Raw genomic sequence first — 56,296 nt, forward strand, 5'->3', positions numbered from 1 at the left:
CGGCCAGCCGGGCGATCTGGGTCTCCTGCGGGGTGAGGGCGGTGACACCTTCCTCGTCGCGGCTGGTCCGGCGCAGCGACTCGCCGGTGGCGCGCAGTTCGTTACGGGAGCGCTCGGCCCAGGCCAGGGCGCCCAGAGAGTCGAAGGTGGCGGCGGCCGCGCGCAGCAGGGGACGGGATTCGGCGGGTCGGCGGTGGCGGCGCAGCCAGACTCCGTAGGCGTGCTGGCGGCGGGCCTGCTCGAACGGCCAGCCGGTCAGGTCTTCGCCGACTGCCTGGTCGTAGGCCTCGGCGGTGTCGGCCAGCACAGCCTCGGCGTAGCCCAGCCCGACCATCAGGGCCGGCGAACGCCCGAGCTCGGCGACCGGGGCGAGCCCGGCGACCAGCCGACGCAGCTGAGTGGTGGCGCCGCAACCGGCCGCTGCCTCCACGACGAAGCCCAGCAGATGGTGACCGGTGTAGGGGTGGAAGCCGTCGTCCGCCTCGTCGAAGATGCGGCACAGCTCGGAGAACGCCTCCTCGAAACGCCCGTCGGCCAGGGCCGCCAGCCCGCGCACCTGACGCACTCCGGCCAGCAGCGGGTTGCGGCCGTAGGCCAGCAGCATCGATTCGGCTGCTGCGGCCTGTTCGTGAGCCTCACTGACCTCTCCACGTAACGCGTGGGCGGCCCCCGCTGCCGTGCAGGTGGTCGGGATCCAGTTCGGCGCCCTGACGTCCCGGGCCAGCTCCTGAACCTCGGGCATCAACATCATGGCGGTGCGGGCGTCTCCCAGGTAGGTGGCCCCCACTGCCTGACTGATCCGGGCCCGGTAGAGGACACCCAGGCGTCCCTGTTCCCGCAGCCCGACCTGGGCCATCGCCTGCAGGGTGAACCCGGTGGGGGTGTCGCCGAGAACTGCGGCGGCCAGTCCCAGCTGGTGGGTGGCGTACGGATCAGTCCCGCCGCGGGCCAGCAGCTCCCGGATCAGCGGACGACAGTAGGGCCCCCGGGCCAGGGGCGCGATCAGTGCCAGGGCGCCGATGAGCAGCGGGTCGCCCGAGACCGACATGGCCCGGTCGATCGCCGCGACCAGACGCTTCACGGCGACCGGGTCAGGTTCGGAGTAGTGCGCGCGTAGCGAGATCCGGTCCACCAGTACTACCGCTCTGACCACATCACCGTTCTCGACCAACGTCTCGACCGCGTCCGCCGCCCTGATCAGCCGCTGCCCGCCGGACCAGTGGGTGGCGTACAGGGCTTCGACGTCGAGTTCGTAGACAGCCCGCTCACCTACCGACAGATCTTGCGGCCGGATCTCGGCCAGGAGCCGAGCGGTTGCGGCGAAATCGCCCTGTTCCAAGGCCATGTCGGAGGCAGCCATCAGGCGCTGGGCGCGCGCGGCGGGATGCTGACTGAGCCGGGCCGCCCGTTCGAACGCGGTCTGCGCGATCCCCGGAGCCTGTCGGTGCCGGGCCCGGGCCGCAGCGTCCTCGAGGGCGACGGCCAGCAACTCGTCGGGGCGGTCCGCAGCAGCCGCCCGGTGCCACAATGCCCGTTCTGGTTCAGCGGTGAGCACGTGAGCCAGAGCTGCGTGCACCTGCCGGAGCTGAGCGGTAGCCGCGGTGTGCTGTAACGCCGAGCGCAGCAACGGATGCCGAAACCTCAGGCGCAGCTGCTGATCGACCTGGACCAGGCGGGTCTGCTCAGCAGGCTCCAGATCCGCGTGATCGGCGGGACCGTTGATGACGACGCCGGTAGCCCGGACGATTTCGTCCACGTCGTCACCGTCGTCCAGGGCAGCGACCACCAACATGGCCCTGGTGGTCGCGGGTAGCTCGCCCACCAGCCCGGAGAAGGTTCTTTCCAGCCGCTCGCTCAGCGGAACGGAGCCGGACAGCGCGGCCGGGCCTACTGACCTCAGGGCAGCGCTCCCCAGCTCGACCAGGCCCAACGGGTTGCCGGCGGCGGTGTCGAGCACCTGGGCGCGCAGGACACCGGACAGCTGCGGCGCCACGTGCGTCAGAACTGTCTGCGCATCGGTCTCCGACAGTGGCTCGAGCCGTCGCTCCGGCAGAGCCACCGCATTCAGGCGCCGCTCGACCTCACCGCCGTCACGCGCGGTCAGCACCATCGCCGTCGGCACACCGTTCAGCCGACGGGCCACAAAAGCCAGTGCCACCCAGCTGCTCTCGTCAACCCATTGCAGGTCGTCGACGGTCATCAGAACCGGAACGCCAGCTTCGGCAATTGCGGCGAGCATCAGGGTCGCGACGCGGAACGGGACCGTGTCCGGCGCCTCCAGAATGACCTGAGCAGCATCCAGCAGATCGGGCGCCGCGTACAGCAGGCGATGCACCGCCGCGTACGGAATGTGCACTTCGGCCTGAACTCCAGCAGTGTTCAGGACGCGCAGCCCCGCCCGGCCGGCTTCCTCACCAGCCTCCTCCAGCAAAGTGGACTTGCCCACTCCGGCCTCGCCCCGCAAGATCAGCGCGCCACCGCGGCCCGCCGCAGCACCGTTCACTAGAGCTGACAGTGCCGCCAGCTCTGCGCCTCGCCCCACAATCACCGGCCGATTCTATTCAGTCATGAACTCAGCGACCCAAGACGGACGAAATGCCCGAAAAGGTTTGGGCGGTGGTGCCACAAGTGCGGCGGCACCGACAAAGAATCCGGATGCACTGTGGTGACGCAGTATGAGCACTTGCCACTGCCTGTTGTTCAGGACCGCAGTACCCCACTCAGTCATCCGGAACACGCGCTACTGCTGCTGGCGGCTGGGTCTCGCTGCATGCAACCGCTTCGACTCCTCGACCTGGGCCAACTGCTCAGGGGTCAGCTTCCGGGAGTCGTCGAGGTCCTCCGGTGGATAGATTCCCCAGCCGTCCTCGTTGCCCAGATCGTTGACGTAGACGCCCCCCTGGACGAATCCGCCGATCCAGCCGAACGACTCGTCCCCGGCCTCCGACGTCGTCTCGCCGATCCCCGTCGCTACTTGTCCCCGGATGATGACGGGTTGTCCGTGCGACAGCCACGGCGGGCGCTGGCTGCTGATGCAGGGCACCGCGGGGGCGTCACCGTAGGCCGCCGCAACCATGCGTGCGGCGGTCGGGCCCGACTCCCTCGTGCGGGCCAGCGGTTCGCTCGTCACCGGGCCGTCGGGGGTGTCCAGGCTGAGGCGGTAGCGGCGATCGGCGTCAAAGGTGTGTCGGACTTCGACGGTGAAGGTGTCTTGGGCTCGCTGAACGGCAGCGTTGATCTGGGCCCGCTGCCCGGAGGTCAGCTCGGCCTCGTCGCCCAGTTCGTCCGCTCCGAACAAGGCGTCCTCGCGACCTCCGACACCCATCACCCAGACACCGCCCTCCAGGAAGGCCCCGATCCAGCCCGGCGCGGCCTCACGACCGGGTTGCGTGCTGTCGGCGCGGACCAGGACCGGCTGACCGACCGACAGCCACGAGGGCTCCGGGGCGGTGATGTCGACCTGAACTCGGATCTCGGGCCCGACCTCGGGGAAGGGCCTGACGATCTCCTCCACCACATGCTGCGTCTGGGCGTAGCGGGTGTAGACCCTGCTGGTCACCGGGCCCTGCGGGGTACCGACAACCACCTGATACCGACGGTGCTCGTCATAGGACATCACGGCGTTGACGGCCACGAGTCCGTCGATGGGCGACAGGCCCGGAATCACCTCGAAGGGCTCGGGAAGGTTGATCCTGGATTCCTCGTGTCCCTGCATCTGGGCATTCTCCCGCAGAGCCCCACCTTCGTCCCGGTCCGGGTGGACCGGGACCTCTTCGCCTACGACGTCGACACCGGTCAACCGGCCTCCATATTCGTCCTGAGATCCACGACCCGCCGGGCCTTGCCGGTCGAGCGCTCCAGCCCACCCGGCGGCAGCAGGTCCACCTTCACCGACACCCCGATGCTTTCCTTCACCACCGAACTGAGAGTGGTTGCCCGCTGGGAACTCTGGGTCTCGTTCAGGGCGGTGCGGGCCTCGACGCGCACGGTGAGCTCGTCCAGGCGGCCCGGGCGCTGGAGCACGCACTCGTAGTGCGGGGCGAGGCCGGGCACGCGCAGGATGATTTCCTCGATCTGGCTGGGGAAGACATTGACGCCGTGCACGATCATCATGTCGTCGCTGCGGCCGGTGACCTTGGCCATGCGCCGCATGGTGCGGGCGGTGCCGGGCAGCAGTTGGCTCAGGTCGCGGGTGCGGTAGCGGATGATCGGGAGGGCCTCCTTGGTCAGGGAGGTGAACACCAGTTCCCCGGCCTCGCCGTCTCCCAGCACCGAATCCGATGCCGGGTCGACGATTTCGGGGTAGAAGTGGTCTTCCCAGATGTGCGGGCCGTCCTTGGTCTCCACGCATTCCTGGGCCACGCCCGGGCCCATGACTTCGGACAGGCCGTAGATGTCGACGGCATGCATGTCGAAGCGTTCTTCCACCTCCCGCCGCATGCTCTCGGTCCACGGTTCGGCTCCGAGCACTCCTACCCGCAACGACGCTTTCCGGGGATCGAAACCCTGGCGGTCACACTCGTCCAAAATTGTGAGCAGGTAGGAGGGGGTGGCCATGATGACCTCGGGGCGTAGGTCGGCGATCAGCCGTACCTGGCGTTCGGTCATGCCGCCGGACACCGGAACTACGGTGCAGCCGAGGCGCTCGGCGCCGTAGTGGGCACCGAGGCCGCCGGTGAAAAGCCCGTAACCGTAAGCAATGTGCACCAGGTCGCCGGGGTGGGCGCCGGCTGCCCGCAGTGAGCGGGCCATCAGGTCGGACCAGGTGTCGATGTCGCGGCGGGTGTAACCCACCACGGTCGGCCGGCCGGTAGTACCTGAGGACGCGTGTACGCGGCTCAGTTGCTCACGGGGCACCGCCAGCATGCCGAAGGGGTAGGCTTGGCGCAGGTCTTCCTTGGTGGTGAAGGGGAAGCGGGCCAGGTCTTCCAGGGTGCGGCAGTCGTCGGGGTGCACTCCGGCGGCCTCGAACGAGCGGCGGTAGAAGGGCACGTTGTCGTAGGCGTGCCGCAGTGACCACTGGAGCCGGCGCAGTTGCAGGTCGCGCAGTTCGTCGCGGGAGGCGGTCTCGATCGGGTCCAGCTCCAGCGGATGAATCACGTGCGCCTCCCTTGGGCCAGCGGGGTGCTGAGGACGTGGCCGGGTTTCACCACCTTCCCGACGTTAGGCGAATCCGGCGGGCCCGCCGGGCGTTGTGCGGTGAATGGCGGGTGAAGGTCCCCGCAATGCCGAGGCTGTCAACGGCCGGGCGGCGCACTCGCAGCGGCCCGGACGCCGAACCACTGCTCAGAGCCGAATTTCTGATACCTCTGCACCTCGACGAAGCCGAGCCGGGTGGCCAGACTCAGCGAACGCTGGTTGGCGGTCTGAGTGCACAGCACCACCGGCTCACCCGGGAACACCTCGTCGAACCAGGTCAGGGCCGCGGTGCATGCCTCGGCGGCGAAGCCCATCCCCCAGAACTCGGGCAGGAAGAGGTAGCCCAGATCCACCTCGCCGTTCTCGGGCCGGACGCGGTCGGCCGGGCCCAGGTTGCGGCGTTCCAGCATCACCAGGCCGATCATGACTCCGTCGAGATCGACCACGAAGACGCCGGGACGCTGTCCGGGCACCTCGGGCAGTCGTTCCAGTTCGTCCGCCGGCTGAGGGCCGCCGACGTAGGCGCCCACCTCCGCCGAGCCGAACAGTTTCTGGAACCGCTCCCGGTCGGAGGGGCGGGACGCTCTTAGGAGCAGCCGTTCGGTGCTGATCGGGGCTGGCGGCCAAGGGTCGTAGGAGACGTTCACCACTGGCCCAGTGTGCCCGATTTGTCGATGTCGGGCCCCTCGCAGTCAGGTCCCGTTCAGGGTGTGCGGTGCAGGCTGGGGGTCATGCTGTCTTTTCTCGCCCCGGAGCACCTGATCTCCACCTTCGGGCTCCTGGGCATCCTGGCCGTCGTGTTCGCCGAGTCCGGCCTGCTGATCGGTTTCTTCCTGCCGGGCGACTCGCTGCTGTTCACCACCGGCCTGCTGGTGGCCGAGGGCACCTACCTGCACCAGCCGCTCTGGCTGGTCTGCCTGCTGGTGGCGGTCGCGGCCGTGGCCGGTGACCAGTTCGGCTACCTCTTCGGCCGCAAGTTCGGCCCGGCCCTCTTCCGCCGGCCCGACTCGCGCCTGTTCAAGCAGGAGAACCTGACCCGGGCCCACGAGTTCCTGGCCACCTACGGCGCCCGCTCGATCATTCTGGCCCGGTTCGTGCCGGTCGTGCGCACCTTCACCCCGATCGTGGCCGGAGCCGGCCGGATGGACTACCGCACCTTCCTGGTCTGCAACGTGATCGGCGGCGTGCTCTGGGGTGGCGGCGTCACCCTGCTGGGGCACCAGCTGGGACAGATCGCCGTGGTGAAGGACCACATCGAGCTGATGCTGATCGCCGTGGTCGCCGTCTCGGTGATCCCGGTCGCGATCGAGGTGCTGCGGGCGCGTCAGCGCAACCGCCCGCGTCACGTGGCATAGCAGGCGCACAGGAAACGTTCAGAACGCGTGGATCGGTGACTGCGACTGTCTTTCCATGACAACGACCCGGACCACTCGTCAGCGCAAGTCCCTGTCCTTCGCCTCGATGATCCTGGCCGGCGCGCTCGCCCTGGGCGGCTGCGCCTCCGCGGCCGACGCCACCACCACCTCGGCGGTCAGTTCCAGCTCGGGCGCTTCGATCTCGACGATCTCGGCGGCCGATGAGAGCACCGACTCCAGCACCACCGCGGAGACCATCGCCGAAACCACGGCCGCGGTGGAGGCCTTCCTGGAGACGCTCTCGGACGAGCAGCGCGAGACGGTGCTGTACGACTACGACGACGAGACGAAAACCACGTCCTGGTCGAACTTCCCGGTGACCTTCGTGCAGCGGGCCGGCCTGAACCTGAACGACCTCACCGAGGAGCAGCAGGCCGCCGCGATGAAGGTGCTCGAGGCCCTGCTGAGCGACGAGGGCTACGCAACCGTCACCGGCATCATCGGCGGCGACGAGTTCCTGGCCGAGAACAGCAGTTCCACCGAGGATTCGCTGGGCCAGTACTACATCGCCTTCTTCGGCGAGGCCTCCACCGACTCCGCCTACGAGATCCAGTTCGGCGGGCACCACCTGGGCATCAACGCCACCCTGGACGGCTCGGCCGACTCGGCCGGCGAGATCACCTTCGCCCCCACCCACCTCGGCTCCCAGCCCGCCGTGTACACCAACGAGGACGGCGAAGAGGTTCAGCCCCTGGCCGGGATGTACGAGGACGCCTTCGCCTTCTACGACAGCCTGACCGAGGAGCAGCAGGCCACCCTCTACCAGAGCGAGGACGTCTCCGACCTGGTCTGCGCGGCCGGCAGCACCTGTGACTACCCCACCGGCACCGGGATCTCCGGCGCCGACCTCACCGACGAGCAGCGGGAACTGCTGCTGCAGGTGATCGCCAACTGGGTCGGCCTGTCCGACGAGGAGACCACCGACGCGACGCTGGCCGAGATCGAGGCCACCCTGGACGAGACCTACGTGAGCTGGTCGGGCGCGACCACCTACGACATGACGTCGGGCGGGGGGATCTACTACCAGATCTCCGGCCCGGACGTGTACATCGAGCTGGCCAGCCAGCAGGGCTCGGCCGGCGCCGACGTCGACGGGGTCACCACCGCCGGCTGGGGGCACATCCACACGATCTACCGCGATCCGAGCAACGACTACGCGGGCAGCGCCTCCCAGCAGGCGTCCACCGGAATGAGCGGGGGTGGCGCAACACCGCCGAACGGGGCGGGCACGCCGGCCACGGAGAGCTGACGTTCGTGGTTGCTAGGCTCGGGCGTCACTGTCGGGAACAGACGTACCGCGAAAGAAGTCATGGCCAGCACCGAGGAACCCGCTCCCTACGGCTCCGGAACACCGGCAACCGCCAGCACGTCCGGAACCCGGCCGGTGAAGCGGGTCCGCACCCACCACCTGCTCGAGATGAAGCAGCGTGGCGAGAAGTTCACCATGCTCACCGCCTACGACATGTACACCGCGCAGGTCTTCGACGAGGCGGGCATCGATCTGCTGCTGGTCGGGGACTCGGCGGCGAACAACGTCTACGGCCACCGCACCTCACTGCCGGTCACCGTGGACGAGCTGATCCCGCTGGCCCGCGCCGTCGCCCAGGCGGCCGGGCGGGCCCTGGTGATGGGTGACCTGCCCTTCGGCTCCTACCAGGGTTCACCGGAGCAGGCCTGGGACACCGCCGCCCGGTTCATGAAGGAGGCGGGGGTGGCCGCGGTCAAGCTCGAGGGCGGCGCCGCCATGGCCCCGCAGATCGAGCGGCTCACTCAGGGCGGCATCCCGGTCTGCGCCCACATCGGTTTCACCCCGCAGTACGAGCACGCCCTGGGCGGTTACCGCGTACAGGGACGGGCCGACGCGGCCGAACGGGTGCGACAGGACGCGCTGGCCGCCCAGGAGGCGGGAGCGTTCGCGGTGCTGATGGAGATGGTCCCGGCCGAACTGGCCGCGAAGATCACCCAGGAGCTGAGCATCCCGACGATCGGGATCGGCGCCGGCAACGGCACCGACGGCCAGGTGCTGGTCTGGCAGGACGCCTTCGGCCTGAACACCGGCAAGCTGCCCCGGTTCGTCAAGCAGTACGCCGACCTGCGCAGCGTCCTCTTGCAGGGGGCTGCCGCCTACCGGGACGACGTCAAGTCCGGTTCGTTCCCCGGCCCCGAGAACAGCTTCTGACGCACCAGCAGAGCCGCCACCCCGGCCAGCGCCACCAGGCCCACCGCACAGGCCAGCAAAGTGCCCTGTGCTCCCCCGTACTCGACGGCCAGCCCACCCAGAGCCGTTCCGGCCGGCACGGCCAGTAGCGCTACCGCGCTGTCGACGGCCAGCACCTGGGCCAGCCGTTCGGCCGGGGCCAGGCGCTGGTACAGCGCGATCGAGGTGGCCTGGTAGGGCGCCCAGCTCAGACCGACCAGTGCGAAACCGACAATGGACGCTGGTGTCGCAGCTCCCAGCCCCAACGGCAGCAGGCCCAGCCCGGCCGTCAGCACACCGGCCACGGTGATCAGCCACGGCGAGAACCCGCTCAGGTAGGGGGTGATCAGGCCACCGAGCACCGCGCCGATCCCGAAGGCGCTGTAGAAGGTGGCCAGGGCGAGGGCCGTGCCGTCGGGCTGCTGCACGAGGGTGGGCAGGGCCACGTAGACCGGGCCGAACAGGAAGAAGAACACTGCGCTGAGAGCGATCAGGCCGAGCAGCGCCGGGGTCTGCCGGACCACGGCCAGACCGCTCAGACGGGAGGCGCTGGGCGGGGGCGCAATCCGGGCCGGGATCCGGACGAGGTAGTAGGACAGGGCCAGGACGCCGAAGGTCAGGGCGTCGAGCGCGATGGCCCCGGCCGGGCTCCAGAACACGAGCAGGAGCGCGGCCACCGGCGGGCCGGCGATCGTGCCGGCTTCGGAAAGGATGGCCAGCAGGGAGTTGCCGGCCAGGTGCTGGCGTTGCGGCAGGATCTCGGCGATCAGGGTGAAGCGGCCGGCCGAGCCCCACGAGTGCAACACCGACGAGGCCGCCAGCAGCCCGATGCACAGGCCGATGTCCAGCACCCCGGCCACGTGGGCCAGTGGGATCGAGCCCAGGGTGAGGAACCGCCAGGCTGCGTCCCCGAACGCCAGCTCCGCGCCGCTGCGCCCCTGCAGGAACCGCCCCAGCACCAGCGCCCCGACCGCGCCCGGCAACGACGACGCGGTGACCGCCAGCCCCACCAGTGTGGCGTTGGCGGTGAGTTCCTGCGCCAGAAGCACCACCGCCACCACCGCGATGCCGTCTCCCAGGTAGGACAGGGCCATTCCCGGCGCCAGACGCCGGAACGTGGGGTTGGACAGCACCAGCCAATGAGACAAGACTCCACCTTCCGCGAACCGGATGCCGACCATCCTGGTGCGCGAAATCGTCCTCTGGCCAATGGTTCTGCTCGTAGGCAACCGGGTTCTGCCGGTTGCAGAACCTCACGCGTCGGGAGTGAGCACGACCTTGCCCATCACCGTGCGCGACTCGGCCAGCAGCATGGCGTCGGTGGCCGCCGAGAGCGGGAACCGCGCGGCGATCTGCGGCTTTACCTCCTGGTCGGCCAGCAACTGCAGTAGCTGGGCCAGGTCTTCACGACGGCGGGCCCGGAAGGCCTTGGGGGTGATCGTCTTACCCGCCCAGATGCTGAAGAAGCTGGCCCCACGGCGGTTGGGCAGGTAGTTCCACAGCATGAGCCTGCTGACCAGCGCCATGGTGGGCCAGAAGTTGCCGCCCTCGTCGTTCACCGTGGCGGCGTTGCCGTACACGCACAGGTAGCCGCCCTTGCGCAGCAGCTTCCACGACTTGACCAGGTTCTCGCCGGCGATGTGGTCGAACACCGCATCCACCCCTTCGGGGGCCAGGGCCCGGATCTGCTCGTAGGCGTCCGCGTCCCGGTAGTCGACCGGGGTGGCCCCCAGGGCCCGCACCGCGTCGTGGTGGCGGGCCGCGGCGGTACCGATCACCGTCATGTTCGCCGCGCGGGCGATCTGCACCAGCACCGACCCGACACCTCCGTTGGCGCCGAGCACCACGATCGTGCCGCCGGGGCGGACCTTGGCGGTGCGGTGCAGCATCTGCCAGGCGGTGATGCCGTTGATGATCAGCGTCTCCACCTCGGCCGGGTCGAGGCCCTCGGGCACCGGCATCAGGTCGGCCGCCTCGATCAGCAGGTGACTGGCCCAGCCTCCGATCTTGGTGATGGCGGCGAAGCGCCGGCCGACCGTCTCGGCCGCAACCCTCGGGCCGACCGCCACCGCGGTGCCGACCACGTCGTAGCCCGGCACGAACGGGAAGGTGGGCTGGTCGTAGTAGCGGCCGCGGCGCATCTGCTGCTCGGCGAAGGAGACCCCGGTGGCCTCCATCCGCAGCAGCACCTGCCCGGCGGCGGGTGCGGGCAGGTCACGAGCCTGCACCTGCAGACCCGCGGGCTCGATCGGGCCGGGCATCACGACCTCGGTGGTGACGGTGCTCGTCCCGCTCACGCCGCTCATGACTGACTCCTTGACTGCGCTGATCTCCATGGCCATGACATTACGCGCGTTAGTTAACACATGCAAGCTTACGGCCCTAAGTTTGTGGCTGTAAGCTTCCGTCATGGACACCGCGAAACCCGCCCGGGCCCGTAACCGCCGAGGTGAGGGCCGCAAACTGCGCGAGGAGATCGTGGCCGCGGCGATCGCCCTGCTCGACGAGTCGGAGGACGAACGCGCGGTCACCCTCAGGTCGGTGGCCCGCAAGGCCGGGATCTCCGCCCCCTCGATCTACGCGCACTTCGCCGACCAGCCGGCGATCATGCTGGCCGTCGTGCAGCACGGCCTGGCCGAACTGGAGCAGGCCCTGCGCGAGGCCGCGCAGCAGGCGAGCGACCCGGAGCAGAAGGTGTGGGCGATCAGCCGGGCCTACCTGGCCTTCGCCGCCCAGCACCCGACCCGCTACCGCACCCTGTTCGGTGGGCTGTGGATGCCCGCGATCGACGGCCAGAGCTCGGTCACCGCACAGGACATGGAAGACCTGGGGGTGGGCAGTCTCGGCCTGCTGGCCGAGGTTCTGGCCGAGGCGGGGCAGGCCGGCGTCTCGGACTCCGACGACCCGGCCAAGGACGCGGTGGCCCTCTGGCTGGGACTGCACGGCCTGGCCCACCAGCGCGCCGCCACCCGGGTCTTCCCCGGGCCCGACGACATCGAGGAACGGATGATCCCGCGCCTGGCCCGGCTCACCAGGGCAGAGCACCCTCCTCGTTGAAGAAACCGCCCCGCGGCCCGTCGTCGGCCACCGTGGCCAGCCGAACCGCGATGGCCGCACCCTCGGCGGTGCTGCGGTAGCCCTGGTAGGCGGTGAAGTCGCTGGCCACGTAGCCCGGGCAGACCGCGTTGACCAGGATGTTCGTGTCGGCGAACTCCCGGGCGTACTGCAGCGTGACGGCGTTCAGCAGAGTCTTGGACGGGCCGTAGGCGCCGTCGATCGCCCCGGCGTACATCGAGGCCTCCTGCTGGTGCGCCAGCGAGGCCATCGACGTGGACAGGTTGACGATGCGGGGCGCGGCAGATCGACGCAGCAGGGGCAGGAAGGCGTTGGTCACCCGCATCACGCCGAACACGTTGGTGTCGATCACCCGGCGGAACCGTTCCAGATCGGTCCCGGACGGCAGCTGGAACGCCCCACCATTGATCCCCGCGTTGTTCACCAGCACGTCGAGCTCGGTGAAGGCGCCCACGGCCGCCTGAACGCTCTCGTCGCTGGTGACGTCGAGAGGGATGGCGAACACGTCCAGCCCTTCCGCCTTCAGCCGATCCACCGCCTCGGCCCCGCGTTCGCCGTCGCGCGAGCCCACCCCCACCCGGTACCCCAGCTTGCCCAGCTGCCGGGCGATCTCGTAGCCGATGCCTTTGTTCGCCCCGGTGACCAGGGCGGTCTTCGTTTCGCTCATGACCAGGACGCTAGGTTTCGCCCGCCCGGGTGGTCCAAGACCGCTCCGGTGCCTGCTCATACCCACCAGGTATCAGCCCCCAGGTTAGGATCCGGCGGTGGAGACTCGCGAGATGCGCTACTTCGTGGCCGTGGCCGAGGAGCTGAACTTCGGCCGGGCCGCCGAGCGCCTCGGCATGGCCCAGCCACCGCTCTCCCGCGCCATCCAGCAGCTGGAACGCCGGCTGGGCACGAAACTGCTGGAACGCGACCGGCGCGCGGTCGAGCTCACCCCGGCCGGAGCAGTCCTGCTGCGCGAGGCCCGCACCGCGCTCACCGCCGTCGAGGCAGCCGAACGGCGCACCCGCCGGGCCGGGGTCCAGCCCGACGGGATCACCCTGGTGGCCAAGACCGGTATGGGCAGCGAACGTCTGGCCAAGCTGCTCGACGCCTTCGCCGTCGAACACCCCGACGTGAAGGTCGACGTGGTGCTGGCCGCCCTGGGCGAGTCGGAGCCGATGCTGCACGACGGCCGCGCCGACCTCGGCCTGCTCACGCTGCCTTTCGACCGCACCACCGGGCTGGACTACGAAGAGCTCGACACCGAGAACCGGGTGGCGATCCTGCCCGGCGGGCACCCCTACGGCATCCGCGAAGGCATCACCCTGGCCGAGATGGACACTGTTCCCGGCCTGCCGCAGGCCCGTTGGCGCCAGGCCGACGGCACCTACCCCGACGGGCCCGGGCCCCAGATCCGCGACCAGCTGCAACTGCTGCAGCTGGTCTCGCTGGGCCGAGCCAGCGCCGTGATCTGCGAATCCTGCCTGCCCACGGCCGCCGGGCTGGCCTCGGTGCCGGTGACCGACGCCGCGCCGGTCACCAACGTCATCGCCTGGCCGGCCCACAGCCGCTCGCAGACGGTGGCCGCCCTGGTGCGCACCGCCCTCAGCCGCTGAGGGCTTCGGCCACCAGTTCGACCGGATGCCAGGCCGTACGGCGGGTTCCGTGGAAGATCTGCTCCCGACACGACGTACCGGTGGCCGCCACCACGGTGAGCTCGTCCTCGGCCTCGATCGCCGGGAACAGCCGATCTGCGCCCACCTTCATGGACAGTTCGTAGTGCTCGGCCTCGTAGCCGAACGAGCCGGCCATCCCGCAACAGCCCGCGTCCAGCTCCACCACCTCGGCGCCCGGAATGCGCCTCAGCAGGGCCATCGTGGCCGCAGTGCCGACCTCGGCCTTCTGGTGGCAGTGGCCGTGAAACAGGATGCGACGCCCGGCGAGCCAGGAATCCGGAGCCAGCCGCAACCGTCCTTCATCGATCGCCTCGGTGAGCAGCTCCTCGACCTGCCGCACCCGCCCGGCCACCGACACCACGTCCGGATCGCCGGGCAGCAGGCTCACGTGCTCGTCCCGCAGCGTGAACAGGCACGAGGGTTCACAGCCGACGATCGGGCCGGTGCCGGCGGCCAGCGTGTGCGCCATCGAGGCGGCCTTGGCCTGGGCGTCTTTCACCATTCCCTTCGAGAGCGCCGACCGGCCGCAACATCCCGCATCGGCGAGCGATACCTGCCAGCCGGACTTTTCCAGCAGGGTGATCGCAGCCTGACCGATCTGCGGCTCGGTGTAGGTGGTGAACGAATCGGCCAGGAAATTCACCACCCCCTCAGAGCTTTTGGACGGACGCGGCCGGGTTGCGTACCAGCGCTTCAGATTGCGGAAGCGAAACTTGGGTAAAGGACGCTGCGGCGAGATCCCGGCCAGACGCACCAGCGGCCGGCTCAGCCCACCCAGATTGGCCAACGGCGCGAAGGCCGACCCCAGCCGGTTCAACCGCCGGATCGAGGCGAACAGCCTGCTGCGGAAAGGAATTCCGTGCTGCTCGTGGTAGTGCGACAAGGTCTCGCTCTTCAGCTTGGCCATGTCCACCCCCAACGGGCACTCGGCCTTGCAGGCCTTGCACATCAGGCACAGGTCGAGGATCTCGTGCAGCCGCTCGTCGCCCAGCGCCGCCGCCGGATCCGGTTCCGACAGCGCCTTGACCAGCGCATTGGCCCGGCCCCGGGTGGCGTGTTCCTCGTCGCGGGTGGCGATGTACGAGGGGCACATCGCGCCGGTGGTGCTCTTGCGGCACAGGCCGATGTTCATGCACCGGTCGGCCGCTCCCCGCATGCCGCCGACCACGTCGAACTGCAGCCGGGTGCGCAGTTCCGGGGCCGGAGGCAGGGCCGCGTCCCGCAGGTGGTCGGTCATCGGCGGCGCATCCACGATCTTGCCCGGGTTGAAAATGCCCTTCGGATCAAAAAGCCGCTTGACCGAACGCATTGCCTCGTACAGCTCGTCGCCGAAGAGTTCGCGGTTGAACTCGCTGCGGGCCAGGCCGTCGCCGTGCTCGCTGGAGTTGACCCCGCCGAACTCGCGCACCAGATCCTTGATCCGCTCGGCCACCGCGCGCATCCGGGCGATCTCGTCGGGCCGGGAGAGGTCGACGAACGGCCGGATGTGCAGGCAGCCGACCGAGCAGTGGCCGTAGAACCCGGCCCGCATCCCGTACTCGTCGAGCACCTCGGCGAACCGCGCGGTGTACTCGGCCAGCCGCTGCGGCGGCACGGCCGTGTCTTCCACGAAGGCCAGCGGCCGGTTCGAGCCCTCGCTGGCGGCCATCAGCAGACCGAGGCTGGACTTGCGCACCTTGAGCAACGCCTTCTGCTCGGCGGCGGTCTCCAGCTGCAGCGTGTGGTAGCCGTGCCCGTTCTCGGCCCACAGGCTCACCAGAGCCTGCAGTTTCGATCGAACGATGGACGCCTCGTCCCCGGCGAACGAGACGAACAAGAGAGCCGCCGGGTCACCGACGAGATGCTCGCCCAGGTCGGCGTACTCGATCTTCTGGCGGGACAGGTCGAGGATGGTCTTGTCCATCAGCTCGACCTGGGCGGGTTCGCAGCTCAGGGCGTCGGCGGTGGCCTCGATCGCCTTCTGGGTGGTGTCGAAGTGGCCGACCGCGAACATGGTCACCGCGGGCCGGGGTACCAGGTCCACCTCGGCGTGGGTGACCACCACCAGGGTGCCCTCGCTGCCCACCACGAACTTGGCCAGGTCGAACTCCTGGACCAGCCGGTCGAGGCGGTAGCCGCAGGCCCGGCGCCAGAACGGCGGGAAGCCGTTCACAATCGCATCGGCATTGACCTGCAGGATCTTCGGAAGCTCCTCGTACAGCCGGGCTTCCAGTGATTCCCGTCCCGGTTGGCTGAGGCGCCCGGGCTCGAGCCGGGCCGTCGAGCCGTCGCTGAGCACCACGTCGAGTGCCCGCACGTGGTCGATCGTCATGCCGTAGCGCAGCGATCCGCTGCCTGCGGAGTTGTTGCCGATCATGCCGCCGATGGTGGCCCGGTTGCTGGTGGAGGTGTCCGGGCCGAACATCAGCCCGAACGGGGCGGCGGCCTGGTTCAGCTGGTCCTGCACCACTCCGACCTCGACCCGGGCCCGGCGCCGCTCCGGATCGATCCAGACGATCTGGTCCAGGTGCTTGGAGAAGTCCAGCACCAGGCCCGCCCCTACGGTCTGGCCGGCCAGGCTGGTACCCGCCCCGCGAGCGGTGACCGGCACCCCAAACTCCCCCGCGATCCGCACCGCCGCGCACACGTCTTCCACCGAACGCGGGAAGACCACGCCGAGCGGGGTGATCGCGTACATGCTGGCGTCGCGGGAGAAGAGGTGGCGGCTGTAGTCGTCGAAGCGCACCTCGCCGGCGATCTCGGCGCTGAGCCGCTCGGCCAGGCCAGCCGTCACTGGCTCTCGTCCCTCAGCGACTCCAGGGCCGCGTTCACTCCCCCGGTGTCGATCGGCACCCCGGCCAGTTGCAGCCCCATCTGCACGCCGCCCAGCGTGCCGATCAGGGTCAGGTCCTCGAAGGCGCCCAGGTGCCCGATCCGGAAGACCTTGCCGGCGACCTTGGAAAGGCCTGCCCCCAGGGACATGTCGAACCGCTGCAGGATGATGCGCCGGATCTCGTCGGCGTCGAACTGCTCGGGCACCAGGATCGCGGTGAGCGAGGACGAGTACTCCCGCTCGTCCTGGCACAGCATCTCCAGCCCGCCGCCCCAGGCCCGGACGGCGGCGCGGGTGGCCCGGGCGTGCCGGTCGTGGCGGGCGAACACGTTCTTCAGGCCCTCTTCACGCAGCAGCTTCAGCGACGCCTCGAGACCGTAGAGCAGGTTGGTGGCGGGTGTGTAGGGGAAGAACCCGTTGGCGTTCGTCTCGAGGATCGGGCGCCAGTCCCAGTAGGACCGGCGTAGCCCGGCGTGCTCGGAGGCGGCCAGCGCCTTGTCGCTGATCGCGTTGAAACTCAGCCCGGGCGGCAGCATCAGGCCCTTCTGCGAGCCGGCCACCGTCACGTCCACCCCCCACTCATCGTGGCGGTAGTCGATCGAGGCGAGCGAGGAGATGGTGTCGACCAACAGCAGGGCGGGGTGGCCGGTGCGGTCGATCGCCGCCCGCACCTCGGCGATCCGGCTGGTGACCCCGGTGGAGGTCTCGTTGTGCACGCAGCAGACCGCCTTGATCTCACCTGCCGGGTCGGCGCCGAGCCGTTCCTCGACCTGGGCCGGGTCGACCCCGTGCCGCCAGTCGCCGGGCACGAAGTCGACCACCAGGCCCAGTTCGGTGGCCATCTTCTGCCAGAGGGTGGCGAAATGGCCGGTCTCGAAGCACAGTACGCGATCGCCCGGGCTGAGGGTGTTGACCAGCGCGGCCTCCCATGCACCGGTGCCGGAGGCGGGGTAGATCACCACCGGGTTGCCGGTGCCGAAGACCGGGCGGATGCCCTCCAGAACGCGTCTGCCCAGGGCCTGGAACTCCGGGCCGCGGTGGTCGATGGTCGGGGCCGCCAGTGCGCGCAGTACCTCGTCCGGGCAGTTCGTCGGGCCAGGGATCTGCAGGAAGTGACGCCCCATCGCAGGACCTCCTAGTTAGGGCTTGACGTGACCTGCGTTACACGTGATGGTGCAAAAGGTACACGAACGTCGATTCCGTCACGTGGAACTCAGCTCCGGGAAGCATCCGTCCACCCTGTCGATGACGTCAGCGGGAGCCGCCGTGTCCGAAGAGCTCATCTCGATACTCGTTCTGGCCCTGGTGTTCCTGGTGGCCACCGTGCTGCCGGTGCACATGGGGGCCCTGGCCCTGGTGGCCGCGTTCATCGTCGGGCCGCAACTGCTGGACGAGGACCTGGACGCGGTGCTCAGCGGCTTCCCGGCCGACCTGTTCGTGATCCTGGTCGGCGTCACCTACCTGTTCGCCCTGGCCAAGGAGAACGGCACGGTCGACTGGCTGGTGGAGAAGGCGGTGCAGTCGGTGCGCGGCCGGGTGGCGCTGATCCCCTGGGTGATGTTCGCCGTGACCGGCGCGCTCACCGCGGTCGGCGCGGTGGTGCCCGCGGCGGTGGCCATCATTGCGCCGATCGGCATGAATTTCGCCAAGCGGTACTCCATCTCGCCGGTCCTGATGGGCCTGATGGTGATCAACGGGGCCAGCGCCGGCGGGTTCTCCCCGATCAGCATCTTCGGCAGCATCGTCAACGGCGTGGTCGAGCGCAACGACCTTCCCGGCAACCCGACCGCACTGTTCCTGTCCTCCCTGGTCTTCAACGTCGTCCTCGGAGTGGTGGTCTTCATCCTCTTCGGCGGACGCAAACTGCTCGGACAGCGCGACCTGGGCGACGGCGTCCTCAATTCGACCGAAAGCCCCGGAAGCCCAGGAAGCCCCGAAAACCCGCCCACGGCAGCAACTACGCCACCCGACCGCCGCGGAGACCGGGCCAGCACCACCGCCGTGCAGACCACCACGGTGGCCTCGCCACCCCGTACCGGGCACACCGATCTGGACCGCAACCGCCTGATCACCCTGCTCGGCATGCTCGGGCTGGCGGTGGCCGTGCTGGTGTTCGACCAGGACGTCGGCTTCACCGCTCTGGTGGTGGCGGTCGCGGTGACCATCCTGTGCCCCTCGAGCAACAAGAGCGCGGTCAGCGCGATCGCCTGGCCGACCGTGCTGCTGGTCTGCGGCATCGTCACCTACGTCTCGATGATGGAGCGGCTGGGCACGATCGACTGGCTGGGCGAGGGCGTCGCCGACGTCGGCACCCCGCTGGTCGCGGCCCTGCTGATCTGCTTCATCGGCGCCTCGGTGTCCGCCTTCGCCTCCACCACCGGCATTCTCGGGGCGCTGATCCCGCTGGCGGTGCCGTTCCTGCTGGCCGGTGAGGTGGGCGCGGTCGGCATGATCATCGCCCTGTCGATCTCCTCGTCGGTGGTCGACTCCAGCCCGTTCTCCACCAGCGGCGCCCTGGTGGTGGCCAACGCCCCGGACGACGAACGCGACCTGGTGTACCGGCGCCTGCTGCAGTGGGGCTTCTCGATGGTCCTGATCGCCCCGGTGGTGAGCTGGCTGGTCTTCGTCGTGCCGGGCTGGGGCTGAGCGACAGCCGCCCGTGTCAGGGCACGGGCGGCTCGTGTCAGGGGCGTGTCAGCGCCCACCTCCAGATTGAAGCCATGACGAACACCGCGATCGAGGCCTCCGGACTGAGGAAGGCCTACAAGGACAAGGCCGTGCTGGAGGGGATCGACTTCGAGGTCCCCGCCGGCTCGGTGTTCTCGCTGCTCGGCCCGAACGGGGCGGGCAAGACCACCACCGTGAACGTGCTGACCACGCTGCTGCGGCTGGACGGCGGCAGCGCCCGGGTGGCCGGCTTCGACGTGGCCTCCGAGGCCCGCCGGGTGCGCTCGGCGATCGGCGTCACCGGCCAGTTCGCCTCGGTCGACGAACTGCTCACCGGCCGCGAGAACGTGCAGATGATGGCCGACCTGCTGGGCCGGCGCGGGTCCGAGCCGATCGGGCCGCTGCTGCAGCGCTTCGACCTGGAGGAGGCCGCCGACCGGCGGGCCTCCACCTACTCCGGGGGCATGCGCCGCAAGCTCGACCTGGCGATGACCCTGGTGGGCCGGCCGCAGGTGCTGTTCCTCGACGAGCCGACCACCGGGCTGGACCCGCGCAGCCGGCGGATGCTCTGGCAGATCGTGCGGGACCTGGTGAACGACGGCATGACCATCTTCCTCACCACCCAGTACCTGGAGGAGGCGGACCGGCTCGCCGACCGGATCGCCGTGCTCGACCAGGGCCGCCTGGTGGCCCAGGGCAGCCCCGAGGAGCTGAAGCGCCAGATCCCCGGCGGGCACGTGGAACTGCGCCTCGCCGAGATCGCGGGCCTGGAGGCCGCCGCGCGGGTGCTGCCCGAGGCCACCCCCGACCCGGACAACCTGATCCTGCGGGTGCCGAGCGACGGCGGGGTGCGCTCGCTGCGCAGCCTGCTGGACCGGCTCGACGAGTACGCCGTGCCGGTCGAGGAGTTCACCGTGCGGCTGCCCGACCTCGACGACGTCTTCCTGGCCCTGACCGGCCAGTCCACCACCGCTACCGAGGAGACCGAAGCCCGATGAACAGCAACTCCGTGGTCATGCTGCGCCGCAACCTCCGCCACACCGTGCGCAACCCCGTCGCGGTCTTCAACGCGATCCTCTTCCCGATCATCCTGATGCTGATGTTCGTCTACGTCTTCGGTGACGCCTTCGACGTGGGCGGGGCCGACTACGTCGACTACGCCACCCCCGGCATGCTGATGCTGGCCATCGTCTACGGGCTCAGCGCCACCGTGATGGCGGTCAACTCGGACATGACCACCGGCGTGATCAACCGGTTCAAGGTCATGGACGTCTCCCGCAGCGCGGTGCTGACCGGGCACGTCTTCTCCACCGTGCTGCGCACCGGGCTGGCCCTGGCCGCGATCTTCGCCGTCGCCTTCCTGATGGGCTTCGACCCGCAGGCCTCGGCGGCCGAGTGGCTCGGCGTGCTCGGGGTGCTGGCACTGGTGGTGTTCGCGGTCAGCTGGCTCACCGTCGCCCTCGGCCTCTTCGCCAAGAGCCCGGAGACCGCCGCGTTCACCGTCGTGCCGCTGATCATGCTGCCCTTCTTCAGCAGCGCGATCGTCCCGGCCGAGGCGATGGGCACCGGCATCCGGCAGTTCGCCGAGTACCAGCCCTTCACCTCGATCATCGAGTCGGTGCGGGGTTTCCTGACCGGGACCCCCGACACCGGCCAGACCTTCGCCACCATCGCCTGGTCGGTGGCCATCATCCTGGTCAGCTTCTTCTGGGCCCGGGCGAACTACGGCCGGCGGGCCTGATTCATCTCAGAACGTGGCAAACTCGGCGCGTGCAGATCCTGCTGCTGGGCACGTTCGAACTCCGCACCGACACGGGCACCCCGGCCGATGTGCCGGGGGCCCGTCTGCGTGCGCTGCTGGCGGCCCTGGCCCTGCGGCCGGGCCAGCTGGTCACCAAGAGCACACTGATCGACTGGATCTGGGGCGAGAACCCGCCCGCCGAGGCCACCAACGCCCTGCAGCGCCTGGTCTCCCGGCTGCGCAAGGCCCTTCCGGAAGGGCTGGTCGAGGGCCTGCCCGAGGGGTACCGGCTGGCCGTCGCCCCCGAGCAGGTCGACGCCGTCCGGTTCGAGCAGCTCATTCTCCAGAGCCGTTCTCGCACCAGCGATCCGGTCCTGCGCACCGAACTGCTCCGGCAGGCGTTGCCGCTGTGGAAGGGCGCTCCCCTGGCCGAGGTCGGCCTGCAGGACAGCCCGGCCTTCGAGGCCGCGGTCGCGCACCTCACCGAACTGCATCTCACCGCCGCCGAGGAATGGGCCGAGGCCGAGGTCGTTCTGGGGCGCGGCGCAGAGATCCTGCCCCGGCTGAACGACCTGGCCGCCGCCCACCCGCTGCGCGAGCGCCTGGTGGCCACGCTGATGCGGGCCCTGGCCGGCACCGGCCGGGCGAACGAGGCCCTCGCGGTGTTCGGGCGCACCCGGCGGGCCCTGGCCGAGGAGCTGGGGGCCGACCCGTCGGCCGAGTTGTCCGAGCTGCACCTGTCGCTGCTGCGGGCCCCGGCCCCGCCGGCCCGGCCCCGCGCGCACAACCTGCGCTCCGAACTCACCAGCTTCGTCGGCCGCGAGACCGAGGTCGGCCGGATCGGCGACCTGCTCGGCGAGTCCCGGCTGGTCACCCTGATCGGGCCCGGCGGGTGCGGAAAGACCCGGCTGGCCACGGAATCCGCGCGGGCCCACGCCTCGGCCTGGAAGGACGGCGCCTGGCTGGTCGAGCTCGCCTCCACCAGCGCCGGCGGCGACGTGGCCCAGGCCGCCCTGGCCGCCCTCGGCCCGCGCGACACGCTGCTCGCCGAACCCTCCGAGACCACCCTCACCGAGCGGGTCGTGGCCGTGGTCGGCGAACGCGAGATGCTGCTGGTGCTGGACAACTGCGAGCACGTCATCGAGGCCGCGGCCACCTTCGCCCACCGGCTGCTGGGCGAGTGCCGGCAGCTGCGGATCCTGGTCACCAGCCGCGAACCGCTCGGCATCACCGGTGAGGTGCTCTGGCCGGTCCTGCCGCTGGCGGTGCCGGATCCCGAGGCCGGTGCCGGGCAGATCGAGGCCTCCCCCGCGGTGCGTCTGCTGCTCGACCGGGCCCGCGCGGTACGCAGCGACCTGGCCCTTGACGAGGGCACCGCTGAGGTCCTGGCCGGGATCTGCCGCGCGCTCGACGGTATCCCGCTGGCGATCGAACTGGCCGCGGCCCGGTTGCGCACGATGACGCCCGACCAGCTCGCCCTGCGCCTGAACGACCGGTTCCGACTGCTCACCGGCGGCAGTCGCACCGCCCTTCCGCGCCACCGCACCCTGCACGCGGTGATCGACTGGAGCTGGCAACTGCTCAGCGACGACGAACGCCTGATGCTGCGCCGGCTCTCGGTGTTCTCCGGCAGCGTGAGCCTGGAGGCCGCCGAAGCCGTCCTGGCCCCGTCAGCACAAGCCCTCGACCTGCTCACCGCCCTGACCGAGAAGTCGCTGCTGGTGGCCCTCGGCGAGGGCGCGCCGCGCTACCGGATGCTGGGCACCATCCGCGAGTACGCGGCCCAGCGGCTCACCGAGGCGGGCGAGGCGGAGTCTGCCCGCCGCGCCCACCTGGCCTTCTTCACCGACCTGGCCGAGACCGCGCAGCCCCACCTGCGCCGGGCCGAACAGCTCACCTGGCTGGCCCGCCTGCACGATGAGCACGACAACCTCGGCGCCGCCGTGCGCGCGGCAGTGAGCGCCCAGGACGCGGCCGGGGCCATGCGCCTGGCCGCCTCCGCCGGCTGGTACTGGTGGCTGGCCGGGCACAAGGCCGAGGGCAACGAACTGGTGGTGGCCGCCAGCCGGATCCCCGGCGAGGTGCCCGCCCCCACCCGGGCCATGCTCAGCGCCCTGGTGGTGATGTTCCTGAACTCCGGGCGGGGCGACGAGCGCGACGCGGCCGAGTGGATCGAGCAGGCCTACGAGCTCACCCGGCGCATCCCGCAGCCCGACCCGCTGCTGGGCCTGGTCGCCCCGCTGCACCGCATGCTCACCGACCCGGGCGCCTACCTGTCCGCCTTCGAACCCCTGCTCGACAGCGAGGACCCGTGGGTCGCCGCCCTGGCCCAGCTGCACCTGGGCAAGGTCCGGGTGGTGATGGGCCACAGCGGCACCGAGGCCGACACCTTCCTGCACACCGCCCTCGAGCAGTTCCAGGCCCTCGGCGAACGGTTCGGAATCTCCTTCGCCCACACCGAACTGGCCGCCCGCCTGGCCCTGCGCGGAGACCGGCTCAGCGCCTGCGAACACTACGAGCAGGCCATCCGGGCGGTCACCGAGCTCGGCGCCCTGGAAGACGTCATCGCGCTGCGCGCCCGCCAGGCCCACCTGTACTGGCTGAACGGCGACATCGAGGCGAGTACGGCTGCCCTGGCCCACGCCCACCACCTCGCCGAGCAGGCCACCTGGTCGGTCGCCCTCTCCGAACTGGCCATCGTGGAGGCCGAACTGGCCCGCAGCACCGGCAACGCGCCCGAGGCCCGCCGCCAGCTCGACCGGGCCGCCGCCGTGCTCGGCGAAGAGGCCGGGCGGGCCGAGTTCCGCGCGGTACGCCACGACCTGCTGGCCTACCTCACCGACGACCGGGCCGAGGCGGGAAGGCACCGGAAGCTGGCCTACGAGGCGGCGAACGAGGCCGGCTACCCGCTCACGATCGCCCAGGTCCTCGTCGGCCTCGCCGACCTGGCCCAGCAGCAACGCGACGACGAGCAGGCCGCCCGACTGCTCGCGGCCAGCGCCGCGCTGCGCGGCCTGCCCTACGTGGAACATCCCGACGTGACCCGGATCGAACAGACCGCCCGCACCCGGCTCGGCGAGGCCCGCTACGCCGAAGTCAGCCGGGAAGGCACCCGGGACAACTGGCCCGAGCTGGCCGACGCCACCCTCAAAATCTAACCCGCCACCACCCCGGCCTGCCGCAAGGCTTCAATCCGGTCACCGTCGAGCCCCAGCTCGCCCAGGATCTCGGCGGTGTGCTGCCCCAGCACCGGCGCCGGGTGCCGCAGCCAGCCCTGCTCACTGCCCTCGACCTTGACCGCCTGCCCCAGAACCCGCATCTCGCCCAGGGATTCGTGCTGCACCGTCTGCACCATGTCCAGTCCGGCGGTGACCGGATGATCGAGCGCCTCCCCCACGTCGAGCACCGGACCGCACGGCACCCCCGCCTGATTGGCCAGCTCGATCCACTCCTCGGCGGGCCGGGCGGCCAGACGCTGCTCGATCAGCCGCCGCAACTGCCCCCGGTTGGCCATCCGCGCAGCATTGTCGGCATATTCCGGCTGCCCCACCAGCTCTTCCAGGTCGAGCACACCGCACAGACGCCGCCACATCCGGTCGTTGCCGCAGGCCAGGGTGATCGAACCGGACCGAGTGCGAAAGGTGCCCTGAGGGAAGATGATCGGATGGTCGTTGCCGTCCTGGATGGGCACGACGCCGAGACTGAGATACTTCTGCGCCTGGTACGACATCAGCGTCAGCGTCGACTCCATCAGCGACGACTCGACCACCGCTCCCCGACCCGTGCGCTCACGCTCGTGCAACGCCGCAAGCACACCCACCGCCGCGAAAACCCCGGTGGCCGAGTCACTGACCGCGATACCGACCCGCAGCGGGCCGGTCTGCTCGGTGCCGGTGACACTCATCAGCCCGGACATGGCCTGCGCGGTCTGGTCGAACCCGGGCAGGGCCTGACCGGGTGGGCGCTGACCGAAACCGCTGATGTCCACGTAGATCAGCCGCTCGTTACGCTCCCGCAGCACCTCGGACCCCAGGCCCATCCGGGCGGCCGTGCCCGGGCGGAAGTTCTGCACGAACACATCGCTACGATCGGCCAGCTCACGCACCAGGTCGATGCCTTCGGGCGAGCGCAGATCGACCGCCAGCGAACGCTTGTTGCGATTGGAGGCCATGTAGTACACGCTCTCGTCGCCGTGGAACGGCCCGGACTCCCGGGCCGGGTCGCCGGCCGGCAGGGCCTCCACCTTGATCACGTCGGCGCCCAGGTCGGCCAGCAGCATGGTGAGCGTGGGCCCGGACAGGTAACGGCTCAGATCCAGCACTTTCAGGCCGGTCAGGGCCGCCACCGCTACGACCTTCCGGCCCGGAACACCGGCGGCCGGCGCTCGGTGAAGGCCGCCACGCCCTCGCGCAGATCCGGCCCGTCATAGGCCTCTTCGTGCAGCGCGCGCAGCAGTTCGTGCTGCTCGGTGGCCGACGGATCGGCCCCGGCCAGGTCGGTGACCTGCTTGGCCGCCCGCACACTGACCTCGGAGCCCAGGCAGATCGACTGCACCAGGGCAGCGGTGACCTCCACGACGCCCTCCTCCTCGACCACCTGCTGCACCAGCCCCCAGGCCAGGGCCTGCCGCGCATCGATCAGAGCACCGCTGAACAGAAGATATTTCAGGTTCGCGGCGCCGATCGCCCGGCTCACGGCCCGGGTCTCGGTCAGGCCCAGGGTGACTCCCAAGCGGGTGGCCGGAATGCCGAAGCGCGAGCCGACCGTGGCCAGGCGCACGTCACAGGCCGCGGCCAGCTCGCAGCCGCCACCAACGGCCAGCCCCTGCACCATCGCGATCACCGGAACCGGCACGGCAGCGACGGAAGCCAGCGCCCGGGCGACCGATTCGTTGTAGCCGTCGGCCACTCCGGCGCCGATCCGGCGGGACGGGAACTCGGCAATGTCGGCCCCCGCACTGAACGCCCGCCCACCGCAGCCTCGCACCACGACCGCCCGCAGCGCCCGGTCCTGGGCAAATTCGCCCGCCAGACGGGCGATCTCGTGCCAGGCGGCCAGGTCGAGCGCATTGTGACGCTCCGGCCGGCCGAGACTGACCACGGCGACCCGCCGCCCGTCGACCTCCACCGTGGCACAGTGCACCGGACCGGCTCCTGGCACCGGATCTGCCCTCAGGGCGGCCGTGAGTGCTTCTGGTGAGGTGGACCCCATGCCGTTGGCCGCCTTCCGATCACAAAATCGATGGTGAGCGCGCGCCCATAGTTACATAATTCCGGACATGACCGCACTGCCCCTGGAAACCGCCCGCACGATCATCGCCGCTGCCCGGGCCCACGCCCGCGAGGCCGGCCTGCAACCGCTCACGGTCGTGGTGCTCGACGCCGGAGGGCACGTGCTGGCCGCCGAAAGGGAGGACGGCGCGTCGAACCGGCGCTTCGACATCGCCTTCGGCAAGGCCCACGGTGCGATCTCGATGGGGCTGGGCTCCCGGGCCCTGATGGCCCGGGCCGAGAACCAGCCGTACTTCGTCGCCGCGGTCACCTCGGCCGTCGGCGGCGCCCTGATCCCGGTGCCCGGCGGGGTACTGGTGCGCGACGCCGAGGGTGCGCTGATCGGGGCGGTAGGCATCACCGGCGACTCCTCGGACAACGACGAGGCAGCGGCCGTGGCGGCGATCGAGAAGGCCGGGCTGACCGCGCAGACGGAGTGATCGCAATAATCACCGCATGAGTTTCGACGTGGGGGGACAGCCCGGTCCGGGCCCAAGGGTGATCGGCGCGCTCCCAGAACTGCGCCGCCTGCTCGTGGACCTCTCGCGTTGCCCCAACTGCGCGGCCGCACTGACCGGCCCCCGGTGCCCGGTCTGCGGGATCGACCTGTCCGGGCCCGAGGCGGCCCGGGTGCAGACGATGAGCCGGGTCGCCGCCGAGGCCCTCGACCAACGCGAAGTGGCGCTGCAGTTCCTGCGTGCGCAGGCGGCCCGAGCAAGAACAGAGCCAAGAGCAGAACTGAGGACGCCGGCGAGCGCGGCTCCCAGCCCCGGCGCACCGCCCGTCCCCAGCCCACCACCACCGCCCGGCCCGGTCCAGCCGCCCTGGCCCGACCGCGGTCCCGAACGCGCCACCCCGTCCTGGCTCAGCGTCAACACGATCCTGGTCGGCGCGGGCGCCCTGCTGCTGGCCGTGGCCGCCATCGGGTTCCTGATCTTCTCCTGGCAGAGCATGCCCCTGGCCGGCCGGGCGGCCGTGATCGGTGGGGTCACCCTGGCCGCCCTCGGCACCGCCACCTGGCTGCGACCGCGCCTGCCCGAGACCGCCGAAGCAGTCGGGGCCCTGGCCGTCGTCCTGCTGCTCGGTGACACCTGGGCCGTCCGCAGCACCGGGCTCCTCGGCGCCGACGAGCCCGACGTGGTGCTCTACACCGGCAGCGCCCTGGTGGTGGTGGGCCTGCTGCTCGAGACCTGGGGCCGGACCACCAAGGTGCGCGCGGGCACCCACGCCAGCGCCCTCCTGCTACCGCTGGGCGCCTACTTCCTGACCGCCCAGCTCACCCACGACCTCGTCGACACCTGGCAGCTCGGCCTGATCGCCGGCGCCCTGGTCACCCTCTGCCGCCGCACCCTGCCGCCGACCTGGCAGAACGAGCGCATCATCGCGCGGATCACGGCCGCGCTCATGCTGGCCGCCGCCACCGTGCCGTCCTGGCTGGGTCTGCCCGAGCTCACCACCGCAGCTCTCGGAGCAGTCGCCGTCACCGCAGCCCTCGCCGCACAGACCTGGGCCGACCGCCCTCTGGCCCACACGCCGTCCTCAAACAAGCCGCAACCCACCAACGCGAGCCCGCCGCCCAGCCCTCACGCACTCAACAGGGCCTGGTCCCTGGCCGCCGGCGTCTCGATCGTCGCGGCCGCCGCGGTGGGTGGCGGCGCCGTCGCCGAAGCACTCTCGCTGCACGGCGTGACCACGCTCATCCCGGTCGTCGTCGAGGCCGGCCTGCTGCTGATCCCCTTCACCTTCCTCAGGCCCCACCCCGAGGCAGCCCTGCGCCGCACCGCGGCCGCCATCGGCGCCCTCGCCACCTACGGCCTGATCGCCCTGCCCACCCTGACCCTGACCGCCTGGCACCTCCTGCGCCCGATCCCCACCAGCGCCCGCGCCCACGACGCGGGCACCAGACTGGGCGACATCGGCGCCCAGCAGCCCGACCTCACCCGTCACTGGCTGAGCGTCCTGGCCGGCCTGGCCGTGATCATCGCGGTCGGCTGGGTGGTCGGCCGCGGCCAGGCCTGGCCCTCGGGCCCCTGGCCCAAACGCGTGCACCGGCTGCTCAACCGCCTTCCGCTCCCCCTCGCGGCGTCCGCAGTCGTTCTGGTGGCCCTCACCCCCGCAGCCCCCGTTGCCGCCGGCGTCGCCGCGCTACTCGTCCTTTCGTTCGTTGCGGTCGCGCTGGCCCTGCGCAGGTGGCAGCCCCCACTGACCTGGACCGCCGCCGTCCTCACCGGCACGCTCGCGGTGATCCTGGCCTGGGGCACCGAGCAACTGCCGGGCGCCGTAACGCTGCTCGCCGCGGTAGCGGTGCTGGGAGCCCGACGCCGCTTCCCCGGCACCGACGAGAACACCCGGATCGGCCGCGCCGCCCTGGCCCTGCTGGCGGCCATTCTGTTCCCGGTCGCCCTGGCCGTCCTGATCGAACAGCTCGGAGCCGACCAGAGGACGTCCGTGATCTGGACCGCTCTGATCAGCGGTTCGGGGGTGGCAGCACTGCTCACGATTGCCCGCCTGCCGATCCCCCGGCGCCCGGGCCGGGCCGACTGGAGCCCTCTCGACCGGCTGATCGCCACCGCACCCGGTCTCGTGGCACTCGGAATCGGCTACTTCACCGCCGTTTCCGACCCCGACCAACTACCGGCCGTCACCCGGCCCGCCCTGATCCTGGTCGCCCTGGTCATCGCCCTGAGCGGCGTACTGTTCATCCGGGCCGCCCTCGCGACCGCCTATCCGCAGCTGCCGCAACTGTTCGCCGGCCTGAGCACTCCCCTGCTCGGTTTCCTGGCCGCCACCTGCGCCGAGGTCTGGAACCCGGACACCATCTCGAACGGCCTGATCTGGTCGCTCTCGACCGCCGTGGGCACTGCGGCCGTCACCGTTGGCCTGGTCAGCGACCGGGCCGACGCCCCCCGCTGGAAACAGCGTCGGATCGGCGCCGAAATCGGTCTGCTGGCAGCCGGTCTGATCGCCGTCTCGGTGACCCTGAGCGGAGACGCCGACACCGAGCGGGTCTGGCTGACCCTGCTCATTCTCGGCGTCTCGGCCTCGGCGATCGCCTTGAACCCCGACCGCAGCGAGATCGGCTGGCTGGCCGGGCTGCTGCTGGCCGGCTCCTCGTGGCTGCGCCTGGCCGATGCGGGTGTGCAGGTGGTCGAGGCCTACACCGTGCCGCCGGCCCTCGCCCTGCTGGCGGTCCAGCTCTGGGCCCACCGCCGAAACCCCTCTCTCACAGCCACATCGAAGCCCAGCTCGTATCCGCAGTGGTACCAGGATCTCGGCGTGCTGGCCCGCCCGCTGCTGATCGGCGTGGTGCCCAGTGTGCTGGCCGTCGGCGTCCGCGACGAGATCTGGCGGCCCATCCTGCTCATGACGATGGGTGGGCTCCTGGTGGCGGGCACGCTCTACGCCCAGCGCAGCGGTCGGCTCACCCGGCCCGGTCTCGCCCGCGCCCTGGTATTGACCGGCATGGTCATCGCCGTCGCGACCGCCCTGCTGCGCACCATGCACCGCCTGGACGAACTGGCCCCGATGCAGGGCCGCCAGATCCCACTGACGGCCCTGGAAGCCTGGACCGTCCCGGCCGCGCTGATCCTGCTGACGTTCGGGCTCAACCGGTTCCAGCACCTCGAGAAGAGCACGCCCGCGCCCGACATTGCGCACTCCTGGCCCACCGTCGGGCCCGGCCTGCTGCTCCTGCTCAGCCCCAGCTTCCTGGCCACCCTCAGTGAGGCCGAAAGCCCCCTCTTCCGGCCCGTTCTGGTCCTTGTCGCAGCGGCCTTGGCCGTCGCGGCGGGTGCGGTCAAGCGGATGCAGGCCCCTCTGATCGGCGGAGCGGTGACGCTGGCGGCCCAGGCGTTGATTCTGATCGGGCCCTGGCTGCAGGAAGTCGGTCAGGCAGTGCCGCTGTGGGCCTGGGCCGCGATCGTCGGGCTGGCGCTGCTGGTGCTGGGCGGCGGCTACGAACGCCGCCTGGCCCAACTGCGCACCGTTCGCTCCCGGCTGGCCGCCCTACGCTGAAATCTCAGTCCCACCAGAACGACCAGAGCGACTCCCCGACCAGCCCGTCCGCGTAGGCAGCCAGACCGTCCATCTGCCCGATGTTGTCGGGGCACAACGCGAAGTGCTCCGCAGCGATCGGCAGCGCCTCGGCGCGACTGGCGGGCGGGGCGGGCACGCTCACATAGAGATCGGCGAACCCCATCCCGACCAGCCGCGCCCCGAACCGGTCCTCCCACGAGCGCAGAACGGCCGAGACCTGGGCCGTGTCGTCGATGTAGTTGGCCGGGCCCTGCCAGCCCGTGACCGACGGAGCATCAGCACTGCGCTCAGCCGCCACCAGTCCCAGCCGCAGATGCGGCTTCTCGGCCAGCATCCGGACCGCGCAGCGGTCCGCCTGCTCTTCCGGATCCACCGACAAGACCTGCGAGGGCACGAGACCCGGCCACCGACGTCCAAAAGGAGCGGTCAGCTCGTCGTCCTCGTCGTCCTCGTCGGTTTCGGAGTACTCGTCCCACCACTGCGCCAGCAGAGTGGCCGCGTCGTGCTCTTCGGGACTGCTCATGTCGCCCGGCTCCAGCTCGCCGGTGTCCCACGGACGGTCTACGTCGTGGTCGTCGCTCTCCAGCAGGATCGGAAGCAGGCCGGTGCGGAGGCGGTCGGCCCGGAGCGAGCGCCAGAGATGAACGGTGGCCGGCCCCTGACTCACCCAGAACGCCGAATGCCGGACTGAGAAGAGTTCCTGCAGCTCAGGCGGAAGACCGGAAGGCATGCGCGCGAGCATAGGGGCTCACCCGATCGGCTTGTGCATCACCGCACACTCCAGCCGCACCCCGTTGGGCGTGGCGAACGAGGTCTCCTCCACCACCACGAACCCGAGAGCGCGGTACAGCGGAACGCCCGGACGGGTGGCCATCAGCACGAACTCACCGAATCCCTCGGCCTGGGCAGCCGACTCGGCCGCCGCCAGGATCTGCCGGGCCAGGCCCCGCCGGGTCCGGTCCGGGCGCACGAACATCGCCCTCACGCGGGCAGGCTCAGTGGCCGGGTCGAGCAGGCGGGCATCGTCGTCGTGCGTGTGCCCGGTGCCGGTGTGCAGCTTGGCCCGCCGGCTCCAGCCCCCGCAGGCCACGAGCTCGCCCTGCTCCTCGATCACGTAGTAGGTACCGTCGGCGACCAGGTCCCGGTCGAGGTCGGTGATGAACCGGGCAGCCGCCCCGGTCTCGGCCGGATCGTGAAAACCGGGGAAGAGCCCCAGCACCGAGGCCCGCATCAGCTCTTCCGTCGCGGGGATGTCCTCGGCCGTCGCGGTACGCAGCATGAACCGACGGTAGCCGTTGCCGGCTCTCCACGGCGACGTCATAAAGTCAGCTCTCGTGCAACTGAACCTCAGTGGAGTGCAGCCTTCCGGCCTCACCCGCCGGGCCCGGTCGTTCCTGGCCGGCAACGGTGTGAAGATCGACGTACGGCCGGTGGACGAGGTCCGGCAGTGGTGGCTGGAGCAGGACGTGCCCACCGACGTGGTGGACCGGATCGCCGCCTTCCACCAGCGCTGGGGCGGCCTGCTGCTGCCGCCCTCGTCCGAGTACAACGGCGGGCCCAAGTGGCTGGAGCCCGACCTGCCGGTTTTCGTCGACGGGGTGGGCTGGTACTTCGAGGCGGGCGAGGTGCGCTGGTCGATGAGCTACTGGTTCACGGTCGGGCCCCAGGGCGAGTTCGGGGTGCAGTCCGGCGACCGGCACGTGCCGCTGTACGGCAGCACCGAGGGCTGGGTGGAGTCGCTGGCCCTGGAACACCACGCCACCTCGTTCGCCCCGCAGATCTCCCGGATCACCGGCGACGACGTGGACGACCTCGACCTGGCCGGCTACCTGCCGGTGCCGGAGGTGCAGGGCCGGGCCGACACCTGGTGGCGCGGCCCGGACTCGCTGCTGTCGGTGCGCACCGGGGTGGCCGAGTGCCTCGACGTGCCCGCCTACCGCAAGGCGACGCTCTACGCCGGGCTGGACGAGTGGGACCTACGCAGCGAGGTGATTCCGGCCGACGCGGAGTGACACCCGCGGCAACCGTTCAGGCTCCCTTACGGACCCGCCGGGTCACGGCCCGGCCGGTCTCCGGGGTGAGGGGACCGGTCACCTCGATGCCCAGGCTGGTGGCCAGCGACCCGCCGTAGAGGTCCACGGCCGACTCGACCAGCTCGGCGTAGCCGTCGACGGCCTGACGGGCCGTGACCCAGCCCACCACCCAGGTCGCCGCCCCGACGAGCGCGGCGGGCCACCAGATCAGGCCCAGCACCCCGGACATCAGGCCCCAGGCCGAGATCACGGCGGCCTGGTCGATCCGGGCCCGGGCGGCGCGGATCTCGGCGCAGGGGTGCTCGGGGAGAACGAGCCACAACCGGGGCCAGACCGTGGGAAGGTCCAGCCCGTAGGCGTTGCGGACCCGGATCTGCACCCCCGCGACGCGATCACCGGTCCACGTCGGGCGGCTGGGTTCGGCGCGGGCGAGGGCGTTGCGCCGGGCACCGAGCCGGGCGGCCTCGGCCGGGTCGGGGTCTTCGAGTGCCCTGACGAACTCGGCCTGGGCCTGCGTCCACCGTTGCCGCCGTCGGTCCGTCCGCCGTGCCGACCAGGCCCGGGCCGGCCGAGGCCACGAGCCCAGCCACCACAGCAGCTGACCGACCCCCAGCAGCTGGGCGACGACCCCGGCGCCGGTTGCTGCGAGGGCGAGCGAGGCGATCAGGACGACGCCGCCCGCCGTGTCCCAGTCCTCGGCCCGGGCCCACTCGGCCAGCATCTGCAGGTCCAGGGCGTGCCGGTGGCCCTGAACGACCCCGAGCACCCCGGCCACCACGAAAAGGACTCCGGGAAGGGCGATCAGGGCGCTCCAGCGGTCGAGCAGCCGGCTGCCGAGCGGGCCGAGCAGCGGGGTCACGGCAGATCCACCAGGGTCAGGGTCTCGCCCCAAAGCGCGCACACCGGTTCCGGGCCGCCGGGTTGCCGCAGGTCGTAGCGGGAGCATCCGGCCGTCGGGCACCGGTACCGATCGACCGAGGCCGGGCCCGGCCCGGCCGGCAGCAGCGAACCCGGGCCGGAGACCGTGGGCGGCCAGGCCCGTTCGGGGCCGGCCTCGGGGATGCCCAGCTGCCGGCACAGGTCGACCAGCCGGGCGGTCCAGCCGCCGTCGAGCCGGCCCTCGGCCGCCTCCTGGGCGAGCTGCTCGAGAGCGCTCAGGGCCCGGACCCCGGCGGCCGACGCACGAGCCCGCAGGAAGCCGAGGTCCTTACAGAACCGCCCGAGCTGATCTTCGATGTCCATGACCGAGTCTCCCCGCTACGCGCCGATGTGGATGTGGGCCGACCACAGGGTGGGCACGGACGGGGCCGCCCTGCGTTCCTCCTGCACGGCACGGTGCAGGGCGTGGGCGACGTGGCCCGGACCGTCGCCGCCCATGGCCCGGTGGCTGTTCCCGGCCAGCCGCTGGGCCACGTCGTCCGCGGTCCGCCAGAGCGTGCCCACCACGTGCCGGAACCCGGCCACATGGAAGGCGCTGGCCAGGTGCACGCCCTCGTCGGCGAGCGCCGGGGCCGCCCGGGTGGTGTCGCAGGCCGACAGGTAGGCGAACTCGGCCCCGCCCAACCGCAGAGCCGCGATGTCGGAGACGGTGAGGGGCGCGTCCTGGTGGTCGTGCAGGAGCAGGTAGGGCACGCCCGCGGCATCGGCGCTGCTGCGGGCATGACAGGCGAAGTGCACCCGGCGGCATCCGGGCAGGGCCGCCAGCACGCTGCGACGCGTGGCCGACTGGCCTTCGAGAACATCTGCCTCGGGCCAGATCTCGCGGTGCATCAGGTCGGCCTCGGCGTGAGCTCCGGGAAGTGGCGGGGCCCCAGGGGTAGTGGGCATGGCGACGACGAGTGAGGAACCGGGGGCGCGCGCCGACGGGTTCTCCGAGCCACGGTGGTGCAGGAGCGTGCGCAGGGTCGGGGTGTAGGAGGAAACCACCAGATCGAGCACGCACCGCCCGGGCGGAACCGGGGCGAACGGCTCGGGGTACTCGCCCGCCGCATGCAGCGGCAGGAACGTCAGAGGGCCGGTGGGCACCCACCAGATCCGCGGAAGGGGTTCGGAGGCGTTTGGCCGACGGCGATCGAGACCCAGTGCGGTCAGGACGGGTTCGGCCACGGCGTGCCACAGCCAGCGCAGGACGGCGCGGGCGTCGTCTTCCGCGGCCGCGTGCTCGGCCCGACCCCGGGCCGGGTCCCGGCCTGCCGCCACGGCCTCGGCGAACGCCTGCGCCTGCTGGTGGGCCTCGGCGGCAGTGAGGTGGGGCAGCGGCGTGACCCGCATCCTGGTCGGCTCGAGAATGACTGCGTCGCACCGCAGAGGGCTGACCACGAGGATGACCACCGGACCCTCGCGGCCCGCCGTCAGCAGTTCGGCGACGGTGGGCGGGCGCAGGAAACCCTCGAAGCCGGGCTGCGCCCGGATCGTGTCCAGCAGGGCGTCCCACTGCCGCGCCCGGTCGCGGCGCAGCTCGGCCCGGGCGAAGCTGTCGCGCGGCGCGGAAGGGCTTTGGTCGTCGGCCCGGATCAGCAGCCGGTGCAGGTCGGCGGCCAGCTCCGGGTGGGCCCGTTCCAGCGCGGCCGGGTCGACGGCGGTCTCCACGGCCCGGGCCAGCAGGATCCCCCGGCCCTGTTCCAGCAGCAGCAGGGCCAAGGCCGGATCACCGGCCGCCAGGGCGTAGGCCGCCGCGTCCAGCGCCAGCCCGGGGAACTGGGCGATCTGCACCTGCTGGTCGCTCCGGCCCAGGTGACGTCCCGGCAGCAGCGGGAACAGGTCGACGGTGCGCTCGAACGCCCACCGGGCCTCGGACAGGTCGGCGCCGGACAGCAGGGTCACCCCCGCCCAGGTCATGGCGGCCTGGATACGTTCGGCGACCGGCAGACCCGCGTTGTCGACGACGTGCCGCAACCACCGTCGCGACAAGGCCTCCGCCGCCTGGTTGCCGGCGGACCGGGCCCGAAGGTAGTCACCGGCGGCCCGCATCCGGATCGCGGTGGCCCGCAGGGGGTGCCCCTGTGGGGTGACGTTCTCGGCCTGCCGGCTCGCGCGCACGAAGTGCGTCAGGGCCGAGGGGTTCGGATCCTGCTGGTGCACCAGGTACAGGAGCCGGGCGTAACTGTTCTTGCGCTCGACCTCGTTCGGATGCCCGGCCGGGGTGGCGGCCAGCGAGGCCCACATCGCCTGCCGGGCCTGGGCCAGCACGGCCGGGTCGCGGGCGGCTGTCGGCAGGCTCATCAGGGTGAGGGCCAGGTTGGACTGGGACCGGGCGTACAGCGGGTGCGTGACCTCGGCTGCGGCCGAACGGGCCAGATCCAGGGCCCGTTCCAGGACCTCCGGGTCGCGGCGCACCTGGTACTGCTCGCGCAGGCCCTCGGCCAGATTGCCCCGGGTCAACGGTGAGGGCTCCCGGTGCAGGGCCACTTCGAGGAAGTCGGCCGCCTCGTCCAGGACCGACGTGTCCCGTGACCGGACGTAGTACTGCAGGAGCGTCACCCCTACGGCGGTCTGTCGGCCGACGTAGTGCGGATCCCCCGGCGCGGTGACCCCGGCCACGTCACGTGCCAGCTTCGCGGCCTCCCGCAGATCGTCCAGGGAGCCGCTTCTCAGTGACCGGGCCGCCAGGGCGCCGGACAGGTTGGCCCGCAGGCTGTTCCTGACCCCGGCCTCGGTGCCGGGCGCGCCCAGACCCGAGCGCAACCGGGCGATGGCGGCGTCGAGGAGCTCGGGGTGGCCGAGCACGTCGTACCGGTCCCACAGTGCGACGGCTTCGTCGTTGAGGCTCCCCGGGTCAGGGTGTGCCATCGGAGCCCAGCGCCGCGTCCAGCATTGCCGCATAGTTCTCGATCACCGGCCGGTTGGGGTCGTCCGGCGGAGTGTCGGCCAAGGCCTCGTGGGCGTACTGCCGGGCCTCCAGCAGCACGGCGGGCGCCTGGGTCAGGAGGCCGAACTGCATGAGGGCCTGGCTGAGGGCCACAGCGGCCCGGCCCCGCTGCCGGTCCCGTTCCGGTCGTAGGCTCAGGGCCTCCCGGCCGGTCACCACGGCCTCGGCGAGCATGTCCCGGTCCTTCTCCGCGGCCCCCGCCACGAACAGCACGTTGGTCAGATTGCTCAGCGCCGAGGGGTATTCGGGGTCGTCGACGTCGAGAGTGGTCACGATCTCCCGGTTGAGCTGGACGGCCTGTGCCAGGTGCCCGGCCTCACCGCGCTGGTGCGCATCGAGCAGGGCGGTGGCCAGAGCGGTGCGGCAACGGGCTCGGTTCTGACCGCACGCGTCGGCCGCGTCGACGGCGGCCCGGCCGGCGGCAACGGCTGCGCTCAGGTCGGCCTGGCTGCCCGTGCGGGCGGCCCGGGTACGCAGCGAGACACTGAGCGTGGCCGCCGACAGCGCCCGATCGACCGATCCGGCCGCCGAACCGGCGACCACCTCGGCGGCGAAGTCGACGGCCATGTCCAGTAGTTCCGGGTCGCTGGTGGCCTGGGCCCTCAGCCGAAGGGCGTCGGCCGCCGCGACCGGATCGTCGAGGGGCAGCGTGAGCGGTTCCCCCGCACCGGGCGGCTGGGCAGAAGGCCCGGACGGGCCGGGCCGGTCGGCGACCTCGAGCATCAGCTCCCCGGCCGGGTGCCCGGCCCGGGCCGCCTGCCGGAACCACCGCTTGGCGGCGCGGACCTCGCCCTGCGAGAGCAGAACCTGCCCCAGGCTGAGCATCGCCTCGACGTGGCCCGCCCGGGCCGCCCGGGAGTAGGAGTCGATCGCCTCGTCGGTGCGCCGCAGCCCTCTCAGCACGTTGCCCAGGTTGTTCAGGGCAGCCCGGTCGCCGGTGTCGGCCGCGGCGCGCAGCCACCGCTCGGCCTCTTCCCACCGGTCGGCCTGCTTGAGCAGAACGCCGAGGTTGTTCATGGCGTCGACGTGGCCGGCCTGGGCGGCCCGTTCGTACACCCGCATCGCCTTGGCCGTGGCACCGATCTCGGCGAAGGAGAAGCCCACTTCGAACAACACCCCGGGATCGGTGGCGTGGCTCGCGGCGGTGAGCCACTGTTCGGCCTGCTCCGGGTCTGCTGCTGCCAGGCGGGCCCGCCCGGCAGCAAGGAACCCGGCGAACTCCGAGTTCGACGGATCGACTTCCTCCGGCGGGGCGGCGCGCCTCTTCTTCCGACCGAACACTCGTCCCCCCAACGGATGAAGTGCACGAATGACACAAGAGCGACATCTTCACTGCAAAAATACCGGTTCGGACCGCCGGAAACGTCTCTGTATCCACAAGTGACCGAAAACCACCATCGGCCCATTGACGGCGAATCGCCGCGAATCCCCACGTACGCCGCTGACCTGCGCCGACGCCGTCCATAGTTTGCAAAAAAGGTGACCCGGACACCTCCTTCTGGGCGCAAACATCAGTTACCGTCGACATTCGCTCGGTCACGGAGGGCCGAGCCGCCGCGGATCTTGCGAACCCGCTTCCCGGCGAAAAACGGCAGGAGGCCTGATGTCACGCCCGAGCACGCTCACCCCCGACTGGAGCCCCTGGGGCAGCATCCAGGAGAGCGAGCCCCTCGGCGAGGACGGCATCCTGCGGGTGCGCACGGCCACCAGCCGTGGCTACTTCATCCCCCGTCAGGCCAACGACCGCGTCCACCAGACCTGGCGGGTGCGCACGGGCTGGTACGGGCAGGGGGAACGCGACGACCAGTGGGCCATCGTGGTGATCACCTTCCCGGAGCTCTTCCCCCAGCGCACCGTGCACGACGCCCACGCCCTCCAGCGCAAGGCCCACCCGATCCAGTACGCGACCGTGGTCAAGCAGGCCCCCACGCCGGACATCGTCCTGCCCGTCGACGTGGTGCAGGCCCTGTCAGCGGTGACAACGACGGCAACCAGCCTGCCCAAGCCGGCCGCCCCTGCGTCCGCGCCTACCACTACCCCGGTGCTGTCGGTCAGCTCGTCCTCCGCCGGAGTGGTGTCGGTGCGCCGTACCCCCGCCGCGCCGCGTAAGGCCGGACCGGTCGCCACGCAGGTCTGGGGCGAGTGGCACGAGAGCGTTCCGGCGGGCTACGTCGGGGTGCTCGCAGCCCCCGACGCCGACCCGACCGACCTGTCCTGGCACCTGGTTCCCGTGCGGGAGTACAACACCCGGCCCGGATTTCGCTTCGTGGTCGACCCGGACCAGCACCAGCCCTGGCCCGACCACCCCTGAGCCCGAGGATCAGGCCGGCAGCTCGACCAGCCTGCTCCCCTCCAACGCCCGCGGCGGATCCTCGGCAGTCGGGCAAGGGATTACTGAGCGACTCACAGCTCCCCCATCGCCGACCTTCCCCGACAGCCGGAAACAGGTGTGGAACTTCTCCCACTGCCCGGCGGCCACATACTTGCGCGATGCCCCACCGGCGAGGACTACGTCCCACTCCACCACGTCGGTGGACTTCACCCGGCTCTCCAACACCTCGAACGGGTGGGCGTCGGCCACCTCGGCCCGAGCGTCCTCCGCATTGCCGTCCGAGTCGACCAGCGCGGTGGACGCCTCCTCGGTCAGGTCAACCGCCGAGGCCTGGAGCTTGTCCCGCACGACCTGCTCCGGGTCCGGCCGCTCCCAGGTGGTGAGCAGGTAGCCCAGCACACCGAGGATCAGTACCCCGGCAACCGCCGCGCTGGTCGTGGCCCGGCTCATCACCGGCATCTGTCTGTGCACCGCGACACCGTAGCTAGGCGGTGCGACCGGCGAACAGCCGGGCCCCGACCACGAAAGACACCAGCGCAAGGACGATTGCAACGGCGGCTCCGGTGTACACGGTGGCATCGACCACCCCGGCGAACAGGTCCCGGGTGGCGTCCAGCACATGGCGCAGCGGATTCAGCCGGGCCAGCCAGTCCAGCCAGGCCGGTGCACCCTCGAGCGGCAGCAGGATCCCCGACAGCAGCATCAGCGGGATCGCCAGGGTGTTCACCGCCGGGGCGAACAGGTACTCGTTGGGCAGGGTGAGCGCCAGCACGTACGACAGCGAGGCCAGACCGATACCGGTGATCAGGATCAGCCCGAAGGCGGCCACGACCCCCACCGGATCGGCCGCCATACCCAGCGCGTAGCCCAGCAGGATCAACGGAACCGCCTGCAGAACCAGGACAACCGCATCCTTGAGGACGCGTCCCAGCAGGATGGCCAGTCGGCTCACCGGGGTGACCCGCAGTCTTTCGACGAAGCCGGAGCGGATGTCCGGGATCAGGTTGAAGCCGGCGAACCCGGTGCCGAACAACCCCAGCTGCAGCAGCAACCCGGGCACGAAGAAGAGCCAGGGGTTCTGCCCGGCCGGCAAGGCACTGCCCAGCAACGGGCCGAACAGCAGCAGATAGACGAAGGGCTGGATCAGACCGATCAGCAGCCAGCCCTTCATCCGCAGGGCCAGGTCGAGCTCACCGCGGAAGACGACCGCGATGTCCTGGACGGTGGTGATCATCAGACCATCTCCTCCGGCTGGGTGACGGAAGCCGTGCCGACCGGTGGCCGGCCGGTGAGTTCGAGGAACATGTCGTCCAGTGAAGGGTGCTCAGAACGTAGACCCCGCACCGCAATTCCCGCCCGACCGAGAGCCAGCACCAGCTCGGGCACCAGGGCGTCGGTGTTCTCACACCCGATGCGCAGCTCCCCCTCACCGACGTTGACCGTGCGCACCCCGTTCAACCCCAGGGCCACGGCCCGGGCCCGGGCGGCGTCCGGGCCGAGGTCCACCACCACCAGATCGCGCCCCAACTGCTGCTTGAGCCCGGCCGGGCTGTCCTGCGCGATCAGCCGGCCCCGGTCGAGCACCAGGATGCGGTCGCACAGCGCCTCGGCCTCGTCCAGATGGTGGGTGCTGAGCACGATGGTGGCCCCGCTGCGCCGGCGCAGGGCCCGCAGGTGCTCCCACAGGTCCAGCCGGCTGGGTGGATCGAGCGCCGCGGTCGGCTCGTCCAGAAAGATCACCCCGGGCGCGTGGATCAGGCCGATCGCCAGGTCGAGACGCCGACGCTGACCGCCGGAAAGCGTGTGGGTCGGCCGGTCCAGCACCTCTTCCAGCGCGAACGCCTCGACCATGGCGCGCACCCGCTGCCCCAGGGCCGGCAAACGGTAGAGCCGGGCCTGCAGCACCAGTTCGTCACGGGCGGTGGCGGTCGGCCGGGTTCCACCGCTCTGGGCGACCAGCCCGATGCTGCGCCGCACCCCTCGCGGATCGCGCCGCAGATCATGGCCGGCCACCCGGGCGCGGCCGGCGCTCGGGTTCTCCAACGTGGCCAGCATCCGCATGGTGGTGGTCTTCCCGGCCCCGTTGGGACCGATCAGGCCCACCGCCTCCCCCGGAGCCACCTCGAAAGACAGGTCCGCCACCGCCTCCACGGTCGCGCTCCGGCTCGAGAAGGTCTTGCCCAGGCCCTGGGCCTCGATCGCGTTCAGCACGGCTCCTCCTAGTCGTATACGACTATCCGTATACGACTGTACCCTCAAACCATGCCGTTGCGCGCCACCGACAACCCCCTCGTCCTGCCGCTGCTGGGGCTCCTCCTGGAGCAGCCGCGCCACCAGTACGGGCTGCTGGCCGGGCTGCGTGAGCGCTACCAGCACCTGCGGGTGCGCACCGGCTCGGTGTACACGCTGGTCGGATCACTACGCGCCGAAGGCTGGATCGAGCCGGCCGACCAGACCACCGACCGACCCACCTTCCAGCTCACCGAGGCCGGGATCGCGCACTTCCGGGCCCGGGTGCAGGCCGATCTGGAAGACGCCGACCCGGCCAACGCCGCCCGCTTCGTCACCGCCCTGGCCTACGTCGGCATCCTGGAACGCAGCATCGCCGTCAGCGCGCTCACCAACCGCGTTCAGGCCCTCCGGCAGCGGGCCGCCGAGCTGGAAGAAGGGCTCGACAACGCCGGACTGCCGGCGATCTACATGAGCGAGACCGCGTTCTTCGCTTCCCAGACCCGGCACGACATCGCCTGGCTGGAGCGGTTCACCCAGGAGATCGCCGATCCGGGCTACGCGTGGCCCGCCGAGAACCTCTGATCCAGGGCACCCGCCTCGAGCACCTGCGTGGAGTTGTGCTCCCGCACGATCCGCCAGCCCGCCGCCGTCCTTCGCCAGACCAGTGAAGAGGTGGTGCGGATGTCGGTGACCGCCTCGGCGGTGGCGATCCGGGCCAGGAACACCAGGGTGGACGCGGACAGGTCGCTTCCGGCGACGACGTGGGGGCCGTCTTCCACCAGGTGATGGGCGTACTGCATGGCGTCGAAGGCGGGCGTGAAGTTCTGGCCGTACTCGGCTGCGGTGGTGGCCACCCGGTGCTGCGGGTCGAAGTCGTCGTACAAACGGACGCCCTCCCCGCCGAAGTCGTACAGGTCACCGAAGATGCGGGGAAAGTCGAAGGGAACGTCGCCGGAGTTGCGTTCCCAGCCGAACACCCAGCGCGTGTGGAGCTCGGCAATCACGGTTTCTTCACTCATGTTTCGACCGTAGGTACCCGCCGCGACCGGTGACAGGCCGGGCCGCACCCACCCTGAGGCACTGGGCGACGTCCGGGCGACGTCTGGCGGAGCGCCCGGACAAAGCGGACCATGGAGCCTTTCAGCACGGCCGTACCTGCCGCGACGAGCGACAAGGAAACCCGTATGACGAACCAGCCCGCCGCCACCGACGCCGGCGACTTCAGCCTGAAGACCGGGAACCTGCCCGGCCCCGAGGTCCGCGACCTGCCCGACCCGCCCCGGAAGATGTGGCGCCTGATCGGGCCGGGCATCGTGGCCTCCGGCGTCGGCCTCGCCTCCGGCGAGTTCATCCTCTGGCCCTACATCACCAGTCAGGTCGGCCTGGTCTTCCTCTGGGGCGCGGCCCTGGGCCTGACCATCCAGTGGTTCCTCAACATGGAGATCGAGCGCTACACCCTGGCCACCGGCGAGACCGCGCTCACCGGGTTCAACCGCTACTGGAAGCACTGGGGCGTGTTCTTCGTCGTCCTGGCCGTGTTCCAGAACCTCTGGCCCGGCTGGGCCACGGCGGCCGCCACCATGTTCACCTACCTGTTCGGCGGGGACTCCACCGTGGTAGCGGTGATCATGCTGCTGGTCATCGGCGCCATGCTCACCCTGGCCCCGGTGGTCTACACGCTGATGGAGCGCCTGCTCATCGTCAAGGTGGCGGCTGTCGGCCTGTTCTTCGTGGTCGCCGTGACCCTGGCCCTGAAGGCGGACACCTGGCAGGCCCTGCCGGACGCGGTCACCCACGTCGGGCGCTTCCCCTCCGACATCGAGTTCGCCGTGCTGATGGGGGCGATCGCCTTCGCCGGGGCCGGCGGCGGGCAGAACCTGTGCCAGAGCAACTGGATCCGCGACAAGGGTTTCGGGATGGGCTCCTACGTGCCCCGTCTGGCCAGCCCGATCACCGGTGAGAAGATCGCCGCCCCGGACGCCCGGGCGTTCGTCTTCGAGCCCACCCCGACCAACCTGAGCCGCTGGCAGCGCTGGTGGCGCTTCGCCAACCTCGAGCAGGCCCTCACCTTCGCCCTGATCACGTTCGTCACCATCCTGCTCACGTCGATGCTGGCGCACTCCACCGTGCTGGGCACGCCCGGCCTGGAGAACTCCATCGACTTCCTGGACGTGGAGGGCGAGGCGCTGAAGGGCGCCGTGGGCGGCTGGTTCGGCACGCTGTTCTGGGTGGTGGGCACGTTCTCGCTGTTCGCCGCGGCCGCCGGGATCGTCGACTACACCAGCCGACTGGTCGCCGACATCCTCAAGGGCACCTACCTGGGCCGCCGGAACGTCACCGAGAACCGGGTGTACTTCGCGGCCGTGTGGATCCTGGTGCTCACCGGCGTGGGCATCCTCGCCCTGGGCCTGGACCAGCCGCTGGTGCTGCTGGTGATCTCGGCCTGCGTGGCCGGGGTCAGCATGCTCTTCTACAGCGCCCTGCTGCTGTGGATGAACCGCCACGCCCTGCCCCGGGCGATCCAGGTCGGTGGTGTGCGCGCCGGCGTCCTGATCTTCAGCACCGGCTTCTTCGCGGTGCTGTCGGCGGTCACGATCTACCAGCAGGTGCAGAAGTTCTAGAGCAACAACTTGAGGACGAGTGGGGGCGCCGCGGCTGCGCGGCGTCCCCACTGCGTCTGCTTAAGTGAGGCGCATGGGCGACATTGAGCGCAGTGAGATCGGCCGGGGCGAGTGGATCGACCGCTACGCCGCTGCGTGGCGCGAGCGCAGCCCGCAGGACGTGGTGCAACTGTTCACCCCGGACGCCCTCTACTACTTCTCCCCCACCGCGCCGCCCCGCCGCGGCCGTGAGGAGATCGCCGCGCACTGGAAGACGGCCACCGACTCGTTCGAGGAACTGACCCTGCGCTTCGGCACCCCGATCAGCGAAGGCGCCCTCACCAGCGTCGAAATGTGGGCCACCATGCGCGATCCGGCCTGGCACGAACGCCGCACCGGCACCGCGCCGGGGCCGGGCGAGGACTGGCTCACCTTTCCCGGATGCCTGGTGCTGCGTTTCGACGAGACCGGGCTGTGCGTGGAGCACCGCGAGTACTACAACACCGTTTTCGGAATGCGCGTGGATCCGCCCGCGGGCTGGGGTGCCTGACATTACAGCGCCCCCCGCCTGACTTTCCCGCAGGCACCAGGCACACTGGGCAGATGTCCGAGACCGTGAGGGATTCCGCCGTGCGGTCGAGGCACGACCGGCGGGGTTCGGCCCGCCGGCGCATCGTCGAGGCGGCCACGGAACTCTTCAGCACCCAGGGCTACGCGGCCACCACCACGCGAGACATCGCCGAGAAGGTGGGTATTCGACAGCCGTCGCTTTACTCGCACTTCGCGGTCAAGGCCGACATCCTGGTCGAGGTGGAGCTGCAGACCTTCCGCCCCACCCTCGAGCGCTTCGAGCAACTGCGCGCCGACCCCTCGCTCACCGCCACCCAGCGCCTGGGCAGGCTGGTCGAGTTCGACGTGAAGATGCTCTGCGACGGGCCGTACAACGTGGCCCTGCTCGGCTACCTGCCCGAGGTGCGCCACGAGGGCCTCGCCGCCGGCATGGCCGAGCACGGGCGCCTGCTGTACGCGGTCTACCGCGAGCTGGTGGGCGCCGCCCTGACCGAGAACGGCCGCAGCACCGACGATCTCGAGACCGTGACCGAGGTGGTGTTCACCATGGTCGAGGGCTGGATCCTGCGGCGGGTGCACAGCCGGGCGGTCGACGGCGAGCGCCTGGCCCCGGCGGTACGCGACGCCGTGCTCGCCGTGGTGCGCTGACTCACCAGCGCTCGACCAGATGCTCACGGCCGGCCGGGGGCTCGTAGGCCTCCGGCCAGAAGTCCGTGATGCGGCTGATCCGGCCCGACTCCGACAGATCGAGCCATACACAGGCGTCCACCTGTTCCGATCCGACCGAAACAGCCATCCAGACCACCGCGTTCAGGCCCTCGGCGACCACCCGCCGGACCGACAGGTGCCACTCACCCGGGTACTCCCGGTTGAAGCGCACGAAGCGCTCGCGACCCGAGATGCGCTCGCGGGTCTGCGGCATCTCGTACACCACGTCCTCGGCCAGCAGGGCCTCGAACGCGGCCCAGTCGCGCTGCTCGCACGACTCGACGTAGGCGACTGCGATCCGGCGGGTCTCGTCCATCCGGCCATCCTAGACGGCCACCGCCAGCCAGTTCAGCACGTCCTGCGAAGTCACCAGGGCCGAGGGCTGCAGGTGCTGGATCATCTTCAGCGCGTCGTCGTGCGCCTGCCGGCTCGACCCGGCCACCACGTCGCCGACCACGTTCAGCGTGAGGTCGCGCTGGTGCGCGTCGACCGAGGTGTACAGGATGCAGATGTCGGTGAAACCGCCGATCATCACCAGGGTCTCGACCTGGTACTGCTTGAGCACGATGTCCAGCTCGGTGGCGAAGAACGAGGAGTAGCGGCGCTTGCGGATGTGGTGCTCGGCGCCGACCGGCCCCAGTCCGGTGGCGATCTCGGTGGCCGGATTGCCCTCGATGCAGTGCGGGCCCTCGGAACCGTCCAGCTCCCGGCCGATGTCGGCCAGGTGCGGCTTGTGCACCTCCTGCACCCAGATCACCGGCACCCCGGCGGCCCGGCTGGCCGCGACCAGCGCCTGGGCCCGGTGCAGCTGCCCGTGGGCGTAGGCCGCCTTGGGGCCGGACAGGTCGCCGCCCTGGAAGTCGACGACCAGCAGAGCCGTGTTCCCCTTGATGTTCATGCGGACAACCAGCTTTCGACGGCGGCGAGGGTGACCAGCGAGTCACGCTGCAGGTACTTCATCGCGCGCAGGGCGGCCTGGTGCAGCTCGTCGTCCGAGCCGGTGATCAGATCGGTGACGGCCCGGAAGTGGTAGTCGAGCTGATGCGCGTCCACCGCGGTGTAGTGCACGGTCACATCGCTCGTGCCACCGGCCAATATCACCGTCTGCACCTGGTAGCCGCGCAGGATCAGGTCGAGCTCGGTGCCGAAGAAGGCCGAGTCGCGGTGCCGGCGCACCACGTACTCCTCGGGCCGGGCCTCGATCACCGGCACCGCGCCGAAGCGGCCGGCGAAGACGACCGGCACGTTCTGGTCCCGGCAGGCCCGGACCAGCGCTTCTGCACCGGTGTCGTCCAGCAGGACCAGCGCCACCGTTCCGACCGGCTTCAGCTCGCCCGACGGCGTCCAGTCCCGGACCCGCAGCGGCTCGTCGACTTCTGTCACGGAAAACCCTTTCAGGAGAGGCGGACGCGGGGGTCCAGCGCCGCCAGGCACAGATCGACAACGGTGTTGACGACGACGTAGACCGCGCCCAGCAGAAGGCTGATCGTGGCCACTGAGTTGGTGTCGGCCGCGCCGATCGCCCGGACCAGGTACTGGCCCAGGCCGTTCCAGGAGAAGATCTCCTCGACCACCACCAGGCTGGAGAGCATCATCCCGATCTGCACGCCGAGCAGGCTGATCGCCGGTCCGGCGGCGTTGCGCAGACCGTGCCGCCGCAGCAGCTGGGGCTCGGTCTCGCCCAGAGACCGCGCGGTGCGGGCATATCCGGAGCTCATGCTGGTCGACAGCCCGTCGGCCAGCACACGGGCCAGCGCCACGGCCGGGCCCAGGCTGGCCGCGGTGGCCGGCAGCACCAGGTGCCGGAGCGCGTCGAAGGCGTAGGCCAGGTTGCCGGTGATCAGCCCGTCCAGCACGAACATCCCGCTCAGGCCGCTGCTCGCCCCGTAGGAGGTGCGGCCGGAGACCGGCAGCCAGCCGAACTGCCCGAAGAAGAGCAGCAGACCGCCGGTGGCGATCAGGAACGCGGGGGCGCTGGCCGCGCTGAACAGCACGAACCGCAGCACGCTGCCCGCCCGGCCGCCCATGGTGTAGCCACGGGCCAGCACCAGCGCGATGACCACCGCCAGGACGATGGTGGCCAGCATCAGTTCCGCGGTGGCCGGGATGCGGGTGCCCAGCTCGTCCGCGACCGGGCGTTTGGTGCTCAGGCTCAGCCCGAGGTCGCCCTGCACCAGCCGGGTCAGGTAGTCCCAGTACTGCAGCACCAGCGGCTGGTCGAGGCCGAGCCGGGCCCGGGCCGCCGCGATCGCCTCCGGGGAGGCGTTGCCGCCGACGAAGGCCCGCACCGGGTCTCCGCCGCCGAACCGGCTGACCGTGAAGATCAGCACCGACAGCGCGAACAGCACCACGACCAGCGAACCCAACCGGGAAAGGGTGAACCGGACCATGACTCAGGCTCCTCTCGCCCGCAGCGTCGAGCGCAGGCCGTCGCCGAGATAGTTGAAGATCAGCGACAGCACGCCCACCGCGACGCCCGGAACCACCGCGATCCACCACGCGTCCAGCAGGAAGGGCAGCCCGGCGCTGGACATCAGGCCCAGTTCCGGGGAGGGCGCGGGCGAGCCGAGCCCGACGAAGGCCAGGGCGGCCAGCGTCATGATCACCCCGCCGATGTCCAGGCTGGCGGTGACCAGCACGGTCGGGAGCACGGTGGGCAGCGCGTGGCGCAGCATCAGCCGCGGCCCCCGGGTACCGGCCAGGCGAGCCGCCTCCACGTGCAGGCTCCCGGCCGCCCGGCGGATCTCGCCCCGGGCGATGCGGGCGTAGAGCGGCCACCAGACGATCGCGATGCCGATCATGGAACTGCGCAGGCCGGGCCCGAGCGCGGCGACGATCGCCATCGCGACGATCGTGGCCGGGAAGGCCAGGAACAGGTCGGTGACCCGCATCAGCACCGCGTCCACCCAGCCGCCCAGGAATCCGGCCACGGCCCCGATCAGCAGGCCGAGCAGGGCGCTGGCCAGGGTGACCACGAACGCGGCGAACAGGCTGATGCGCGCGCCCTCGAGCACGCGGGTGAGCAGGTCGAAGCCCAGGTTGTCGGTGCCGAGCAGATGCCCGCCGGACAACGGCGCCAGATAGGCGTCACCGGAGGGGATGTTGCTCTCGTAGGGCGAGAGCAACGGGCCGAACAGGGCCAGCAGCACCACGACCAGCAGGGCGGCCAAGGAGATCTGGGACCCCCGCCTGGTCTCAGTCGAGGACGGCATCCAGCAGCCTCCGTCCGTAGTCGCTGGTGATGGCGGTGCCGAGGTCGTCCGACGGCACGCTCTCGACGATCCGGCCCTGGCTGATCACGACCACCCGGTCGGCGATCACCCGGGCCGCGGCCAGGTCGTGGGTGACGAACAGCATCGGCAGGCCCAGGTCGTGCCGCAGCAGGTTGAGCAGGTTCAGCACCGAGCAGGCCACCGAGACGTCCAGGGCACTGGTCGGCTCGTCGCACAGCAGCAGCGAGGGCGGAACCACCACCGCGCGGGCAATTGCCACCCGCTGCCGCTGCCCACCGGACAACTGCGCCGGCCGGGCGTCCAGCACCTCCTCCGGCAGAGCCACCCGCTCCAGCGCCAGCCGCACGTGCTCCTGCCGGCCGGCCTTGTCCAGGCCGGCCCCGGTACGGGTGTTGCCCAGCCGTTCCAGCAGCAGCGACCTCACGGTCAGCCACGGGGTGAGCGAGGCGCCCGCGTCCTGGAAGATGACCTGGACACCTTCACCCCGTCGGCGGTCCACCACCACGTCGCCGCTGTCCGCCTGCTCCAGCCCGGCGGCGATCCGCAGGATGGTGGACTTGCCCGAACCGCTCTCCCCCACCAGCGCCACGCTCTCGCGCGGGCCGACCCGCAGATCAACGCCGTGCAGGACCGCTTTGCGGGTGCGGCGGCCGAATCCACCCGTGGCGAAAGACTTCTGCACCTTCGCCAACTCGAGCGCGAACGAGTTGACGCCGACCGCGGAGGCGACTGCGACGTCCTCTGTTCGGTTCTGACCGAAACGGCTCCACCGCAGGAGCCCGTCCGACCAGCTCTTGGTGAGTTCGGACGTCCCCTGTTCGCCCTGCCCGAGCGCTTCGGACATCGAGGCGACCACAGTCGCCTCCGGAAGCCCCACCGGACGTTCCCGGTCGGTGGCCAGGGTGAGCCGGGATGCCACCAGACGCTGGGTGTACGCGACTGACGGTTGCTCGAAAACCTGTTTTGTGCGTCCGTACTCGACGATCTTTCCGCTGTGCATCACCGCCACCTCGTCGCAGACCGACCGGGCCACCCCCAGGTCGTGGGTGACGAACAGGACGCCGCAGCCGAGTTGTTCGCGTTCCCGGGTGAGCAGTTTCAGGATCTGCGCCTGGACACTGACGTCGAGGGCGGTGGTCGGCTCGTCGGCGACCAGCAGGGTGGGCCGCCGGGCCAGCGCCAGCGCGATCATCACGCGCTGACGCATGCCGCCGGAAAGCTGGTGCGGGAAGCTGCGGAGAACCGTTTCCGGCTCGCGGATCTCGACCTCCTCCAGCCAACGCCGGCTTTCGTCAGCCTTGCCGGTGACCAGGCCGAGCAGCCGGCCGATGGTCATGGTCGGGTCGAGCGAGGACATCGGGTCCTGGAAGACGGTGGTGACCTGATGACCACGCACACCCCGCCAGCCCGCCTCGACTCCCGGGTCCAGTGGAGTGCCGCCGATCTCGATCTGACCGGCGGTCGTGATCCCGGTGGCACCGCGCTGATCGGTGAGCAGCCCCTGCACGGCCAGGCCGATGGTGCTCTTGCCGGAACCGGACTCGCCGACCAGGCCCAGGCAGCGGCCCGGCTCGATGACGAACGAGACGTCCTCCACGGCCCAGGTGCTGCGGCCGGGATAGCGCACGGAGAGTCCGTTCACGGTCAGCGCGGTGCCCATGTCAGGAACCCGCGGGGGTCAGGAGCTGCAGCTGCAGGTAGCCGGTGATCACCGGGTTGTACGACTTCTCGACACCACCGATGCCCGACTGGAACACCGCCGTACCAAGGCTCTTGGCGGCCGAGTACCAGTAGGCCGACTCACTGACCTTCGCCGCGACCTCACCGTAGAGCTTCTCGTCGTCGGTCTCCGCGGCCTCGGCCAGCAGTTGCGCAACCCCGGGCACCTCGGCCCCGAAGAGGTCCAGACCGCCGTCGGGAGTGTAGAAGACGGTGCCCCAGGCGTCGGGGTGGGCGGTGTCGGGGAAGCCGGAGAAGAAGGTGATGTCCGGCCCGTCGGCGCCCTTCTCCAGAGCCGGGAAGAACGTACCGCTGGCGTATCCGGTGCTCTCGGCCTTGACCCCGGCCTCGTTCAGGCCGGCGGTGAGGTTGTCACACAGCGCCTGGCCGGAGGCGCTGCTCTCCGGGTAGCCGCAGGAAATCGTTCCGCTGGAGAGCTTTCCCTCGGCCAGGTCGGGCAGGGCACCCGGCACCGGCTGGATCTTCTGCTGGTTGAGCTCGGCCGGGATCAGGTTCTCGGGAAACACCTGGGTGGTGGGGGCACCGGTGTCGCCGAGCGCCTTCTGGGCCAGGGAGGGGAAGTCGATGCCGGCCATGAACGCCTTGCGGGTGGCGTCGTCGCTCAGCTCGGGGCTCTTCGGGTTCACGAACAGGGTGGGCGTCTGCATGCTCGGGAAGGTGTACCCGGTCAGGTTCTCCTTGCTCTCCAGGGAGGCGTAGGAGGCACTGTCGGTGTAGCCGATCAGGCCGTCCACCTCACCCTTCTCGAGCTGGAGCTGCACCGTGGACAGGTTCGAGGCGACGGCGAAGTCGACGTTCGCGTAACCCGGCTCCTCACCCCAGTAGTCGGCGTACTCCTTCAGGCCGTATGACACGCCGGGCTCGAAAGCGCTGTAGCTGTAGGGGCCGGTACCGGCGTCGTTGGTGGCGAACCAGTTGTCCTCCTCACCGGTCCACGGGTGTTCCTTCAGCGCGGCCGGGCTGATCATTTTCGGCCCGAACGGTGAGGCGAGCAGGTCGAGGAAGGACGCGTTGGGGCTGGAGAGCCTGACCGTCACCTCGTTCTCGCCGGAGCTGGTCACGCTTTCGACACCCTTGACCATGTAGGCGGGCCCGGCGTCGACCGCGAGACGGCGGTCGAACGAGGCCTTGACCGCGTCGGCGGTGAAGGGGGTGCCGTCGTGGAAGGTGACGCCCTCGCGCAGGGTGAAGGTGAACTCGGTGTTGTCGTCACTGGCCGTCCACTCGCTGGCCAGCCGGCCCACGAGCTCGGGCTCCGCCTGGCCGGGCCGGTAGTCGAGCAGGCCCTCGTACGCGCTGTTGACCAGGTTCAGTTCGTAGCCGTCGTAGGCGCTGTCCGGGTCGGGGGTGGAGATGCCACCGAGGAACGCCAGGCGGAGCGTGTCCTCCCCGTCGGCGGTGGTGCCGGTGTCGGCCCCCGGGGTGCTGCCGCTGCAGGCAGACAGGCCCAGGACCAGAGCAGCGAGGCCGGCGGACAGGGAGATCGTGGTGCGCGAGCGCTGAGGCATGGGCGGACGCTTTCTCGGGGACGGCCGGGGCCCCTATTAGCTATCGGGCGATAGTTACGCATGACGGCCGCCGCCGTTACCTGCACGTTTCTCCACCTTGGCAGACGAGCGTGACCCACATCACCCAGCCTCTCCCCCGCTGGGCGCCCACTGCCGTCATGTACCGTCAAACCGCCCGGTCGGTTCGGCGAGACCGGGTGTTGTTCGAGATCCGCACCGATGAAGGACGAAGACCCGATGAGACAGACCAGCGTCGTGGACGACGTGATGCGGGCGGCCCTGGAGCTGTTCGCCGACCAGGGTTACGCCAACACCTCGGTGCAGCAGCTGGTGGAGACCGCAGGCGTCACCAAAGGCGCTCTCTACCACTACTTCCAGTCGAAGGACGATCTGCTCTTCGCGATCTACGAGCGGATCCTGTCGGTGCAGACCGAGCACCTGCAGGCGATCGTGGACCGGGGCGCCGGGGTGCACCAGACCCTGCGTGAGGTCTGCGTCGACGTCGTCGAGACCTCTGTGGACTTCCTGCTCGAGGGCACTGTGTTCTTCCGCAGCCAGCACATGCTCTCGGCTCCCCGGCAGGCCGAGGTGACCCGGCGCCGGCGCGCCTATCACGACGTCTTCACCGGCCTGCTGACCCGCGGGCAGGACGAGGGGCTCTACCGCACCGACATCCCGGTCACCGTGATGGCTGCCCACTTCTTCTCCGACCTGCACTACCTCTCGTCCTGGTACTCACCGGCGGGCCCGGAGGACAAGACCACCCTGGCCGAGCAGCTCACCGACATGTTCCTGGTCTCGATCGCCGCCTCGTCCCAGCACCCCGCACCCAAGCCGTCCTCACAAACGTCCTCAAGATCGTCGCGGAACCAGAAGGCCAAGCCCCCCAACCCACAGGAGTGACCCCATGAGCCCCCAGCCCGACGTCAGCTACTCCCTGGAAGGAAGGGTGGCCCTGGTCAGCGGGGGCGCCCGCGGCCTGGGGGCGGCCTTCGTGCGCGGCCTGCACGATCAGGGCGCCACCGTCCTGATCGGCGACCTGCTCGAGGACGAGGGCCGCGCCCTGGCCGAAGAGCTCGGCGACCGGGCCCGTTTCGTGCCCCTCGACGTGACCAGCGAACCGGACTGGGCCGCCGCCACCGAGGCCGCCACCGGGCTCGGCGGCCTGCATGTCCTGGTCAACAACGCGGGCATCGCCAACGCCGGGCGGATCGAGAAGTACGAACGCCCGCAGTGGGACTCGGTGATCGCGGTCAACCTGACCGGCGTCTACCTGGGCGTGCGGGCCGCCGTGGCGCCGATGAAGGCCGGCGGGGGCGGGTCGATCGTCAACATCTCCTCGGTACAGGGCATGCGGGGCGGCGCCGCCCTTCACGGCTACACCGCCTCCAAGTGGGGCGTGCGCGGGCTGACCAAGTCGCTCGCGGTGGAGCTGGGGCCGGACCGGATCCGGGTGAACTCGGTGCACCCGGGGTTTGTCGAGACCGACATGACGGTGCACCTGGACGCGCAGCGCCAGATCATCCCCCTGGGCCGCACCGCCCGGCCGGACGATCTCGTCGGCGCGGTGGTGTTCCTGGCCGGGGACGCCTCGGCCTACGTCACCGGCACCGAGCTGGTGGTCGACGGCGGCATGATCGCGGGCGTTCCGCTTCGTTAGGTAAAAGACATACCGTCTGGTCGGTTTAGGTCGTACTCTGGCCTCACCCCCGACTCGATGAGGTGTCGATGGCCACGTATGACGCGGCGCGTGCACAACCTGGCGGTTCCCCACCCGGCGCCTCGGCGGTGCCCCGGTTAAGGGTGCAAGGGCTCGGCGTACGGTTCGGCGGTCTCGACGCCCTGGTCGACGTCGGCCTGGAGGTCGCCGACGGCGAGGTGGTGGGTCTGATCGGCCCCAACGGGGCTGGTAAGACCACCCTTTTCAACGCCGTGTGCGCCTTGGTCAAGCCCCGGACGGGCACGGTCGAGGTGGCCGGGGCACCGGCACCCGGCCGCCCCCACGAACTGCCCGACGTGGGCATCGCCCGCACTCTGCAGGGCCTGGGCGTACTGCCCGACCTCAGCGTGCTGGAGAACGTCCTGGTGTCGGTGCTGCGCCGACCCGACCGCGACGAACGGGCCGCGGTGGCGCTGAAGCGGGTCGGGCTGACCCACCGGGCCGGCGACCCGGTGGGAGCCCTGCCCTATCCCGAGCAGAAGCGCGTCGCCCTGGCCCGGGCCCTGGCCACCCGTCCCAGGTTGTTGCTGCTCGACGAACCGGCCGGCGGCCTGGGCCCGGTCGACGTGCTCGACCTGGGCACCACGATCCGCGACGTCGCCGCCGACGGCTGCGCAGTGCTGCTCGTCGAGCATCACGTCGACTTCGTGATGGGCGTCTGCGACCGGGTGGTGGTGCTCGACTTCGGCCGGGTGATCGCCACCGGCCGCCCCGACGAGGTGCGCCGCGACCCGGCCGTCGAAGAGGCCTACCTCGGCATCAAGGTGGCCCGATGAGCGCGGCCCTCGAAGTGCGCGGCCTGACCGCCGGTTACGGCGCCGGCCCGGTGCTGCACGATGTCAGTCTGCAGGTGCCCGACGGCCAGGTGGTGACCCTGCTCGGGGCCAACGGCGCCGGGAAGACCACCCTTCTCAGAGCCATCTCGGGGCTCCTGCCGACCAGCGGTTCGGTACTCCTGCGCGGAGAAGACCTGACCGGAGTGGCACCCGAACAACGAGTCCGGCGCGGCCTGGCCCACGTGCCCGAAGGACGGGGGGTGATCACCGAGCTCACCGTCGAGGAGAACCTGCGCCTGGGCGGTCTCTGGCGCCATGGCCGGACCGCACTGCGAGCCCGGATCGATGCGGAGTACGAACGCTTCGAACCCCTGGCCCGCCGCCGCCGTTCCCTGGGCCACCAGCTCTCCGGAGGCGAGCGGCAGATGCTCGCCCTGGCCCGGGCCCTGGTCTCCACCCCGGACGTGCTCCTGCTCGACGAGCCCTCGCTCGGCCTCGCCCCGCAGATCGTGCACTCGATCATGCAGACCCTGCGCGACCGGTGCGACGAGACCGGCCTGACCGTCCTGCTCGCCGAACAGAACGCTGCCAGCGCGCTTTCCATCGCCGACCGGGGTCTCGTCCTGCACCTGGGCCGGATCCGCACCGACGCGCCGGCCGACGCCCTGGCCCGCGACGCCGTCCTCCGACACGCCTACTTGGGGTACTGATGGAACGCTTCGTCTTCCTGCTGACCGCCGGGGTGGCCGACGGCGTGGTGTTCGCCCTGTTCGCCCTCTCCCTGGTGCTGATCTGGCGCTCCACCCGGATCATCAACTTCGCCGCCGCCGCGATGGCCGTGGCCGCCTGCTACCTCGCCCTCGCCGTGACCAACCTGACCGGCAGCTACTGGGTCGGCCTGATCACCGCCGTCCTGGCCGGGGCGGCCTTCGGCTGGGCGGTGGAACGAGGCATCATGCAGGCCGCCAACAACCCGCTCTCGGGCGTCATCCTGGCCATCGGCACCGTGATGGTGCTGCAGGCCCTCACCGGCATCATCGCCGGCCCTCGATACCGGCCCGTGTCCATACCTTTCGACGACCGCCCGCTCACCGTGGGAGGAGTGTCCACGCTGTCCCCCTACGACCTGTTCACCATCACCGTCGCGGTCGCCCTGATGGCCGGGTTGCGCCTGTTGTTCGCCCGCACCTCCCTGGGCCTGCAGATGCGTGCGGCCGCCTTCGCCCCCGAGATGTCCCGGCTGCTGGGAGTTCAGGCGGCCCGGATGCGCACGATCGGCTGGGTACTGGCGGCCTCGGTCGGCGCGCTGGCGGTCATGCTGGCCGTGCCGGGCGAACTCGGACTGCACCCGCACGCGGGTGACACCCTGTTCGTCAGCGCCTTCGCCGTCGCCGTGATCGGTGGTCTGGACTCCTCCGAGGGAGCCGTGATCGGCGGCCTGCTCGTCGGCATCCTGATCAGTCTGGTCACCGGCTACCTGGGCGCCGGGGTGGCCCCGCTCGGCGTACTGGCCCTGCTGGTCCTGGTTCTCCTGGTCAGACCGGCCGGCCTGTTCGCCTCGGTGAAGGCGAGGCAGGTGTGAACCGCCCACCCGCCCGGCCCGACCTGCGGCGCATCCTCCTGTTCACGGTCGGCGGCCTGGTCGCCGCCGTCGCCGGCACCTTCCTGCTCGACCCCTACCGCAACTACCTGCTCGCCCTGGTCGCCGCCCACCTGTGCGCGATCGCCGGGCTGAGCCTGCTGATCGGGCGCACCGGCCAGCTGTCACTGGGGCACGCCGCCCTGATGGCCTCCGGCGGCTACGGTTACGCGCTGACGGTGAACGCGGGCGACGCCGCCCTGCCGACCGCCCTGCAGCCGGTCGTAGGCCTGATCGCCGCGGTACTCACCGCAACGGTCGTGGGTCTCCTGCTGGGCCTGGCCGGGGCGCGCCTGCACGGCCCTTACCTCGCCGGGCTCACCCTCGCCGTGGTGATGGCCCTTCCGGCACTGACCACCAAAGTCTCGGCCCTGGGCGGTGACCAGGGCCTGATGGTGCCCTTCCAGTCGGTACCCGAGGCCCTGGACGCACTGATCGCCCTGGAGCAGTGGCAGGCCTGGGTAGCCCTGGCCGTGCTCGCCGTCGTGCTGGCCGTACTCGTCTTCGTCGACAGCGGCCCGACCGGCGTACGGATGCGGGCGGTCAAGGACGACGAGGTGGCCGCTTCCTTGGCCGGAATCCGTCCCGAGCGCACCAAGGTGCTGGCCTTCGTGCTCTCGGCCGGGGCCGCCGGAGCCGGCGGCGCGGTCCTCTGCTTCGTCGACTCCGGCGTCCGGCCGGGCGGTTACGGGGTCACCCTGTCACTGCTCCTGGTGGTGGGCGTGGTCGTCGGGGGCACCGGCCGCCTCGCCGGGGCCGCCATCGGTGCTGCCCTCGTGGTGCTGCTGCCCTGGCTGATCGGGCTCGCCACGTCCCAGTTCGCGCTGCCCGCCGACGTGGCGCAGCGGTTGGACGGCAACCTCGCCGTCCTGGTGTTCGGCCTGCTCCTGATCTGTCTCACCGTGCTCGCCCCGGGCGGGGCGCTCGGCCTGCTGTCCCACGTCCGGATCCGGTCCCGCCCCGATGCAACCCCGCAACCCTCCCCGCCCCCACCGTCCGTACAAACGTCCTCACAAACGTCCGTAAAAACGTCCCCTCAACCGTCAAAGGACTGACAATGACGTCGCTCTCCCGACCCAGCGTGCGCCGCCCGGCCGCGTTCCTGATCGCCACTGCTCTGCTCGGCGCCGGACTGGCCGCCTGCAGCACCCCCGAGGACGAGGATTCCGGAACCGCGACCAGTCCCGGGGTCAGCGAGACCTCCGTCAAGATCGGCACCCACACCCCGCTCACCGGGCCGGCCGCGGCCGGCTACTCCTCGATCTCCAAGGCCGCCTCGGCGTACTTCTCCTACCTGAACGACAAGGGTGGCGTGAACGGCCGCA

52 protein-coding genes (2 of these 52 cut by a window edge) are annotated in these 56,296 nt (G+C 70.6%); 24 read left to right on the forward strand and 28 right to left on the reverse strand.

What is annotated here, in order from left to right:
- The 4 genes from QSK18_RS12235 to QSK18_RS12250 form a co-directional block, all read right to left on the reverse strand.
- On the reverse strand, positions 1–2,548 hold the 5' portion of the coding sequence (locus QSK18_RS12235) for an AAA family ATPase (RefSeq protein WP_232810857.1). Its footprint begins 140 nt before the window's first position; only the first 2,548 of its 2,688 coding nucleotides appear in the window; the start codon lies at positions 2,546–2,548; the stop codon falls past the left edge of the window.
- Between the two features lie 192 nt (positions 2,549–2,740).
- Positions 2,741–3,799: a hypothetical protein gene (locus tag QSK18_RS12240; RefSeq protein ID WP_232810855.1), complete on the reverse strand. Its 1,059-nt coding sequence runs from the start codon at positions 3,797–3,799 to the stop codon at positions 2,741–2,743.
- Positions 3,796–5,100 carry a phenylacetate--CoA ligase PaaK gene (gene paaK, locus QSK18_RS12245; RefSeq protein ID WP_232810853.1) on the reverse strand — a complete coding sequence of 435 codons (1,305 nt, stop codon included), beginning with the start codon at positions 5,098–5,100 and terminating at the stop codon, positions 3,796–3,798. The genes QSK18_RS12240 and paaK overlap by 4 nt, the downstream gene beginning before the upstream one ends.
- A gap of 137 nt (positions 5,101–5,237) precedes the next feature.
- Positions 5,238–5,789 carry a GNAT family N-acetyltransferase gene (locus QSK18_RS12250; protein ID WP_232810851.1) on the reverse strand — a complete coding sequence of 184 codons (552 nt, stop codon included), beginning with the start codon at positions 5,787–5,789 and terminating at the stop codon, positions 5,238–5,240.
- Between the two features lie 81 nt (positions 5,790–5,870).
- On the opposite strand from QSK18_RS12250, the gene QSK18_RS12255 reads away from it, so the two are divergent.
- The 3 genes from QSK18_RS12255 to panB are packed head-to-tail and all read left to right on the forward strand — an operon-like array spanning position 5,871 to position 8,733.
- The gene (locus QSK18_RS12255) at positions 5,871–6,494 is read left to right on the forward strand and encodes a DedA family protein (RefSeq protein ID WP_285618886.1); all 624 of its coding nucleotides are present in this window, start codon (positions 5,871–5,873) and stop codon (positions 6,492–6,494) included.
- A gap of 55 nt (positions 6,495–6,549) precedes the next feature.
- Positions 6,550–7,803: a DUF3500 domain-containing protein gene (locus tag QSK18_RS12260; RefSeq protein ID WP_285618888.1), complete on the forward strand. Its 1,254-nt coding sequence runs from the start codon at positions 6,550–6,552 to the stop codon at positions 7,801–7,803.
- A 60-nt stretch (positions 7,804–7,863) separates the two neighbouring features.
- Positions 7,864–8,733: a 3-methyl-2-oxobutanoate hydroxymethyltransferase gene (gene panB / locus QSK18_RS12265; RefSeq protein ID WP_232810845.1), complete on the forward strand. Its 870-nt coding sequence runs from the start codon at positions 7,864–7,866 to the stop codon at positions 8,731–8,733.
- Here panB and QSK18_RS12270 read toward each other — a convergent pair.
- A complete protein-coding gene (locus tag QSK18_RS12270) occupies positions 8,679–9,899 on the reverse strand; it encodes an MFS transporter (protein WP_232810843.1) in 1,221 nt (406 codons plus the stop codon). The genes panB and QSK18_RS12270 overlap by 55 nt on opposite strands.
- A 105-nt stretch (positions 9,900–10,004) precedes the next feature.
- Complete coding sequence (locus tag QSK18_RS12275) at positions 10,005–11,057, reverse strand: medium chain dehydrogenase/reductase family protein (protein WP_285618894.1); 1,053 nt, start codon at positions 11,055–11,057, stop codon at positions 10,005–10,007.
- A 103-nt stretch (positions 11,058–11,160) separates the two neighbouring features.
- On the opposite strand from QSK18_RS12275, the gene QSK18_RS12280 reads away from it, so the two are divergent.
- Positions 11,161–11,808 carry a TetR/AcrR family transcriptional regulator gene (locus QSK18_RS12280; protein ID WP_285618896.1) on the forward strand — a complete coding sequence of 216 codons (648 nt, stop codon included), beginning with the start codon at positions 11,161–11,163 and terminating at the stop codon, positions 11,806–11,808.
- On the opposite strand, the gene QSK18_RS12285 is transcribed toward QSK18_RS12280, so the two are convergent.
- Positions 11,780–12,493 (reverse strand): SDR family oxidoreductase, encoded by a 714-nt coding sequence (locus QSK18_RS12285; protein WP_285618900.1) that lies wholly within the window; start codon positions 12,491–12,493, stop codon positions 11,780–11,782. The two genes, QSK18_RS12280 and QSK18_RS12285, sit on opposite strands and share 29 nt — an antisense overlap.
- Positions 12,494–12,590: 97 nt before the next feature.
- Between QSK18_RS12285 and QSK18_RS12290 the strand changes: the two genes are divergently transcribed.
- Positions 12,591–13,427, forward strand: a complete 837-nt coding sequence (locus tag QSK18_RS12290) for a LysR family transcriptional regulator (protein WP_285618905.1) — start codon at positions 12,591–12,593, stop codon at positions 13,425–13,427.
- On the opposite strand, the gene QSK18_RS12295 is transcribed toward QSK18_RS12290, so the two are convergent.
- Together QSK18_RS12295 and QSK18_RS12300 are read right to left on the reverse strand one after the other, a co-directional pair.
- Positions 13,417–16,260 carry an FAD-binding and (Fe-S)-binding domain-containing protein gene (locus tag QSK18_RS12295; RefSeq protein ID WP_285618907.1) on the reverse strand — a complete coding sequence of 948 codons (2,844 nt, stop codon included), beginning with the start codon at positions 16,258–16,260 and terminating at the stop codon, positions 13,417–13,419. The two genes, QSK18_RS12290 and QSK18_RS12295, sit on opposite strands and share 11 nt — an antisense overlap.
- Positions 16,257–17,423, reverse strand: coding sequence for a pyridoxal-phosphate-dependent aminotransferase family protein (locus tag QSK18_RS12300; protein ID WP_285618908.1), 1,167 nt, complete (start codon positions 17,421–17,423; stop codon positions 16,257–16,259). Before QSK18_RS12300 ends, QSK18_RS12295 begins: the two co-directional genes overlap by 4 nt.
- Positions 17,424–17,565: 142 nt before the next feature.
- On the opposite strand from QSK18_RS12300, the gene QSK18_RS12305 reads away from it, so the two are divergent.
- From QSK18_RS12305 to QSK18_RS12320, 4 genes are all read left to right on the forward strand, one after another.
- Positions 17,566–18,945 carry an SLC13 family permease gene (locus tag QSK18_RS12305; RefSeq protein WP_285618909.1) on the forward strand — a complete coding sequence of 460 codons (1,380 nt, stop codon included), beginning with the start codon at positions 17,566–17,568 and terminating at the stop codon, positions 18,943–18,945.
- Between the two features lie 74 nt (positions 18,946–19,019).
- Positions 19,020–19,964, forward strand: coding sequence for an ATP-binding cassette domain-containing protein (locus QSK18_RS12310; protein WP_285618910.1), 945 nt, complete (start codon positions 19,020–19,022; stop codon positions 19,962–19,964).
- Positions 19,961–20,707 (forward strand): ABC transporter permease, encoded by a 747-nt coding sequence (locus QSK18_RS12315; RefSeq protein WP_232810828.1) that lies wholly within the window; start codon positions 19,961–19,963, stop codon positions 20,705–20,707. The genes QSK18_RS12310 and QSK18_RS12315 overlap by 4 nt, the downstream gene beginning before the upstream one ends.
- A 29-nt stretch (positions 20,708–20,736) precedes the next feature.
- Positions 20,737–23,865: an ATP-binding protein gene (locus QSK18_RS12320; protein WP_285618911.1), complete on the forward strand. Its 3,129-nt coding sequence runs from the start codon at positions 20,737–20,739 to the stop codon at positions 23,863–23,865.
- Here QSK18_RS12320 and QSK18_RS12325 read toward each other — a convergent pair.
- Together QSK18_RS12325 and QSK18_RS12330 are read right to left on the reverse strand one after the other, a co-directional pair.
- On the reverse strand, positions 23,862–25,052 hold the full coding sequence (locus QSK18_RS12325; RefSeq protein WP_285618912.1) for a CaiB/BaiF CoA transferase family protein: 1,191 nt from the start codon (positions 25,050–25,052) through the stop codon (positions 23,862–23,864). The genes QSK18_RS12320 and QSK18_RS12325 overlap by 4 nt on opposite strands.
- Positions 25,053–25,054: 2 nt before the next feature.
- On the reverse strand, positions 25,055–25,834 hold the full coding sequence (locus QSK18_RS12330) for an enoyl-CoA hydratase/isomerase family protein (protein ID WP_285618913.1): 780 nt from the start codon (positions 25,832–25,834) through the stop codon (positions 25,055–25,057).
- A 151-nt stretch (positions 25,835–25,985) separates the two neighbouring features.
- Here QSK18_RS12330 and QSK18_RS12335 point away from each other — a divergent pair, with 151 nt between their 5' ends.
- Both QSK18_RS12335 and QSK18_RS12340 read left to right on the forward strand, forming a co-directional pair.
- Positions 25,986–26,417, forward strand: a complete 432-nt coding sequence (locus QSK18_RS12335; RefSeq protein WP_232810822.1) for a GlcG/HbpS family heme-binding protein — start codon at positions 25,986–25,988, stop codon at positions 26,415–26,417.
- Positions 26,418–26,433: 16 nt separating this feature from the next.
- Positions 26,434–29,991 (forward strand): SCO7613 C-terminal domain-containing membrane protein, encoded by a 3,558-nt coding sequence (locus tag QSK18_RS12340; RefSeq protein WP_285618914.1) that lies wholly within the window; start codon positions 26,434–26,436, stop codon positions 29,989–29,991.
- Between the two features lie 4 nt (positions 29,992–29,995).
- Here QSK18_RS12340 and QSK18_RS12345 read toward each other — a convergent pair whose 3' ends face one another.
- Positions 29,996–30,742, reverse strand: coding sequence for a DUF4253 domain-containing protein (locus tag QSK18_RS12345; RefSeq protein WP_285618915.1), 747 nt, complete (start codon positions 30,740–30,742; stop codon positions 29,996–29,998).
- An 18-nt stretch (positions 30,743–30,760) separates the two neighbouring features.
- Complete coding sequence (locus QSK18_RS12350; protein ID WP_285618916.1) at positions 30,761–31,291, reverse strand: GNAT family N-acetyltransferase; 531 nt, start codon at positions 31,289–31,291, stop codon at positions 30,761–30,763.
- Between the two features lie 55 nt (positions 31,292–31,346).
- Between QSK18_RS12350 and QSK18_RS12355 the strand changes: the two genes are divergently transcribed.
- Positions 31,347–32,024 carry a hypothetical protein gene (locus QSK18_RS12355; RefSeq protein WP_232810813.1) on the forward strand — a complete coding sequence of 226 codons (678 nt, stop codon included), beginning with the start codon at positions 31,347–31,349 and terminating at the stop codon, positions 32,022–32,024.
- 16 nt (positions 32,025–32,040) lie between these two features.
- Here the strand turns inward: QSK18_RS12355 and QSK18_RS12360 are convergent, their stop codons facing one another.
- From QSK18_RS12360 to QSK18_RS12375, 4 genes are read right to left on the reverse strand one after another with little or no spacing between them, the layout of a single operon-like run.
- Positions 32,041–32,904, reverse strand: coding sequence for a hypothetical protein (locus QSK18_RS12360; RefSeq protein WP_285618917.1), 864 nt, complete (start codon positions 32,902–32,904; stop codon positions 32,041–32,043).
- On the reverse strand, positions 32,901–33,287 hold the full coding sequence (locus QSK18_RS12365; RefSeq protein ID WP_285618918.1) for a hypothetical protein: 387 nt from the start codon (positions 33,285–33,287) through the stop codon (positions 32,901–32,903). The genes QSK18_RS12360 and QSK18_RS12365 overlap by 4 nt, the downstream gene beginning before the upstream one ends.
- Positions 33,288–33,302: 15 nt before the next feature.
- A complete protein-coding gene (locus QSK18_RS12370; protein ID WP_285618919.1) occupies positions 33,303–35,834 on the reverse strand; it encodes a CHAT domain-containing protein in 2,532 nt (843 codons plus the stop codon).
- Entirely contained in the window at positions 35,821–37,194 is a 1,374-nt protein-coding gene (locus tag QSK18_RS12375) for a tetratricopeptide repeat protein (protein ID WP_285618920.1), read from the reverse strand. Before QSK18_RS12375 ends, QSK18_RS12370 begins: the two co-directional genes overlap by 14 nt.
- Positions 37,195–37,516: 322 nt before the next feature.
- On the opposite strand from QSK18_RS12375, the gene QSK18_RS12380 reads away from it, so the two are divergent.
- Positions 37,517–38,224 carry a DUF7007 domain-containing protein gene (locus QSK18_RS12380; protein WP_232810804.1) on the forward strand — a complete coding sequence of 236 codons (708 nt, stop codon included), beginning with the start codon at positions 37,517–37,519 and terminating at the stop codon, positions 38,222–38,224.
- Positions 38,225–38,233: 9 nt separating this feature from the next.
- Here the strand turns inward: QSK18_RS12380 and QSK18_RS12385 are convergent, their stop codons facing one another.
- From QSK18_RS12385 to QSK18_RS12395, 3 genes are read right to left on the reverse strand one after another with little or no spacing between them, the layout of a single operon-like run.
- The gene (locus QSK18_RS12385) at positions 38,234–38,716 is read right to left on the reverse strand and encodes a hypothetical protein (RefSeq protein WP_232810803.1); all 483 of its coding nucleotides are present in this window, start codon (positions 38,714–38,716) and stop codon (positions 38,234–38,236) included.
- A gap of 13 nt (positions 38,717–38,729) precedes the next feature.
- Entirely contained in the window at positions 38,730–39,479 is a 750-nt protein-coding gene (locus QSK18_RS12390; protein WP_232810802.1) for an ABC transporter permease, read from the reverse strand.
- On the reverse strand, positions 39,479–40,456 hold the full coding sequence (locus tag QSK18_RS12395; protein WP_285618924.1) for an ABC transporter ATP-binding protein: 978 nt from the start codon (positions 40,454–40,456) through the stop codon (positions 39,479–39,481). Before QSK18_RS12395 ends, QSK18_RS12390 begins: the two co-directional genes overlap by 1 nt.
- 51 nt (positions 40,457–40,507) lie before the next feature.
- On the opposite strand from QSK18_RS12395, the gene QSK18_RS12400 reads away from it, so the two are divergent.
- Positions 40,508–41,059, forward strand: a complete 552-nt coding sequence (locus QSK18_RS12400) for a PadR family transcriptional regulator (protein ID WP_232810800.1) — start codon at positions 40,508–40,510, stop codon at positions 41,057–41,059.
- Here QSK18_RS12400 and QSK18_RS12405 read toward each other — a convergent pair.
- Positions 41,032–41,496, reverse strand: a complete 465-nt coding sequence (locus QSK18_RS12405; RefSeq protein ID WP_232810799.1) for a hypothetical protein — start codon at positions 41,494–41,496, stop codon at positions 41,032–41,034. The two genes, QSK18_RS12400 and QSK18_RS12405, sit on opposite strands and share 28 nt — an antisense overlap.
- A 165-nt stretch (positions 41,497–41,661) precedes the next feature.
- On the opposite strand from QSK18_RS12405, the gene QSK18_RS12410 reads away from it, so the two are divergent.
- The 3 genes from QSK18_RS12410 (at position 41,662) to QSK18_RS12420 (ending at position 44,295) form a co-directional block, all read left to right on the forward strand.
- On the forward strand, positions 41,662–43,098 hold the full coding sequence (locus QSK18_RS12410) for an Nramp family divalent metal transporter (RefSeq protein ID WP_232810797.1): 1,437 nt from the start codon (positions 41,662–41,664) through the stop codon (positions 43,096–43,098).
- Between the two features lie 73 nt (positions 43,099–43,171).
- Entirely contained in the window at positions 43,172–43,627 is a 456-nt protein-coding gene (locus QSK18_RS12415; RefSeq protein WP_285618926.1) for a nuclear transport factor 2 family protein, read from the forward strand.
- Positions 43,628–43,680: 53 nt separating this feature from the next.
- Positions 43,681–44,295 carry a TetR/AcrR family transcriptional regulator gene (locus QSK18_RS12420; RefSeq protein ID WP_285618928.1) on the forward strand — a complete coding sequence of 205 codons (615 nt, stop codon included), beginning with the start codon at positions 43,681–43,683 and terminating at the stop codon, positions 44,293–44,295.
- Position 44,296: 1 nt separating this feature from the next.
- Here QSK18_RS12420 and QSK18_RS12425 read toward each other — a convergent pair whose 3' ends face one another.
- Genes QSK18_RS12425 through QSK18_RS12455 form a run of 7 tightly spaced genes read right to left on the reverse strand, consistent with a single transcriptional unit; the run spans position 44,297 to position 50,836 of the window.
- Positions 44,297–44,671 (reverse strand): nuclear transport factor 2 family protein, encoded by a 375-nt coding sequence (locus QSK18_RS12425; protein ID WP_232810791.1) that lies wholly within the window; start codon positions 44,669–44,671, stop codon positions 44,297–44,299.
- Between the two features lie 9 nt (positions 44,672–44,680).
- Positions 44,681–45,253, reverse strand: coding sequence for a cysteine hydrolase family protein (locus QSK18_RS12430; RefSeq protein ID WP_232810789.1), 573 nt, complete (start codon positions 45,251–45,253; stop codon positions 44,681–44,683).
- Positions 45,250–45,738 carry a cysteine hydrolase family protein gene (locus tag QSK18_RS12435; RefSeq protein ID WP_285618931.1) on the reverse strand — a complete coding sequence of 163 codons (489 nt, stop codon included), beginning with the start codon at positions 45,736–45,738 and terminating at the stop codon, positions 45,250–45,252. The genes QSK18_RS12430 and QSK18_RS12435 overlap by 4 nt, the downstream gene beginning before the upstream one ends.
- 11 nt (positions 45,739–45,749) lie before the next feature.
- Entirely contained in the window at positions 45,750–46,745 is a 996-nt protein-coding gene (locus QSK18_RS12440; RefSeq protein WP_232810785.1) for an ABC transporter permease, read from the reverse strand.
- A 3-nt stretch (positions 46,746–46,748) separates the two neighbouring features.
- The gene (locus tag QSK18_RS12445) at positions 46,749–47,567 is read right to left on the reverse strand and encodes an ABC transporter permease (RefSeq protein ID WP_232810782.1); all 819 of its coding nucleotides are present in this window, start codon (positions 47,565–47,567) and stop codon (positions 46,749–46,751) included.
- Positions 47,551–49,248: an ATP-binding cassette domain-containing protein gene (locus QSK18_RS12450; RefSeq protein WP_285618934.1), complete on the reverse strand. Its 1,698-nt coding sequence runs from the start codon at positions 49,246–49,248 to the stop codon at positions 47,551–47,553. The genes QSK18_RS12445 and QSK18_RS12450 overlap by 17 nt, the downstream gene beginning before the upstream one ends.
- Before the next feature lies 1 nt (position 49,249).
- Complete coding sequence (locus QSK18_RS12455; protein ID WP_285618936.1) at positions 49,250–50,836, reverse strand: ABC transporter substrate-binding protein; 1,587 nt, start codon at positions 50,834–50,836, stop codon at positions 49,250–49,252.
- A gap of 237 nt (positions 50,837–51,073) precedes the next feature.
- Here QSK18_RS12455 and QSK18_RS12460 point away from each other — a divergent pair, with 237 nt between their 5' ends.
- The 7 genes from QSK18_RS12460 to QSK18_RS12490 form a co-directional block, all read left to right on the forward strand.
- Positions 51,074–51,739, forward strand: a complete 666-nt coding sequence (locus QSK18_RS12460; RefSeq protein ID WP_232810776.1) for a TetR/AcrR family transcriptional regulator — start codon at positions 51,074–51,076, stop codon at positions 51,737–51,739.
- Positions 51,740–51,743: 4 nt separating this feature from the next.
- On the forward strand, positions 51,744–52,496 hold the full coding sequence (locus tag QSK18_RS12465; protein WP_285618937.1) for a glucose 1-dehydrogenase: 753 nt from the start codon (positions 51,744–51,746) through the stop codon (positions 52,494–52,496).
- Between the two features lie 68 nt (positions 52,497–52,564).
- Positions 52,565–53,332: an ABC transporter ATP-binding protein gene (locus tag QSK18_RS12470; protein WP_232810772.1), complete on the forward strand. Its 768-nt coding sequence runs from the start codon at positions 52,565–52,567 to the stop codon at positions 53,330–53,332.
- Complete coding sequence (locus QSK18_RS12475; RefSeq protein WP_232810770.1) at positions 53,329–54,042, forward strand: ABC transporter ATP-binding protein; 714 nt, start codon at positions 53,329–53,331, stop codon at positions 54,040–54,042. Before QSK18_RS12470 ends, QSK18_RS12475 begins: the two co-directional genes overlap by 4 nt.
- Positions 54,042–54,914, forward strand: coding sequence for a branched-chain amino acid ABC transporter permease (locus QSK18_RS12480; RefSeq protein WP_285618939.1), 873 nt, complete (start codon positions 54,042–54,044; stop codon positions 54,912–54,914). Before QSK18_RS12475 ends, QSK18_RS12480 begins: the two co-directional genes overlap by 1 nt.
- Positions 54,911–56,026 (forward strand): branched-chain amino acid ABC transporter permease, encoded by a 1,116-nt coding sequence (locus QSK18_RS12485; RefSeq protein ID WP_285618941.1) that lies wholly within the window; start codon positions 54,911–54,913, stop codon positions 56,024–56,026. The genes QSK18_RS12480 and QSK18_RS12485 overlap by 4 nt, the downstream gene beginning before the upstream one ends.
- Positions 56,027–56,028: 2 nt before the next feature.
- On the forward strand, positions 56,029–56,296 hold the start of the coding sequence (locus tag QSK18_RS12490; RefSeq protein ID WP_232810764.1) for an ABC transporter substrate-binding protein. It continues 1,031 nt past the right edge of the window; only the first 268 of its 1,299 coding nucleotides appear in the window; the start codon lies at positions 56,029–56,031; its stop codon lies off the right edge, out of view.

The sequence above is a fragment of the Kineosporia sp. NBRC 101677 genome, assembly GCF_030269265.1.
Lineage (GTDB): Bacteria > Actinomycetota > Actinomycetes > Actinomycetales > Kineosporiaceae > Kineosporia > Kineosporia rhizophila.

What these genes read in the sequence shown, in the direction of transcription:
- QSK18_RS12335 (WP_232810822.1), top strand. Translation starts at nt 25,986, where the DNA reads ATGACCGCACTGCCCCTGGAAACCGCCCGCACGATCATCGCCGCTGCC.
- QSK18_RS12255 (WP_285618886.1), top strand. Translation starts at nt 5,871, where the DNA reads ATGCTGTCTTTTCTCGCCCCGGAGCACCTGATCTCCACCTTCGGGCTC.
- QSK18_RS12410 (WP_232810797.1), top strand. Translation starts at nt 41,662, where the DNA reads ATGACGAACCAGCCCGCCGCCACCGACGCCGGCGACTTCAGCCTGAAG.
- QSK18_RS12460 (WP_232810776.1), top strand. Translation starts at nt 51,074, where the DNA reads ATGAGACAGACCAGCGTCGTGGACGACGTGATGCGGGCGGCCCTGGAG.
- QSK18_RS12400 (WP_232810800.1), top strand. Translation starts at nt 40,508, where the DNA reads ATGCCGTTGCGCGCCACCGACAACCCCCTCGTCCTGCCGCTGCTGGGG.
- QSK18_RS12310 (WP_285618910.1), top strand. Translation starts at nt 19,020, where the DNA reads ATGACGAACACCGCGATCGAGGCCTCCGGACTGAGGAAGGCCTACAAG.
- QSK18_RS12380 (WP_232810804.1), top strand. Translation starts at nt 37,517, where the DNA reads ATGTCACGCCCGAGCACGCTCACCCCCGACTGGAGCCCCTGGGGCAGC.
- QSK18_RS12365 (WP_285618918.1), bottom strand. Translation starts at nt 33,287, where the DNA reads ATGGACATCGAAGATCAGCTCGGGCGGTTCTGTAAGGACCTCGGCTTC.
- QSK18_RS12370 (WP_285618919.1), bottom strand. Translation starts at nt 35,834, where the DNA reads ATGGCACACCCTGACCCGGGGAGCCTCAACGACGAAGCCGTCGCACTG.
- QSK18_RS12420 (WP_285618928.1), top strand. Translation starts at nt 43,681, where the DNA reads ATGTCCGAGACCGTGAGGGATTCCGCCGTGCGGTCGAGGCACGACCGG.
- QSK18_RS12280 (WP_285618896.1), top strand. Translation starts at nt 11,161, where the DNA reads ATGGACACCGCGAAACCCGCCCGGGCCCGTAACCGCCGAGGTGAGGGC.
- QSK18_RS12285 (WP_285618900.1), bottom strand. Translation starts at nt 12,493, where the DNA reads ATGAGCGAAACGAAGACCGCCCTGGTCACCGGGGCGAACAAAGGCATC.
- QSK18_RS12425 (WP_232810791.1), bottom strand. Translation starts at nt 44,671, where the DNA reads ATGGACGAGACCCGCCGGATCGCAGTCGCCTACGTCGAGTCGTGCGAG.
- QSK18_RS12475 (WP_232810770.1), top strand. Translation starts at nt 53,329, where the DNA reads ATGAGCGCGGCCCTCGAAGTGCGCGGCCTGACCGCCGGTTACGGCGCC.
- QSK18_RS12350 (WP_285618916.1), bottom strand. Translation starts at nt 31,291, where the DNA reads ATGCTGCGTACCGCGACGGCCGAGGACATCCCCGCGACGGAAGAGCTG.
- QSK18_RS12300 (WP_285618908.1), bottom strand. Translation starts at nt 17,423, where the DNA reads ATGGGGCGTCACTTCCTGCAGATCCCTGGCCCGACGAACTGCCCGGAC.
- QSK18_RS12405 (WP_232810799.1), bottom strand. Translation starts at nt 41,496, where the DNA reads ATGAGTGAAGAAACCGTGATTGCCGAGCTCCACACGCGCTGGGTGTTC.
- QSK18_RS12480 (WP_285618939.1), top strand. Translation starts at nt 54,042, where the DNA reads ATGGAACGCTTCGTCTTCCTGCTGACCGCCGGGGTGGCCGACGGCGTG.
- QSK18_RS12315 (WP_232810828.1), top strand. Translation starts at nt 19,961, where the DNA reads ATGAACAGCAACTCCGTGGTCATGCTGCGCCGCAACCTCCGCCACACC.
- QSK18_RS12415 (WP_285618926.1), top strand. Translation starts at nt 43,172, where the DNA reads ATGGGCGACATTGAGCGCAGTGAGATCGGCCGGGGCGAGTGGATCGAC.
- QSK18_RS12390 (WP_232810802.1), bottom strand. Translation starts at nt 39,479, where the DNA reads ATGATCACCACCGTCCAGGACATCGCGGTCGTCTTCCGCGGTGAGCTC.
- QSK18_RS12260 (WP_285618888.1), top strand. Translation starts at nt 6,550, where the DNA reads ATGACAACGACCCGGACCACTCGTCAGCGCAAGTCCCTGTCCTTCGCC.
- QSK18_RS12465 (WP_285618937.1), top strand. Translation starts at nt 51,744, where the DNA reads ATGAGCCCCCAGCCCGACGTCAGCTACTCCCTGGAAGGAAGGGTGGCC.
- panB (WP_232810845.1), top strand. Translation starts at nt 7,864, where the DNA reads ATGGCCAGCACCGAGGAACCCGCTCCCTACGGCTCCGGAACACCGGCA.
- QSK18_RS12440 (WP_232810785.1), bottom strand. Translation starts at nt 46,745, where the DNA reads ATGGTCCGGTTCACCCTTTCCCGGTTGGGTTCGCTGGTCGTGGTGCTG.
- QSK18_RS12450 (WP_285618934.1), bottom strand. Translation starts at nt 49,248, where the DNA reads ATGGGCACCGCGCTGACCGTGAACGGACTCTCCGTGCGCTATCCCGGC.
- QSK18_RS12470 (WP_232810772.1), top strand. Translation starts at nt 52,565, where the DNA reads ATGGCCACGTATGACGCGGCGCGTGCACAACCTGGCGGTTCCCCACCC.
- QSK18_RS12430 (WP_232810789.1), bottom strand. Translation starts at nt 45,253, where the DNA reads ATGAACATCAAGGGGAACACGGCTCTGCTGGTCGTCGACTTCCAGGGC.
- QSK18_RS12275 (WP_285618894.1), bottom strand. Translation starts at nt 11,057, where the DNA reads ATGAGCGGCGTGAGCGGGACGAGCACCGTCACCACCGAGGTCGTGATG.
- QSK18_RS12455 (WP_285618936.1), bottom strand. Translation starts at nt 50,836, where the DNA reads ATGCCTCAGCGCTCGCGCACCACGATCTCCCTGTCCGCCGGCCTCGCT.
- QSK18_RS12345 (WP_285618915.1), bottom strand. Translation starts at nt 30,742, where the DNA reads ATGCCTTCCGGTCTTCCGCCTGAGCTGCAGGAACTCTTCTCAGTCCGG.
- QSK18_RS12445 (WP_232810782.1), bottom strand. Translation starts at nt 47,567, where the DNA reads ATGCCGTCCTCGACTGAGACCAGGCGGGGGTCCCAGATCTCCTTGGCC.
- QSK18_RS12340 (WP_285618914.1), top strand. Translation starts at nt 26,434, where the DNA reads ATGAGTTTCGACGTGGGGGGACAGCCCGGTCCGGGCCCAAGGGTGATC.